44 protein-coding genes are annotated in these 49945 nt (G+C 50.3%); 27 read left to right on the top strand and 17 right to left on the bottom strand.

Features of this window, described 5'->3' with window-relative positions; all coding sequences use genetic code 11:
* Positions 1-581: 581 nt before the first annotated feature.
* Positions 582-2354: an ABC transporter ATP-binding protein gene (locus L6H65_RS23405; protein WP_236345562.1), complete on the bottom strand. Its 1773-nt coding sequence runs from the start codon at positions 2352-2354 to the stop codon at positions 582-584.
* Positions 2299-4107: an ABC transporter ATP-binding protein gene (locus L6H65_RS23410; protein WP_236345564.1), complete on the bottom strand. Its 1809-nt coding sequence runs from the start codon at positions 4105-4107 to the stop codon at positions 2299-2301. Before L6H65_RS23410 ends, L6H65_RS23405 begins: the two co-directional genes overlap by 56 nt.
* 241 nt (positions 4108-4348) lie before the next feature.
* Between L6H65_RS23410 and ndk the strand changes: the two genes are divergently transcribed.
* On the top strand, positions 4349-4762 hold the full coding sequence (gene ndk / locus L6H65_RS23415) for a nucleoside-diphosphate kinase (RefSeq protein WP_236345568.1): 414 nt from the start codon (positions 4349-4351) through the stop codon (positions 4760-4762).
* A gap of 73 nt (positions 4763-4835) precedes the next feature.
* Here ndk and L6H65_RS23420 read toward each other — a convergent pair whose 3' ends face one another.
* Positions 4836-5381: a hypothetical protein gene (locus tag L6H65_RS23420; RefSeq protein ID WP_236345584.1), complete on the bottom strand. Its 546-nt coding sequence runs from the start codon at positions 5379-5381 to the stop codon at positions 4836-4838.
* 536 nt (positions 5382-5917) lie between these two features.
* On the opposite strand from L6H65_RS23420, the gene nirB reads away from it, so the two are divergent.
* From nirB to L6H65_RS23450, 6 genes are all read left to right on the top strand, one after another.
* On the top strand, positions 5918-8356 hold the full coding sequence (gene nirB, locus L6H65_RS23425; protein WP_236345588.1) for a nitrite reductase large subunit NirB: 2439 nt from the start codon (positions 5918-5920) through the stop codon (positions 8354-8356).
* Between the two features lie 201 nt (positions 8357-8557).
* The gene (locus L6H65_RS23430) at positions 8558-8839 is read left to right on the top strand and encodes a hypothetical protein (protein WP_236345591.1); all 282 of its coding nucleotides are present in this window, start codon (positions 8558-8560) and stop codon (positions 8837-8839) included.
* A 98-nt stretch (positions 8840-8937) separates the two neighbouring features.
* On the top strand, positions 8938-9252 hold the full coding sequence (gene nirD / locus L6H65_RS23435; RefSeq protein WP_236345887.1) for a nitrite reductase small subunit NirD: 315 nt from the start codon (positions 8938-8940) through the stop codon (positions 9250-9252).
* Between the two features lie 32 nt (positions 9253-9284).
* Positions 9285-10151, top strand: coding sequence for a formate/nitrite transporter family protein (locus tag L6H65_RS23440; protein ID WP_236345606.1), 867 nt, complete (start codon positions 9285-9287; stop codon positions 10149-10151).
* Between the two features lie 54 nt (positions 10152-10205).
* Entirely contained in the window at positions 10206-10994 is a 789-nt protein-coding gene (locus tag L6H65_RS23445) for a formate/nitrite transporter family protein (protein ID WP_236345609.1), read from the top strand.
* Between the two features lie 27 nt (positions 10995-11021).
* On the top strand, positions 11022-11951 hold the full coding sequence (locus L6H65_RS23450; protein ID WP_236345626.1) for an L-lactate dehydrogenase: 930 nt from the start codon (positions 11022-11024) through the stop codon (positions 11949-11951).
* Between the two features lie 583 nt (positions 11952-12534).
* Here the strand turns inward: L6H65_RS23450 and L6H65_RS23455 are convergent.
* Positions 12535-13467, bottom strand: a complete 933-nt coding sequence (locus tag L6H65_RS23455) for a dihydroorotate dehydrogenase (RefSeq protein WP_236345643.1) — start codon at positions 13465-13467, stop codon at positions 12535-12537.
* Positions 13448-14149, bottom strand: a complete 702-nt coding sequence (locus L6H65_RS23460; protein WP_236345646.1) for a dihydroorotate dehydrogenase electron transfer subunit — start codon at positions 14147-14149, stop codon at positions 13448-13450. Before L6H65_RS23460 ends, L6H65_RS23455 begins: the two co-directional genes overlap by 20 nt.
* A gap of 207 nt (positions 14150-14356) precedes the next feature.
* On the opposite strand from L6H65_RS23460, the gene L6H65_RS23465 reads away from it, so the two are divergent.
* From L6H65_RS23465 to L6H65_RS23505, 9 genes are all read left to right on the top strand, one after another.
* Entirely contained in the window at positions 14357-14911 is a 555-nt protein-coding gene (locus tag L6H65_RS23465) for a sigma-70 family RNA polymerase sigma factor (RefSeq protein ID WP_236345662.1), read from the top strand.
* Positions 14901-16292, top strand: coding sequence for a hypothetical protein (locus L6H65_RS23470; protein ID WP_236345665.1), 1392 nt, complete (start codon positions 14901-14903; stop codon positions 16290-16292). The genes L6H65_RS23465 and L6H65_RS23470 overlap by 11 nt, the downstream gene beginning before the upstream one ends.
* Positions 16293-16606: 314 nt before the next feature.
* Positions 16607-17140, top strand: coding sequence for a DoxX family protein (locus tag L6H65_RS23475; RefSeq protein WP_236345667.1), 534 nt, complete (start codon positions 16607-16609; stop codon positions 17138-17140).
* 215 nt (positions 17141-17355) lie between these two features.
* Complete coding sequence (locus L6H65_RS23480; protein WP_236345894.1) at positions 17356-17892, top strand: hemerythrin domain-containing protein; 537 nt, start codon at positions 17356-17358, stop codon at positions 17890-17892.
* Positions 17893-18117: 225 nt separating this feature from the next.
* The gene (locus L6H65_RS23485) at positions 18118-18921 is read left to right on the top strand and encodes an alpha/beta fold hydrolase (protein ID WP_236345683.1); all 804 of its coding nucleotides are present in this window, start codon (positions 18118-18120) and stop codon (positions 18919-18921) included.
* Between the two features lie 106 nt (positions 18922-19027).
* Positions 19028-20542, top strand: a complete 1515-nt coding sequence (locus L6H65_RS23490; RefSeq protein WP_236345686.1) for a GGDEF domain-containing protein — start codon at positions 19028-19030, stop codon at positions 20540-20542.
* A gap of 5 nt (positions 20543-20547) precedes the next feature.
* Positions 20548-21045: a hypothetical protein gene (locus L6H65_RS23495; RefSeq protein ID WP_236345700.1), complete on the top strand. Its 498-nt coding sequence runs from the start codon at positions 20548-20550 to the stop codon at positions 21043-21045.
* Between the two features lie 29 nt (positions 21046-21074).
* Positions 21075-22070 (top strand): HD domain-containing phosphohydrolase, encoded by a 996-nt coding sequence (locus tag L6H65_RS23500; protein WP_236345723.1) that lies wholly within the window; start codon positions 21075-21077, stop codon positions 22068-22070.
* Positions 22071-22167: 97 nt separating this feature from the next.
* Complete coding sequence (locus L6H65_RS23505) at positions 22168-23034, top strand: GNAT family N-acetyltransferase (RefSeq protein ID WP_236345726.1); 867 nt, start codon at positions 22168-22170, stop codon at positions 23032-23034.
* A gap of 74 nt (positions 23035-23108) precedes the next feature.
* Here the strand turns inward: L6H65_RS23505 and L6H65_RS23510 are convergent, their stop codons facing one another.
* Positions 23109-23498 (bottom strand): hypothetical protein, encoded by a 390-nt coding sequence (locus L6H65_RS23510; protein WP_236345729.1) that lies wholly within the window; start codon positions 23496-23498, stop codon positions 23109-23111.
* A 260-nt stretch (positions 23499-23758) separates the two neighbouring features.
* On the opposite strand from L6H65_RS23510, the gene L6H65_RS23515 reads away from it, so the two are divergent.
* The gene (locus L6H65_RS23515) at positions 23759-25981 is read left to right on the top strand and encodes an ATP-dependent helicase (protein WP_236345732.1); all 2223 of its coding nucleotides are present in this window, start codon (positions 23759-23761) and stop codon (positions 25979-25981) included.
* Between the two features lie 239 nt (positions 25982-26220).
* Here the strand turns inward: L6H65_RS23515 and L6H65_RS23520 are convergent, their stop codons facing one another.
* Positions 26221-27852: a M56 family metallopeptidase gene (locus L6H65_RS23520; protein ID WP_236345901.1), complete on the bottom strand. Its 1632-nt coding sequence runs from the start codon at positions 27850-27852 to the stop codon at positions 26221-26223.
* Between the two features lie 11 nt (positions 27853-27863).
* The gene (locus L6H65_RS23525) at positions 27864-28241 is read right to left on the bottom strand and encodes a BlaI/MecI/CopY family transcriptional regulator (RefSeq protein ID WP_236345735.1); all 378 of its coding nucleotides are present in this window, start codon (positions 28239-28241) and stop codon (positions 27864-27866) included.
* Positions 28242-28556: 315 nt separating this feature from the next.
* Between L6H65_RS23525 and L6H65_RS23530 the strand changes: the two genes are divergently transcribed.
* Positions 28557-29120: a hypothetical protein gene (locus L6H65_RS23530; protein ID WP_236345738.1), complete on the top strand. Its 564-nt coding sequence runs from the start codon at positions 28557-28559 to the stop codon at positions 29118-29120.
* A 504-nt stretch (positions 29121-29624) separates the two neighbouring features.
* Here L6H65_RS23530 and catR read toward each other — a convergent pair.
* Positions 29625-29951, bottom strand: coding sequence for a catDE operon transcriptional regulator CatR (gene catR / locus L6H65_RS23535; RefSeq protein ID WP_236345755.1), 327 nt, complete (start codon positions 29949-29951; stop codon positions 29625-29627).
* A 190-nt stretch (positions 29952-30141) separates the two neighbouring features.
* Between catR and L6H65_RS23540 the strand changes: the two genes are divergently transcribed.
* The 4 genes from L6H65_RS23540 to L6H65_RS23555 all read left to right on the top strand — a co-directional run bounded on the left by L6H65_RS23540 (position 30142) and on the right by L6H65_RS23555 (position 34628).
* Positions 30142-30912, top strand: coding sequence for a dioxygenase family protein (locus L6H65_RS23540; RefSeq protein ID WP_236345759.1), 771 nt, complete (start codon positions 30142-30144; stop codon positions 30910-30912).
* A 273-nt stretch (positions 30913-31185) separates the two neighbouring features.
* Entirely contained in the window at positions 31186-32898 is a 1713-nt protein-coding gene (locus L6H65_RS23545; protein ID WP_236345776.1) for an alpha/beta hydrolase family protein, read from the top strand.
* A 22-nt stretch (positions 32899-32920) separates the two neighbouring features.
* On the top strand, positions 32921-33823 hold the full coding sequence (locus L6H65_RS23550; RefSeq protein ID WP_236345779.1) for an ABC transporter ATP-binding protein: 903 nt from the start codon (positions 32921-32923) through the stop codon (positions 33821-33823).
* Positions 33813-34628 (top strand): ABC transporter permease subunit, encoded by an 816-nt coding sequence (locus tag L6H65_RS23555; protein ID WP_236345795.1) that lies wholly within the window; start codon positions 33813-33815, stop codon positions 34626-34628. The genes L6H65_RS23550 and L6H65_RS23555 overlap by 11 nt, the downstream gene beginning before the upstream one ends.
* Before the next feature lie 217 nt (positions 34629-34845).
* Here L6H65_RS23555 and L6H65_RS23560 read toward each other — a convergent pair whose 3' ends face one another.
* Together L6H65_RS23560 and L6H65_RS23565 are read right to left on the bottom strand one after the other, a co-directional pair.
* Positions 34846-35733 carry an MBL fold metallo-hydrolase gene (locus L6H65_RS23560; RefSeq protein WP_236345798.1) on the bottom strand — a complete coding sequence of 296 codons (888 nt, stop codon included), beginning with the start codon at positions 35731-35733 and terminating at the stop codon, positions 34846-34848.
* A gap of 246 nt (positions 35734-35979) precedes the next feature.
* Complete coding sequence (locus L6H65_RS23565) at positions 35980-36771, bottom strand: PaaX family transcriptional regulator C-terminal domain-containing protein (RefSeq protein WP_236345800.1); 792 nt, start codon at positions 36769-36771, stop codon at positions 35980-35982.
* A 342-nt stretch (positions 36772-37113) separates the two neighbouring features.
* On the opposite strand from L6H65_RS23565, the gene L6H65_RS23570 reads away from it, so the two are divergent.
* Positions 37114-38574 (top strand): aminotransferase-like domain-containing protein, encoded by a 1461-nt coding sequence (locus L6H65_RS23570; protein WP_236345803.1) that lies wholly within the window; start codon positions 37114-37116, stop codon positions 38572-38574.
* Between the two features lie 35 nt (positions 38575-38609).
* Positions 38610-39545 carry a D-alanine--D-alanine ligase gene (locus tag L6H65_RS23575; RefSeq protein WP_236345806.1) on the top strand — a complete coding sequence of 312 codons (936 nt, stop codon included), beginning with the start codon at positions 38610-38612 and terminating at the stop codon, positions 39543-39545.
* Positions 39546-39685: 140 nt separating this feature from the next.
* Here the strand turns inward: L6H65_RS23575 and L6H65_RS23580 are convergent, their stop codons facing one another.
* Both L6H65_RS23580 and L6H65_RS23585 read right to left on the bottom strand, forming a co-directional pair.
* The gene (locus L6H65_RS23580) at positions 39686-40582 is read right to left on the bottom strand and encodes an alpha/beta fold hydrolase (RefSeq protein WP_236345809.1); all 897 of its coding nucleotides are present in this window, start codon (positions 40580-40582) and stop codon (positions 39686-39688) included.
* A 92-nt stretch (positions 40583-40674) separates the two neighbouring features.
* Positions 40675-41256, bottom strand: a complete 582-nt coding sequence (locus L6H65_RS23585; RefSeq protein ID WP_236345812.1) for a TetR/AcrR family transcriptional regulator — start codon at positions 41254-41256, stop codon at positions 40675-40677.
* 298 nt (positions 41257-41554) lie between these two features.
* On the opposite strand from L6H65_RS23585, the gene L6H65_RS23590 reads away from it, so the two are divergent.
* A complete protein-coding gene (locus L6H65_RS23590) occupies positions 41555-42115 on the top strand; it encodes a guanylate kinase (RefSeq protein WP_236345825.1) in 561 nt (186 codons plus the stop codon).
* Positions 42105-43328 (top strand): deoxyguanosinetriphosphate triphosphohydrolase family protein, encoded by a 1224-nt coding sequence (locus L6H65_RS23595; RefSeq protein ID WP_236345876.1) that lies wholly within the window; start codon positions 42105-42107, stop codon positions 43326-43328. Before L6H65_RS23590 ends, L6H65_RS23595 begins: the two co-directional genes overlap by 11 nt.
* Positions 43329-43483: 155 nt before the next feature.
* On the opposite strand, the gene L6H65_RS23600 is transcribed toward L6H65_RS23595, so the two are convergent.
* From L6H65_RS23600 to L6H65_RS23615, 4 genes are all read right to left on the bottom strand, one after another.
* Positions 43484-44173 carry an ABC transporter permease gene (locus L6H65_RS23600; RefSeq protein ID WP_236345879.1) on the bottom strand — a complete coding sequence of 230 codons (690 nt, stop codon included), beginning with the start codon at positions 44171-44173 and terminating at the stop codon, positions 43484-43486.
* On the bottom strand, positions 44151-45089 hold the full coding sequence (locus tag L6H65_RS23605; RefSeq protein WP_236345881.1) for an ABC transporter ATP-binding protein: 939 nt from the start codon (positions 45087-45089) through the stop codon (positions 44151-44153). Before L6H65_RS23605 ends, L6H65_RS23600 begins: the two co-directional genes overlap by 23 nt.
* Positions 45090-45180: 91 nt before the next feature.
* On the bottom strand, positions 45181-46149 hold the full coding sequence (locus L6H65_RS23610; RefSeq protein WP_290370467.1) for a sensor histidine kinase: 969 nt from the start codon (positions 46147-46149) through the stop codon (positions 45181-45183).
* Entirely contained in the window at positions 46150-46851 is a 702-nt protein-coding gene (locus L6H65_RS23615; protein ID WP_290370468.1) for a response regulator transcription factor, read from the bottom strand. It lies immediately after the preceding gene.
* Positions 46852-47299: 448 nt separating this feature from the next.
* Between L6H65_RS23615 and L6H65_RS23620 the strand changes: the two genes are divergently transcribed.
* A complete protein-coding gene (locus L6H65_RS23620; RefSeq protein WP_236345884.1) occupies positions 47300-49054 on the top strand; it encodes a proline--tRNA ligase in 1755 nt (584 codons plus the stop codon).
* The last annotated feature ends 891 nt before the right edge of the window (positions 49055-49945 follow it).

The following is a 49945-nucleotide window of genomic DNA, read 5'->3' on the forward strand; positions in this document are numbered from 1 at the left end:
TTCTTCGACATGCTAAGCAACTCACGAAGCCAGCCACATAAGGTAAAAAAGCAGCAGTCAGCTCTCGAAAACACATCACCATGTGCTCCACCTCGCCAAATTACCCATATTTACCCATTTCCCATCGCCTCTTTCACAAAGAAAGTAGAATCTCCCTCATTTGTAAACAGTTAATCGACAGTCTCAAATTCAGTGTTACAGCACGGAAAAGTGAAGTGAGGTGCGCCGTAAGCCTGAAAAAACCTCTTACAGATGGCAGAAGTGATTGCTGGAGTAAGCGAGCGGTGGTGGGGGCTCTCATGTAAAAAGCTTTCCCTAAGTAGCAGAGCAAGCTACTTAGGGAAAGCTTTTTCGTCTTCTGTACCGCGCATAACTTCCAGTGCGCGGTGTGGTGTTGCGCGGCGGCAGTTCGACCGCATTGTGAGGTTAGCCAGTGACAAGCGGTGACTCTCGCGGTCTTAAAGCAGCTCATTGCGGCGGCCCTTTGCGGCGGCTCCGCGCCTCTTTTTGCCGCCTTATTATCTGGTCGGCGCAACGCTGCCGACCGTTGGATTGCAGCGTTGCAGACAGAACACTTGCCGCTACCCCGCAACCGCCTGGCTTTGCGCGATCAGCAGCGATGGGTATACCTGACCATGAGCGACCAGTTCATCATGCGTGCCCTGCTCGACAACGCGGCCTTCGGCCATGACGAAGATGAGGTCAGCATTGCGGACGGTTGACAGCCGGTGGGCGATAATGATGGTTGTTTTGCCGACGCGCAGCTTGTCCAGCCGTTCCTGCAGTCGCCGTTCTGTCTCCAGATCGAGCGAGGAGGTAGCCTCGTCCAGAATGAGAATTTCTGGTTCGTCCAATAGCGCGCGGGCGAGGGCAAGACGCTGCTTCTGACCGCCGGACAGTTGGACACCGCGTTCCCCGATCTCTTCCTGGAATGTATTGGGCAGTCTGGAGATGTCCTCATACAGCTGCGCGGAGCGGCAGGCTTCCTCAATGGCAGCTTCGCCGATCCCATCGCGGCCGAAGGTCAGATTGGTGCTCAGCGTATCTGCCATCATATAAGGGTCCTGGAATACGATGCGAACGCGCCGATTCCAATCTTCCACGCGAATATCCTTGAGCGGCTTGCCATTCACGATAATCTGTCCGGCTGTCGGGTCGTAGAATCGGACGAGCAGCTGGGCAATAGTCGATTTGCCGCCACCGCTCGCGCCGACGAAAGCAACCTTCAGCCCCGACGGAATCTCGAAGCTGACATTCTGCAATACCTTTCGATCATTCGATGAATATGCGAATTCGACACCATGGAATGCAATGCTCTCCACAGGCTCAGGTTCGGGCAGGGGCAATGTGCCGGGATCAACCTGCTCTTCATTCATGAGCAACTCCATGCGGTCGATATTGGCCAGCATGCCGGACACGTCCATAATATAGCGGAACAATCGCTGGAACGATTCCATCAATTGATTCGTGAATTGGAACACAATGACGAAAGCTCCCAACGTCAGGCTGCCTGTGAAGAGCTGATAGCCTCCAAAGCCGAGAATGGCGAGCGTTATTACCCAGCGAAGCGGATCGACAAACAGCGTCTGTTTGTTGATCTCCTTGGCTTCCCGCATGACAGAGTTGAAGTAATTTTTATATAGCAGCTGATAGATTGCCGCTTCCCATGCGGTTCGATGGTAGGCGATCGTTTCCCTTGTCGCTGAGATGCTCTCTTCGAGATGGACGGATAATTTGGTGCGATTGTCTTCAACTTCACGATGAACAACCTTAATCCGCTTGGCAAAATAATTCGAGCCGACAATATAGACGACGCTGAACACAGTTACCGCCAGCAGCAGCATCGGACTATGCCAGCCAACAATCCCCATCAGCAGCGAGACATGCAGCAGACGCTGGATGCCGTTCGGCGAATGATAGCCGATCATGCTGCCGCCCTTGTGCAGGTCCTCCGTAATGTATTGCACATAACGCGCGGTCCGCTCATTTTGTACCCGAGACATCGGAATTCGGAAGAAGCGGCGAAGCATGCGAATCAACAGAATGTCATCCATCACATACTCGTTGTACACATATCTGTAAGCCGCGATCGTGAAGAATGCCGAGCTCAATAGAAACGTGAGGCCGAACCAGAGCAGATAAGTCGGGAGCATGTGATACTTTCCCTGTATGAAGACATCGTCGATAATGTACTTCTGCAAGTACGTTGATGCGATGCCAGAGCCTGTCTCAATTAGCATAAAAAGAATAGCAATGATGAACCCGCCGCGTATTGTGGCGATTTGGGCCCAAATCCATTTAAGATAGAACAATGGCTTCACCTCCAGCGGGGACGGCGGCTTGCGTGGTGTCATCCGTCCGCTTCTCTCCGGCGGCCAATTGATAGAAGAGGCCGCGCTGCTCGATCAATTCATCATAGGAGCCCTGCTCTGCAATTACGCCGCCGTCGAGAACGACGATTCGGTCGTAATCCTTGACGGTGCTGAGCCTATGCGCAACGGCGATGGTTGTGCGGCCTGTCAGCAGCTGCTGAAGCGCATCAAGAACAACGTTTTCGCTCACATTATCTAGCGCGGAGGTCGCTTCATCCAGAAGCAATATTTTAGGATTCTTGATCATCATGCGAGCGATGGCGATCCGCTGCTTCTGTCCGCCGGACAGCTTCATGCCGCGCTCTCCAACCATGGTGTCGTAACCATCCGACAGCTCGGTAATGAAGGTATGCGCATGAGCGGCTTTCGCTGCCGCCTCAATCTCCTCGTCGGAGGCCTCGGGATTGCCGAAGCGGATATTTTCACGGACCGTGTTGCCGAATAAGTAAGTGTCCTGAAACACATAGCCGATTGAGCCGCGCAGATCATTGAACGAAAGGCGTTGAAGCGGGATGCCGTCAAGACGGATCTCGCCTGCTGTCGGATCATAGAAGCGGTCGAGCAGCTTCAATAGCGTGGATTTGCCGTTGCCGCTCGTCCCAACGATTGCGACACGTTCGCCTGCACGGATATCCATTGTAATTCCTTTTAGCACTGGCGGGCGGTCAGGGTAAGCGAATTGTACGTTGTCAAAGGAAAGCGCGCCTTTTATCCGTTCCAGCCTTGCTGGCTGAGCAGGCTCTTCCAGCATTGGGACTGTGTGAACAAGATCATACAGCAGGGATACTTCCTGAAGCATCATATTCTGCTCAATGAACTGTGAGATCAAATAGGACAAGCGGAACATGAAGATGCCATACACGAGAAGGAAGGCGATGAACTGACCGACTGTCATCCAGCCCCACTGGATAAGGAAGTAGCCGAGAACGAAGATGCTGACTGTTCCAATTTGGAAAAGAAAGCTGCGCAGGCTCCACCGAAAGTGACCGATAAACACCCAGGAGAGTGTCGTGCGCGTGACATTCTTGAACAAGCCGCGATTGCGGCTGATATCCCATTCCTCGGAACCGAATGCACGGAATTCCCGCGCACCGGATACGCTTTCATAGACCTTTTTGTCGAAGGACGTGCGATCCTCAGCCATCTTGCGGGATAATCGGGAGAACTTGCGATCCAGCCTGGGACCGAAAAAATAGTAGGTAGCGAAGCAGGGAAGAATGATGAGAGACAGCAGCGCAGATTGATAGAGCAGCAGGCAGGCTGCCGCGACAAGGAACAAGCATAGCTGGACAATCTCTGGAAAGAATCGCTTGAATACAAGCTCAGCAGACTGGACCTTGTGATTCAACAGCGAGAGCGTCTCGCCTACCGGGCGTTGCTCGTAATAGGAGAAGCCGAGCTTGCGCAGATGGAGCAGCGCATTGTACTGCAGGTCGCGGGCAGCGCTTGCGCTCACCTTGCTCTGCAGTATATTTCTCGTTAAGCTGCAGACAAGAATAACTAGGAAAGCAGCTGTCAGCATTCCGAGAATCTGATAGAATCCAAGCTTGTCCTGTTCCGGTATGACTTTGTCGATCAATCGTTGGATCAGGAACGGGGAGAGCAGCTCGCCTGCGGCTGCAATTAACCCGCAGCAGATAATGACAGCCATTTTGCCACGATACGGCCGGAGATGGCTGACAACCCACTTATAGGTTGCCCAACTATTGGTGGACGGTTTTGACTCGGTACTCATACTGCGATTCACCCCGAATGATGTAAGTTAAGATAAGCTGCTAAAGGGACATGCCGCTCATTTTTTTAAAATTATAACATAATAGAGTTATTATGGGTAAATAATATATGAGAGGGATCAATGCTCTCATTTGGTATATTTAGCAACAGGATATCAGCATTGTGATAAATCTCATACCGATTGTCGTCCATCTGGGATAGAATGTAGATATGCTGCAACAGTGGAGAAGGAGATGGTGATCATGGAGAAGACGCGTACATTTATTATGGTGAAGCCCGACGGCGTGCATCGGGGACTGGTTGGCGATATTGTCAGACGTTTCGAGCATCGGGGATTTCGATTGGTGGAAGCTAAGATTATGCGTGTGGACAGAGCATTGGCGGAACGCCACTATTCCCAGCATGTTGGGAAGCCATTCTTCGATGAGTTGGCGGATTACATAACGTCCGGTTCTGTATTCGCGATGATTCTGGAAGGGGACAACGCAGTCGCGATCGCCAGAAGCATGATCGGCGCGACCAATCCGGCTGTGGCGACATCAGGAACAATTCGCGGCGACTATGCCACTTCTGTTGAATTCAATGTGATCCACGGCTCCGACTCTCCTGAGAGCGTAGAGCGCGAGATCGGGCTGTTCTTCGGAACGCAGGACTAGATTTAAGGTGATCGGCATAAGCCTGCCATTGTTCGAATGGCGGAGATTTATGCCGATTATTTGTGTCACGAAGTTAGTCGAAATAATGTTCACTTTGCAAGTATGAAAGCACATCATCTGATCCAAAACTTTTCTTGTTTTTTCCGGCTAGTGCATGGACATACATTAAAATTTGATTATTGATATCAAAATAACTTGTCGTTACTTGAAATTCATCTGTTTGGGCAGGTGAACGGTTAATTTTCTTATTTACGTAAGCTGCCAAAAAGATATGTTTTTCAGTAAATGATTCTCCGTTCGAGGTTTTCATTATTGGTAAAGATATAACTACTAAATCTTTTGGAGTAGGGTCTGTTTTTATAGACAGTAAATTTTTATTGACGTTGTAGCCAAAAAAGTTATCTTCAAGTCCAAGCAACGCTATTTTTTTTCGATTGGCAGCTAGTAAAACTGTGGTAGAATGTTTGGAGTCAGTAGAATATTCTTCCTCAACCAACACTTCATTTTCTTTGAATCCATGATTTTGGATGATAGAAGAGAAATTCATTTTAGACGTAAATACAAACACACCACCTATGGAAAGAATAATAACAATCCCAATTATATACCTGATTTTCATTGTCATCCTCCCATGCTTAGAAATGTTTGCGTTCCATTCCTCTCCTTATGTAACTACCAAAAAAACCAACTTTACCATAGAAAAATATTATTTACAAAACTGGTTATTTTTATCGATATAGATAAAGTATGAGCGGCATAAAGATGGTGGTGAAATTAGCGGCATACTCGCACTCCAAAAATGGTGGAGCGATTGCCGTTTTTTTGTTTGCCTACATCAAGGTATGTATGCAGAACGGAATGAATTGACTATCATCACCGCTGTTACTAAGGGAGAAGCGACGGGGAAATGTGATATTTCTCACCTCAAATATAGGGAGGTTGGCGCTGGAATTTCAGTGAATCCCCTGATAACAACGGAGACGTTTTGCAGGTAAGATGAAGGTAGTAAGTGACTTGCCTGATGGGATTGATGCTCTCTCGTTATTATGAACCGGAGATGCTGCATGACATGTGATAATAATCACCGCCATCCCATTGCGCTGTGGAGTATGCTAACCATACTACAATTAAGGAACGACATTGGAGGGAATAACGATGACTGCTAATAAAGAGAAGCTGGTCCTTATCGGCAACGGGATGGCGGGAATAAATACGATTGAGCAAATATTGAAATTGGCTCCTTCACGCTATGAGATTACGGTATTCGGCGGAGAGCCCTACCCCAACTATAACCGAATTATGCTCTCCTATGTATTAGAGGGCAGTAAAACGATTGATGATATCATTCTGAACAGCTGGGAATGGTATAAGGATAACAAGATTACGCTGCACACGGGAACGAATGTGACGCACATCGATACAGCGGCAAAGACAGTGACGACGGATAAAGGCACCATAGTTCCCTACGATCAGCTGATTATCGCGACAGGCTCCAATCCAATTCTGCTGCCGATTCCCGGCAAGGACATGGAGGGCGTAATCGGATTTCGTGATATCGGGGATTGCAGCACGATGATGGATGCAGCCAAGCAGTATAAGAAGGCTGCAGTCATCGGCGGGGGGCTGCTCGGTCTTGAAGCAGCCAAAGGCTTGGTCAATCTTGGCATGGAAGCAACGGTTGTTCACCTGATGCCGGATTTGATGGAGCGTCAACTGGACCCGATTGCGTCCACTATGCTGAAAGCGGAGCTGGAGCGCCAAGGCTTGAAGTTTCTGATGGAGAAGGGAACGAGCGAGATCTATGGCGGCGCTCGGGCGGAAGGGCTGCGTTTCACGGACGGCACAGAGCTGGAAGCGGACCTGGTCGTGATGGCGGTTGGTATTCGTCCGAACACGGCGGTTGCAGATGGCAGTGGAATTGAAGTCAATCGGGGTATCCTCGTCGATGATTTCATGCGGACATCTGCTCCGGACGTATATGCTGTTGGCGAATGCAATGAGCATCGCGGCGTCTGCTACGGACTGGTCGCACCCCTGTTCGAGCAGGGACAGATTCTGGCAAAGCATATAACAGGCACAGCAACTTTGCCTTATGAGGGCTCGATGATGTCCACGAAGCTGAAAATTTCCGGCGTTGATGTTTTCTCGGCGGGAGCGTTCATGGACAGCAAGGAGTTTACTGTTATCCGCAAGCAGGATGAATGGAAGCGGACGTACAAGAAGCTGGTCCTTCAGGAGGGGAAAATCGTCGGCGGGGTACTGTTCGGAGATGTGGCGGATTCGGCAATGATCCAGCAATGGATCAGAAGCGAAACGGTAATGACCGAGGAGCTGTACGCTGAATTTATGGGTACGGCAGCCGCATCGGCCAAATCACCGCTGGAACGCATTGCCGCCATGCCGGAAGAGGAAATTGTGTGCGGCTGCAACGGCGTCTCCAAGGGTGCCATCATGAATGCCATCAACGAGCAAGGACTAACTACGGTAGACGAAATCAAAGCATGCACCGGCGCCGGCCGTTCATGCGGCGGTTGCATTCCGACGGTCGGAAGCATTCTGGAATATGTGCTGGGAGACAAATATTCGGCTGCTGCGGCGAAGAAGGCCGGTATATGCGGCTGTACGACACTGAACAGGGACGAGATTGTGGCCGCGATCCGCGAGAAAAGGCTGACGACAATCCGTGAAGTGATGCATGTGCTGGAATGGAGCAACACGGAAGGCTGCTCCAAGTGCCGCCCGGCCATCAACTACTACCTGGGCATGGCATGGCCGCAGGAGCATGAGGACGAGAAGGACTCCCGCTTCGTCAATGAAAGGTTGAATGCGAACATTCAAAAGGATGGCACCTATACGGTTATCCCACGGATGTACGGCGGTGTTACAACACCTCAGGAGCTGCAGCGCATCGCGGAGGTTGCCGTCAAATACAATGTCGGCATGGTCAAAGTAACCGGAGGCCAGCGGCTGGATCTGGTAGGCGTGAAGAAGGAGGATCTGCCCGATGTATGGGCAGCACTCGATATGCCGTCCGGCTATGGCTACGCCAAGGCGCTTCGCACGGTGAAAACCTGCGTGGGCTCGCTGTATTGCCGCTTCGGAACACAGGATTCGGTGAATATGGGCATCGAGCTTGAGCGGATGTTCGAACGATTGGATATGCCGGCAAAATTGAAGATGGCGGTTAATGGCTGTCCGCGCAATTGTGCGGAATCGTGTACGAAGGACGTTGGCTTCGTCGGCAATGATGGAGGCTGGGAAATCTATGTTGGCGGCAATGGCGGAATTAAGCCGCGGATCGCGGACCTGCTCTGCAAAGTGAAAACGGATGAAGAGCTGAAGGAGATGACGGGAGCCTTCCTCCAATACTACCGGGAGAACGCCAAATATTTGGAGCGTACCTCGGATTGGGTAGAGCGAGTCGGCATGGAGCAAATCATTCAAACGGTTGTCGAGGATGAGAAGAGCCGCCGAGCGCTGAATGAACGAATCGGCATTGCGCTGGCTGGCTTGAAGGATCCATGGAGCGAGGTTATCGCCGATACGGAAATTCGCGAGAAAGTGTACGGGAATGTGGGCAAGTTGAACGGATGAAATGAACTAGCGGGCCGCGGGGCAGGGGGAATGTTCTTACGATCGCTGTTGTTCCCGGAATTTATTGAATTTATTTTACCAACGGTAAAATTCCGGGAACAAAGGCGAACGCTAACGCTTCTCCAGAATCATTTCCCCCCGCCCCGCTCCGCTGTTCTTTATCAAGTTCAACTTATCTAGAGAAAAGAGAAAAAGAGAGCAATGACAGAAAAGATCAGAAAAAGACCAGAAAAGATCATAGAAAGATCAGAGCAAGATCAGAAAAGATCAGAGAAAGATCAGAAAAGATCAGAGAAAGATCAGAGAAAGATCAGGGAAAGATCAGGGAAAGATCAGAGACAGATCGGAAAGATAGAAATAGATATAGATAATAGAAACAAAGTTAAAGTTAGAATTAGAGTTAAAGATAGAAATAGAGATAAAGATAGAGATAAAGATAGAGATAAAGATAGAGATAAAGATAGAGATAGGGATAGTGAGTGATTTTGATAAGTTTGATATGAATTATAGGGAACGGAGTGGTAGATATGGGTAATTCGACAAGCTCGACAAGCTCGGCAAGCTTTGGAGCGGCGGAGACGATGCGTACTTTCAGAATTGGAGGTTTGGATGATTTTATCGTTCGGATCGGGCGCACGGTGAAGGTGGAGGGTATGGAGATCGCGGTATTCCGTACAAGCGATAACCGCATTTTTGCTGTCGAGAATAAGAATCCGCACAGGAAGGGCGGTCCGCTGTCGGAGGGCATTGTATCCGGGCATGATCTGTTCGATCCGCTGTATGACTTGAAGATCAATCTGGAGACGGGGAAAGTATACGCGCCGGACACCGGTCAGGTTCGTACCTACCCTGTGACGATCCAAGGCGACGATGTGGAGATTGGCCTGACGGTATAGCTGCTTATAGCAACCAAAGGAGTGGTTATGTTATGTACAGAGATACGTTGGAATTGGTTGTTAAATCCGCGCTTGCCAAGAAGGCGCTGTTCCAGGAGAGCAAGCTCAGATATCTGCTCTCTTCCGGCTTGGCAGGCGCTTATGTCGGCATCGGCATTGTGCTGATCTTCACAGTGGGAGCCTCGCTGGCTGCAGCGAACTCCTCCGTAACCTCGCTCGTAATGGGCATGTCCTTCGGCATCGCTCTCACCCTCGTCATCTTCGCAGGCTCGGAGCTGTTCACCGGCAATAACATGCTGTTCACGGTCAGCTCGCTATCGAGGGCGACGACATGGAGAGACGCTTGGCGGAATTGGGTTTGGTGCTACTTCGGCAATCTGATGGGTGCGATGGTATTGTGTTTGATCATCATCGGAACCGGCTTGTTCGCGGAAATTGCACCAGAGCATCTATTATTCAAGATTGCAGCTAAAAAAATGAATCTCGATGTCATGCAGCTCTTCTTTCGCGGCTTGATGTGCAACTGGCTTGTCTGCCTCGCTATCTGGACCTCAATGAGAGCCAAGGAGGATACTGCGAAGCTCATTCTGATCTTCTGGATGCTGTTCGCCTTCATCGCATCGGGCTATGAGCATAGTATCGCTAACATGACGGTTCTCGGTCTTGCCCTGCTGCTGCCGCATCCGGATACGATCACAATTGCCGGCTGGTTCCATAATATGATTCCGGTCACGCTGGGAAATATGGTCGGTGGCGCGTTGTTCGTAGGCATGATGTATTGGGTCATCTCTCCTCTTCGGAAGCAGAAGGCCAAAGCTGCCTCTGGCGCCGGTGCAAATGCTGGCGCAAATACGGATGCTGGTGCGGCGGAAGCTGCAGGCTCGACTAAAACAGCCTAAATAAGGTATGGTATTATATAACAAACAATAGATTACTAGAGAAGCAGGTGAACTATGGAAGCACAACATCTGGAGCATGTCGTAGAGCTGGCTGCCAAAAAATACAACATATACCGCAAAAGCAAGCCGCGCTTCATACTCCGTTCTATGCTGGCCAGCATGTTTATCGGCTTCGGCGTAATCGTCGCTTTCAAGACGGGTAATTTCTTCTACTTGGAGCACTCGCCTATGACCTATCCGATGGCCGCGCTGACCTTCGGAGCCGCTATTATTCTTATTGCCTTCGGCGGCGGGGATCTGTTCACGGGCAACACGTTCTACTTCACCTATGCAGCGATGAAACGGAAGATCAAGTGGTTCGCAGTCGTTCGCATATGGATGACCAGCTATATGGGCAATATTCTTGGCGCTACCGCCTTTGCGATGCTCATATTGGGAACAGGGCTGTTCGAGGACAGCAATGTGAACGGCTTCCTGCTGAGTGTGGTGGACAAAAAGATGAATACGCCAATGATGGAGCTTTTCTTTCGCGCCATTCTATGTAACTGGCTTGTCTGTCTCGCCTTCTTCATACCGATGACAATGAAGGGCGACGGGGCCAAAATGTTCGCGATGATGCTATTTGTTTTCTGCTTCTTCATCTCGGGGTATGAACATAGTGTAGCCAACATGTGCACCTTTGCCATCGCTCTTGTGCTGGACCACCCGGGAACGATCTCATGGGGAGGCGTATTCCATAATCTGATTCCTGTCACGTTCGGGAATTTGATTGGAGGAAGTCTTTTGATGGCCATGGTATACTACTATTTGAATCGTCCGCTGGATGATCAGCCCAATTCGTAATCCCGCATAGGGGAAAGGAGTGTCGGAATGGACACAAGCAAACCAAAGAAGACTAGAATCGTCGTTATCGGTATCGGTGCGGTGGGTTCAACGACAGCCTATACGCTGCTGTTAAAGGAGCGAATGGACGAACTCGTATTAATTGACGCCAACCAAGCGAAGGCTGTCGGTGACGCATTGGATATGAATCACGGACTGCCATTTGTAGGGAGAACAAGGGTGTGGGCCGGTACATATGAAGACTGCCGCGAAGCGGACATCATCATTATTACGGCTGGCGCCGCACAGAAGCCAGGCGAATCCCGTGTCGATCTTCTGAAGCGGAATGTCTCCATCTACGAAAGCATCATTGGCGAAGTGCTGAAGGTCAACGATCATGGCATTCTGCTTATTGCCTCTAATCCGGTAGATATTATGAGTTACTTCTCGCTGAAGAAATCGAACTGGCCGGTCAATCGTGTTATCGGCTCGGGTACGCTGCTGGACAGCGCTCGATTCCGGTACTTGATCGGTGAGAAGCTGAATCTTGACCCTCGCAGCGTTCATGCCCATATTGTCGGGGAGCATGGCGATTCCGAGCTGCCGTTGTGGAGTCTTGCTAATGTGGCAGGTACGGAGCTGGTGCTGGCTGATGAGGATAAAGAGGAGATTTTCACCAATACACGGGACGCTGCTTATCAGATCATTGAATCCAAAGGGGCGACGTATTACGCGATCGCACTGGCGCTCGACCGGATCTGTACCGCTATTCTACGCAACGAAGGCGCTGTGCTGAACGTATCGACGATGCTGGACAATTATCATGGCGTAAGCGACGTGTATCTGGGCGTGCCTTGTATCGTTGATCGGACAGGCGTGCGTGAGATTATGAAGGTGAATATTAGCGATTCGGAGCGGGAGCTTCTGCACCGTTCGGCAGACAAGCTGAAAAACTTGATTCAATCGATCTCCGTATAATCGTACTTATCGGATACAGCTGCAATACAGCATAGATAGAAGGCCTTTCCCGAAGGCAGCAGACCGCTGACTTTGGGAAAGGCCTTTATTAATGACATGACTCTTGTAGCAGGTAATTTCGCTGAAACTCAACATTCACCTATTATTTTGTACGAAAATAGATAGCGTCCCCCCATGCAGCATAGGCACGTGGTCGACCGACCGCCGTCATGCAGCGAAACACCGCGCGCTGGGAGCTGTACTTCTGCTTCAATTGTTCCGCTATAAGCAGGAAATAACGTGTTAACGTGAGAAATGTCAGTGCGAAGGGGTGCTGTAAGCAGGAAAAATCGTGTTATAGCTTTTACAAAGCCACTCCGATCGTGTTCCCTGCCACTTTAAAACGGAAAAACCTGCTTACAGCGCACCGAACGAATATCTCGCCAGCGTTAAGCCGGAAAAAACGTCTTAATGACCGCATCGCGGGCAGCTCGACGGCACCACGGGCAGCTCGACGGCACCACGGGCAGTTCGACCGCACCGTGGGGGCTTTAACACTTTATGTGGTTAGCTCTGAGGCAAGATAAGGATGAGGTTCGGGGCATTAAATAATGCCCCGAATCTCATCCAATGATCGTATTCCCTCCTGCGCCATCAGCTCTCGCAGCTCATCCTCAAGAGCAGCGCCTGCCCGCAAGCGCATGAAATTATACGTTCCGATCTGCACGGCAGCCGCTCCGGCCATGATGAATTCCAGTATATCCTCTGCGCTGGCAATGCCGCCGATGCCAATGACCGGAATGTCTACGGCATGGCTGACCTGATGGACCATCCGCAGCGCAATCGGCTTGATCGCTGGTCCCGACAGACCGGCATACAAGCCGTCGAAAACGCTGCGCTTCTTCCTGATATCGATTGCCATCGCTTGAATCGTATTGATAAGCGACAACCCGTCCGCCCCCTCGGCCTCGCACATGCGGGCCATCTCTGTCAGGTCGCGGGCGCTCGGCGAGAGCTTGACGAGCAGGGGGAGGTCCGTTGCCATGCGGACAGCACGGACAACCTCGCGAGCACGATCCGTATCTACCCCATACTGCAATCCGCCTTCCTTGACGTTCGGACAGGAGATATTCAGCTCGATCATATCGACTGCTCTCCGGCCATTCTTCTTCGATTCCCTGCTGGCCTCCGTTATCAGCATCGCGCCCTCGGCATACTCTCTGATGGATCCGCCACCCAGATTGACGATTATTGCTGTTCCATACTGCATCATCTCTTCCCATTCGCGCTCCAGGAAGGTCGGAATGCCGGGGTTCTCAAGCCCGATGCTGTTTATAAGGCCGGAGTCTGTCTCGAATACCCGCGTGCCGGTATTGCCGGGTCGGGCCTGAAGCGTCAGCCCCTTGGTGACGATGCCGCCGAGCTTGTCCAGCGGATACAGAGCTGCATAAGGCTTGCCGAAGCCGAACGTCCCGGATGCCATCAGGATGGGGTTGGACAGCTGCACGCCTGCCAGCTCACAGGCTAAGGAGATCATGGAAATCTACCTCCCCGGCGGAGAAGACGGGACCCTCAACACATACTCTGCGGTTCACGCCGTCAATCCGCACGGTGCAGCCGCTGCAGGCTCCGATACCGCAGGCCATCCGTTTCTCGACAGAGAAGAACAGCTTGGCTCCTGTTCCCTTTGTTCGATGCGCCAGCAGCTCCATAAGCGGCACGGGTCCGCAGGCGAGGATCGTATCGTATTCACTGGGCTCGACATAATCCGCTATAGTGCCGCCGGACACAACATGAACATCGGCATGTATGGCATGAAATGCCGATACAGCGAACGGATCTCCCGCAAAGCCGAGAAAAACCCGCGAATCGGGGAGCCGTCTTGCAGCGAGGAGAAGCGGGGCGATCCCCATGCCGCCCCCGATGATTGCGGTTCGTCCTTCAGGCTCGGGGAATCCGCGGCCCAGGGGGCCTTCCAACTGAAGCTGGTTGCCGGGCTTTAATTGAGACAGGAGCCGGGTGCCGGTTCCAGAAACCCGGTACAGAAACGAAATGGTCCCTTCGTTTATGTCGTGAACGCTGATGGGACGGGACAGAACAGGGAATGCGCCCCAACAGCGCAGCATGTAGAATTGACCCATAGAGGCGTGGTATTCTCCTTCGACCGTCAGCTGGTAAATGTCGGGGGCAAGCTTATTGTTCACAAGCACGTTAGCCATGCTATCTCTCCCTTCTAATGGAAGTCCGTCATCCCCGTTAAAATATCATATTGAAGCGGCAACGCCTGTGATTTTTCGCATAATAGGGAGAACTTAATAATGGAAATTTTGGTATATTCACAAAATGATTGAGTGATTGCTCTTGCATATGACGTATTACGTATAGCACTACAAGTGGGGGTCTGTGTGGTTATGGAGGACAACGGGTTGGTAGAACGCATTCGAAAACGCGATACGCGTGCATTGGAGGAAGCCATTGATGCGTATGGGCTTGCCTTGAAGGCACTTGTCACGCGCATACTTTCGGGAAGGGGCAGCGCCGAGGATGCGGAGGAGTGCGTAAGCGATGCGTTCCTTGCCGCATGGCATGATATAGATAAGTATGACGGGCAAAGAGGCTCCTTCAGAACATGGCTCTACACGATCGCCAAATATAAGGCACTCGATAAGAGACGTCAAATATCGCGATTGACCAATGCTGCAAGCCTGCAAGAAGACACCCATATAGCGGGCGCTTCGGCAGAGCAGCAAGCCATGTCGAGCGAGACAGAACGCGAGCTCATTGATCTCATACGCAAATTCGGGGAGCCTGATCGGAGCTTGTTCTGGCTGCGGTATTTTTACTATGAAGAGCTGGAGCAGTTGGCTCAATTATTCGGTCTTACGAAAAAGGCCGTCGAAAATCGACTTTACCGATGCAGAGTAGCTTTGAGACAAGCTTTGCATATGACGGAGAAGGGAGATGGAGTAAATGAAGAATGAAGAGCTGCAAATAGTCAAGCTGATGGATCAGATCGACAAGGAAGATGTGATGCAGGAGTTGAAAGATGGACTTTACGATCAGTCCTTGGAGCAATCCTTGCTCGACATTCAAGATGAAGTTGAAGACAAGGCCGCAATTGAACGGATAAAATCACGTACGCTCTCGCTGCTTCAAGAGGGGCATATGCACACGCAGCAATCGGCTAAACGTCGTTTCCTCGGCAGACATGCCAGGCTGCTGGCAGCGGCGGCGGCGGCTATTTTGCTGCTATGTGCGGTTGTTTTCACGATGCCTGACGTGCAGGCTGGATTGAAGAAGGTGCTGCGCTTCCTGCCTGGGATTGGTGTCGTACAAGAAGGCGAGGCGACTCAGGAAACTTATGTACTGGAGAAGCCTTACGTCCAAGCCATTGGCGAGGGAACCTTAACCATCGATGGGATTGTCCTGCAGGCAGAAGGATCGATCATTAACCTGCGCGGGCGGGAAGTCCCTGAGGTTGAACAATTCCAGGCGGAAATCGGAGATAGAATATACACGTTCCGCTCGTTTATGCGGAGCGCCTCCGGCGACTGGTTCGGCAGTTATGGTGTAACGACCGATGCCATTGCTCCGGTTGCAAATGAAATTACGCTGTATGTTGATGGCAGGACGATCGGACCGCTCAAGCTTGTCACCGCCAAGACAGCTTCTGATCTGGAACGCCTTGGAGCAAGCGAGCTGCAGCAGGGCATTCGCGTCACAGCATTCCCGACAGACCTTGGAGATGGCTTGGTGCGCATACAATTGAACGCACAATCTCAGGCTGCAGATAGAATCGTGCATTCATACGGAGTTTCGCCAATTGGAGAAGAAGATATCGGACTCTATGTTGAAGATGATAATGGAACAAAGGCAATAATCCAACAAGACAACGACTTGTCGTATCCATCTGATTTTCGTTTCCGCGAGACGGAGGAAGGAATGAAGACGTATACAGTTGTCATTCCGTACTTGAAGGTATCTGATCGCAATGCTGCGTCTGCTGGAGAAGTTGTCATTCCTGTTCCTCAAGTCGGCAGCAGCCATGAAGTGGATGTGTCCACAGAAATTGACGGTTTCCCTGTTGCATTCACACGCATAGAGAGGACAATAGCATCCGGTGTTAGTGTTGATGTTGACACGGACTTTGATCTGGCGAAGCCGCGAACATTGAACTATTTTCAAATACGTACAGCTGATTCTCCATTTCCTGAATCCTTTAGCTGGGAGGATCATGAGCAGGGGGGAATGAAGACACTCTATCTCGCAATAAATCCAGATCAAACCGAGCTGAGATTCAGTCTTGTCGAGCCTCATTACATCATTAAGGGGCCATGGCGTCTTCCGGTCACAGTGGAGTGAACAACAGTACATCCAGCAAGTAATTGTCGAGCCCGATTCATATCCGCAGGGGCTGCTCCCGTCAGTCTAACAATGACGAGGGAGGGCCCCTCTCATTTTCACGCTATTTTATATTTGGATGTGATTTATTTCACATTCATTTGGGTAAGGCAGAAGTATAATAGAGACATAGAAAACGAAGAAGGTGATTCCGATGGAAAACATTCATTCCGGTGCATCGGTTGCGGCATCGTTCATGTAATTGACGAGGATGGAATACAATCTCTCATGGACTGCAAGCTTGTGGGCTACAAACAAACGGAGGAGTGATTGTCATGATGAAATGGTGGAGAGAAAATGTATGGGCGGCCGGTATTCTAACTATAATTCGACTGGTGCTTGGCTACAAATGGCTGATTGCAGGGTGGGGCAAAATAACAGGCGAGAAGGCATTCGACGCTACGGGCTTCCTGAATGGGGCGCTGGCTAAACCGGTTATGGACAAGGCGACGGGCGAAGCGGTCTACCCGACCTTCAATGCTTTCCTCGAAAATTTCGCGCTGCCGAATGTGAAGCTTATTAACATCCTCATCCCATGGGGCGAATTCCTTGTAGGCCTTGGCCTTATACTCGGAGCTTTGACTATAACGGCTGCGTTCTTCGGCTTATTGATGAACTTCATGTTCATGTTCGCAGGAACGGTAAGCACGAATCCTTGGTTAACGCTGCTGGGCATTCTGGTTATCGTCGGTGGCGCCAACGCTGGCCGCTTCGGATTAGACCGCTACATTCTGCCTGTACTCAACAAGAAGTTCAACCAAATTTTCCGCCGCAAACCGAACAATAGGGCAACAGATGCCGGCGTTTAGTTAGCAAGAAGCTCTCAGCGCGGTGGGGTGGACGGGTGTCACCACACGCCGGCTGCAGCTTCGCTGGAAGGTCTTTGCCAAAGGAATGAAGCAAGCCGTTAGGCGCTTCAACCAGACTGTCCTCGCAAAGGGCAGTCTGGTTTAAAGTCAACTTACATACAGGGGATAGGTCATTCTTCAATATATTTCGTTCAATAAGGAGGTTGAATGATTTGATGCATAAGGCAATGGTGAGACGTCGTCGGGAAGAGCTTCCTCATCCATCTGAACTGATCGTTATGCTGGGACAGCTGCGGAAGGAGCATATCGAATTGCGGTTTATGATTGAGCGGATCGAGTGGGCGGCTGATGGTGTTGAGCGAATGGTTGACGTGTTGGCTGCTGCGAATGAGCTGAGAGAATTGAAGGCATCGATCCGCGAGTTCATGGAGAAGCTGGAGCAGCATGCGGCTTGGGAGGAAGAAACGCTGCTTCCTTTCATTAACGAATATTTCCGCCGCTCCTACAACCATAGAATCGATGATTCCATCTGGACAATGGAAAAGGATCACGAGATGGGACGCATGTATATGGAGCAGTTTCTCCGCAGAGTGAGCGAGATCGATGCGCATCCTAATGCAGGGATGGTGGCCGAGGCGGTACGCTGCCTGCTGCAAGGCTGCGTGCTGCTCAGAGAGCATCTCCGAATAGAGGAGCAGATTGTTTTTCCGCTCGCTGAAGGAATGCTGAGCGGTTCCAGTGGACTGAAATGATCGTAAGCGCTTCCCTAAATGAACTAAGAAATGATGTTTGGAGCTGCTCATTTAAGTGAATCGCATACAGGTCGCAAACAGGTCGCATGCAGGCGTGTGGTTCATGCTGAATGCGGACATGCGGCAGCGAATTAGCTGGAACGAATTTCTCAGTATCCCTGACAATAGCTGTCAGGGATACTGTTATATGATGGGGGCATGAAGATAAGGGGAGTGTTGCAGGAAATGGAAGAAGGCATTGGCAAGAGGGATATCGTTGAGATATCTGATAGCGACAGGCGATTGAATAGGATGGAAACTAGTGAAGCTGTTGGTTTTGTCATGCTGCATGGCGCTGGATTGGGAGCTTGGATTTGGCAGGATACGGTGTCACGAATGGAGCATCCCGTTCTTGCAATTGATTTGCCCGGAAGAGGCAAGCATGCCAATACGCTGACGAAAGAGCTGACGTTTCAGCAGTATGTGGAGGCCGTGCTTGCTGAGGTTGATTCGTTCAACCCCCGGAAGCTGATCCTGGTCTGCCATTCGATAAGCGGCCTTATCGGTCTTGAAATTGCGAGCCTGCGCAAGGATCGTATTGTCGGGTTTATTGCAGTCGGAGCGGCTATTCCTTCGGGGAATGGCTCATTTCTCTCCTGCATCCCCGGCATGCAGCGAGCATTCCTTAGCGTGATGCTTGCGGTCGCAGGCACGAAGCCCCCGGCTTCCGCTATTCGGAGCGGATTATGCAGCGATCTTGACGATCATCTGGCAGCAAGGGTCGTAGAGCGTTTCGTTCCCGAATCGAGAAAAATATATACAGAGAAGCTGACGCGCAGAGGAACCCCGCACAATGCTCTATATGTGCTGTTGAAGCAGGATCGGCAGTTCCAGCCGAGCCTGCAGAAGCGGATGGCTGAGAATCTGCAAGCGAGCGAGACAGCAGAGCTTGATTCCGGGCATCTGCCTATGTTAAGTAAGCCTGAAGAACTAGCGCAAATCTGCAAGCAATATGCGGAGTCAATTGGTGGAGGGGTTCAACGGGCATAGCGGAAGTAAAGATAATATGATTTTTTAAGTTGTCTTTTACTTAATCTTGAAGGAATGAATCGAAATTTGTCGAATATGCTCTTAATGAACTATTAGGAGGCCTTCAATGATACCGCTTGTTGCAACCCTTGCAGGTATTGTATTTTTGGCCGGATCGTTTCTACGGTTTTATTTGCCGCTATTTTGGAATAAGCTGCTGTTATGTGTATGCTCGTTTGTACTCATGGAAGTCATTCTAAAAAACGATTTCGGTGATTTTTCTTTGTTTTTGAACGGGTCCTTCGTACTATTGGCTTCTTATAGCTTTTCTTGGTATGGTGCGCTCATCTCTGTGCTGCTCATTACGTTATTGCCCTATAACGGCGCCGAGATTCAATGGTATCCTATGCCCATGACTGTGCTTCTATTAACAGGGGTTGTAGGCTTAGTGTTCCATCGCCAGTTAAGAAGGAAGCTGGCATCGGAGACCGTCTGGCAGACGCAGCTGTACAAGCAATCGAGACATCTGTCTATTCTGAAGGAGATCGGAATCGCGATTCAAAGCACGATGGAGCTTGGCAAGCTGCTGCACATTATTTTGACAGCGATTACTGCCGGGTATGGATTGGGCTTTAATCGGGCGCTGCTCTTCCTGATTGATGAAAGCGATTCCCGTTTGAAGGGCGAGCTTGGCATCGGCTCCATGAATGAGGAGGAAGGCATCGCCATTTGGAATGCGGTGGTCAATACTCGAATGGATTTGGGCGATTTCATCGATATGAAGGACGAGAAGCAGGTTCATGACTATGAGCTGAATGGACTGCTGCGCGATACGGTTATCCCGATAACCTCGAATCATATTATCGGGCTTGCCATAACAGAGCAAAAGCCTTATATCGTTCGTGAGATTGATCGAAATGATCCCTTACAGTTAATGATAGCTGCGAGATTCCTCATGACCTCGTTCGCTGTTATCCCGATGCTGAATCAGGGCAAGGCGCTGGGCATTATTATTGTCGATAATAATATTAATCATGAGCCGCTTGATCTGGAGGAAGTGGACAGCATTGTTCCTCTGGCAGCCCAGGCTTCTATTGCGATTGAGAATTCACGTTTGTACAAGCGGACGCAGCAGATGTCGATAACGGATGGTTTAACAGGTCTGTATAATCAGCGCTACTTGCAGGAGACGCTGCATAAGCTTGCTGCACAAGCGGATCAGAATGGCAGTCCACTGGGATTGATCATTCTAGATATCGATTTCTTCAAGCATTACAATGATACGAACGGGCATCTGGAAGGCAACAAGGTATTGATAGAGCTTGCCCGAATAATAACGAAGTCAGTGGACAAGCTGCATGTTCCTTGCCGTTTTGGAGGGGAGGAATTTGTTGTGCTTCTGCCGGAAACTTCACTTGAAGGGGCGCAGCGCACGGCTGAACAGATTCGTTCCTTGGTTGAGCAATTCCCTTTCCACAATGCACAGTCACAGCCGAATGGCGCGGTGACGGTGAGTGTTGGGCTGGCTTCTTACCGGCATGGGATGAGCATTCAACAGCTGCAGGATCGGGCCGATACTGCGCTCTATGAAGCGAAGAGAAACGGCAAGAATCAGGTCATTGTATATCGGGAGGGGGCTTGATTACAGTGATCAATGCACTACAAACCATTCTGCTGCTGCTGCTCGCCGTAGTAGCCCTGCTAGGAAGCAGATGGGGGTACTTGCTGTACCTCCGCCTATTCACCAGAGAGCAATTGAAGCGCTTGGACAATACGTCGTTGGAGGATCTGAGGTTCTCATTCGACAGAATGGTCTACGCTATACCGCTGCCAACGAATCAGCCGTCCATCGTGCAGGCGGAGAAGGAACGCTTCCGTATCGTTGAAGATTTTGACTCCTGGATCTATCCCAGGTTGAATGGCGTTCGGGTATTATTGAAGCCTAAGCAGGGTGAAGAGCTGCTGATCGCTTACATGTCCGCTGACCAATTCCGAGTGCCTGTCCTGGATCGGCTATTGATAGACGGCAGCATCAATAGACAAATATATCGCCGCATTAGTGCGACCAAGCTTACCATGCTATCGACCAAAGAGGAGATTATTGGAGAGGTGTATTCCAAAATTCATAATAAGCGGTTCTCATAAACAGTGTAACGAGCGAAGAAGGAGACTACATGAATTCACAGCTGCACACATTCCTGTCGTTGGCGGATGCTGTTATTATTACGGATGAGAGTCATACTATATTAGCAGTTAATGAGACCTATGAAAGGGTTACAGGTTACTCCGCAAGCAACATTGTCGGCAAGAAAGCGGCTATTTTGCGGAGCCCGTATACCCCAAAAGAGACGCATAACTGCATGAAGGAAGCGATCCATTCCGGTCGTCCGTGGTCGGGCGTATTCACGAATTATAAGCAGAATCAAGAGCTGTGGCATTCCTCTATTACAATTACTCCCTTCGACATCGACGGGGAGCTTTATTTTGTAGGCATGTTTCGTGAGCTTGAGCAGCTTGCAAGCGGGTATTATCTCGATGATGGACGGGTTAGACAGATCCAGGGCTCCTTGTTGAAGGTGCTTGCTATTTCCTGTGAGATTCGCGACCCTGGCATCGAATCACATCTGCTGAGGGTGCGGCAATTAACGGAGAAGCTTGTGCTCATGCATAATGACAGGCTCGGATTAGGCATGGTGCGTGAAGCAATGTCCCGAATTGCTCATGCCAGCATCCTTCACGACATTGGCAAATCGTCTATACCGGAAGGCATTCTCTATAAGCCAGGGCCTCTTGCCCATTATGAGCGGACCATTATTGAGATGCACACGCTGATCGGCGTGGACATTCTGGACAAGATCTACGCAGAGCTCAATGATGAGTTGTTCGAGAGCGAGCTGTCTACAGCCAAAAATATTATTTTGCATCATCATGAGAAGTGGGACGGAACCGGTTACCCGCACGGCCTGCAAGGAAGCGATATTCCGCTTGAAGCCCGTATCGTCAGTGTTGTCGATGTATTCGATGCGTTAACGAGCAAGCGGCCCTACAAGGAAAAGTGGAGCGTAGAGCGTTCTATTCAATATCTCATTGATCAGAGAGGCCAGCAGTTCGATTCGGACATCGTTGATTCCTTCGTGGCTCTGTTTGAGGATGGGCAATTCGATATTTGAGCAGGCATGCGGGCGAAGTATAACAGTAGCAGAGGAGGCGACGGATACGAGTAAGTATGGAGCCTTCTGAGCATATGTTTCTTGCTAAGAGAAAGATATGAACAGAATGCGAGGGATTAACGTGATTAAAGAGTTGGAAGTCCAACAGTATGCTGCAATCCGGCCATTGCTGGAGGGCATGGGGAGAAATCCGGTTATTGAGGGCGTTATTGACGGCAATAATCGGGGGAGAATTTTCGCGGATCATGCACAAGCGCCAACAGCTGCTTTCGTGTGGGCGAAGAATGAAATGTTCTATCTTCTTGGAGCTGGGGGCGAACAGAGCAAGGGATTCAATGGGCAACTGGAGCATTTTATTATTCAGACGATCAAGCCCCTGGCGTTAGCTGACGGCGAGGATTATTTCAACATGGAGATACCCTCCTATCCCTGCTGGCAATCTACGATTGACAGCTATTTCCGCAATCAGCTTAACAGGGGAGAACGGGTTCCTTTTATATTTCGGAGGGATCAGTTTCAACTGCGGCGGCTTGCGAATACAGCCTCTCTTGCGAGCGGCTACGAGCTCAGAGCAATTGACCGCATCGCGATCGAGATGGATACGGAGCGGACAATGACGAAGGAGATTCTGAAATTCTGGGAATCGATAGAGCAGTTTATGAGCATGGGAATTGGATACTGTGTGATGAAAGGGCATGAGGTTGTCGGCACATGTCTATCTGTATTTGTCAGCGGCGACGATTATGAGATCGGCATAAACACGTACAACACCGAGCATCGGGGCAAAGGGCTTGCAACTGCGATGGCGATGCATTTCATCACCGCCTGTCTCCATCGAGGCGGAGTGCCGCATTGGACGACAGAGAGTTTTCGGCTCGATTCGATTGCCATCGCGAACAAGCTTGGCTTCGAGCAGCTTCCGAATTACCCTGTCTACTACCATTCGTTTGAAGAGCTTTTGTAGATAATTCTGCATGGCATGCTGAATAGAGTCACAGAGAGGCTGCTGCGTTAAGTCGCGGCTTCTCTGTGGCTATTTTATTGCCCGTTTAAGAGAACAATTTCTTGTGCGGCAAAGCTTCTGTTGTCCTCGCTAATATTTTGCGGCGTAGCGAGTGTGATTCGAATGAGATCTCCCTGTGAGAAATCCGCCATTTGCAACGGTTTTCCCTCTTGATCCTTAAAATGTGTGCTGCTATCAATTCCTATTCGGCACATGTAGCCTATAGCATCGATGCTACCATTCTTCCCTCTATTGACTTCATCGGAGCAGTTCACAGTAAATTCGTTCTCACTCGTACTCTCAATGGTATCCTCGAATGATTGGACGGGGTTGCCGCATGCGGACATCATAAAGCAGAACATTGCTAGCGCCAGCACGGTCTTCTTAATAAGAATCTCTCCTATCCTATAACAAACAACGTTCACTTCTTGTTTTCAATAACGTCGGTGAGTAGCTTATTGTTGCAGTTTGTTTGCAAGGATGAGAGCTGCATATATTTTGCGCTGGCCAGTAACGGGCTGCTGTTGGTTTGACTTGTTGGATGGGGCAATTTGTGCGATAGTAGCTTTTATTGATTAAATCGGGAAGAAACAGGTCAAGCTCGGGTAAGATTAAGGGAGAAACGTCCGCTGCGGGATTCGGAGCAACGCGGTATTTTTTCATTGTGAGAGAGGTAGTATGCGACATGGAACAATTTGAGCAGTTCTTCATTCGGAAGAATGAGGAGGTCGGGGTATCGTTGAATGAGGTTCAGAAGCAGGCGGTAAGTCAAACGGAGGGCGCTTTGCTGCTGCTGGCCTCGCCGGGCTCAGGGAAAACAACGACTATTATTATGAGAATCGGCTATCTGCTTGAACAGCAGGGGGTTGATCCGGAACGAGTTAAGGCGGTAACGTTCAGCCGCGCCTCGGCGATGGATATGAAGGAGCGCTTCAAGCGATTCTTCCCGGAGCTTGATCCGGTTGACTTCTCTACCATTCACAGTCTCGCCTTCGAGATTATGCGAGAGCACTTTTATAAGACTAGAACCTCCTTCCAAATTATCGAGGGGGCTGTTGAGATGCAGGAGGAAGGGGCTGCTGATGCTGATCCGGATAACCCGCCTCTGCACAAGAAGCTTATTTTGCGAAAAATATATGGTGCGATTAACGGCGACAAGCTGACAGAGGATGGGATGGAGGCGCTGAGTACGTATATCAGCTTTGTTAAGAACAAGTTGATTCCTCAGGAGCAGTGGCCGTCTGTCAAATGCGAGGTGCTGCGGGCGGAACGTATTTTGCGGGAATATGAAATGTTCAAACGTTCAGGCGCCAATAAGCTGCTGGTAGATTACGATGATATGCTGACGATAGCAAATGAGGCTCTGGAGGGGGACGCGAAGCTTCTTCAGAAGTACCAGCAGCGTTATGATTATGTGCTAACCGATGAAAGTCAGGATACGTCAATGGTCCAGCATGCCATAATCGAGAAGCTGGTGCGTGAGCATGGCAATTTGTGCGTCGTTGCTGATGATGATCAAAGCATATATACCTGGCGAGCGGCTGAGCCGCAATATTTGCTCGACTTCCGAGAGGTTTATCCCGATGCGAGCATTCTGTTCATGGAGCAGAATTACCGTTCCTCCAAGGATATCGTGGAGGTGGCGAGTCAGTTCATCAAGCGCAATAAGAATCGGTATGACAAAACGATGTTTACGGTCAACCCGCCGCATGAGCCCATTCGTATCGTGACGCTGGACGATAATCTGGTGCAGGCCAAATATTTGGCAGAGCGGGTTCAGGAGGTTCAGAACCTTCGGAATGTGGCGATTCTGTATCGGAACAATTCGTCCTCCATTATGCTCATGAATGAATTTGACCGGGCGGGTATTCCCTTCTACATGAAGGATGCGGACAACCGCTTTTTCTCGCATTGGGTGGTAGAGGATATATTGAATTTTATGCGGATGTCCTTTACGGACAAGCGGGCGGATATTCTGGAGGCGATCCATACCAAGCTGCATGGGTATATTACGAAGCATCAGATCGAGGTATTGAAGGAGATCAACAATCAGGAATCCGTCTTTGACAATCTGTTGAATTACGTTCAATTGCAGGATTATCAGGGCAAACAGCTGCTGGAATGCAAGGAGACGTTCCAGCAGATGAAGGGCATGCCGCCGTATGAAGCCATTGGCGTGATCCGCAGCCGATTGGGCTATGACAGGGCAATTGATAAGATGAGCGAGCGGCTCGGCTTCAACAAGGAGTATTTGACCGGGATATTGAACACGCTGGGCGAAATTGCGGCGACTCTGGATACGATGGAGCAATTCGCGGCTCGGCTGAAGCATTTGGAATCTCTATTGCGGAAGGCAAAGAGCAACAGGAACGGGAATGCGGTGACCTTCTCCACGCTGCACAGCGCCAAGGGACTGGAGTTTCAGACGGTGTATATGGTGGATGCCGTGGATGGGGTCCTACCATCGTCAAATGATTGCGAGAAGGGGAACGAGGCTCTGCTGGAGGAGGCAACTCGGTTGTTCTATGTTGGGATGACGCGGGCGAAGCTGGACCTGGAGCTGGTCTCTTATAAGGAGCGGGATGGCAAAAAGGTAAAGGAATCGCCCTTCGTTGCGGCTGTTCGGCATATTATGAATCCGCCTGCAGGAGGGATTGCGGGAGGGGATGCCATTAGCGTGTCAGGCCCGCCTGAGGTTCCTGTCAATCCGAACGGAATAAGAAGCCGCGAGGGCTTGGTTGTAGGCCGATTCGTGAAGCACCGCGTTTTTGGCGAGGGCGAAATTGTTGAGCTTACTGCGGAACGGGTCCATATTCGCTGTAATTCGGGCGTAAAAGTGCTGGCTGTGCTGACTTGCCTGGAACGGGGGATCTTGGAGCCGCTAGAGACGGAGACGGCAGCGCTGTAGAGCGGAGAGGCGGCTTGCTGGCATATGTTGGGGGCGATGCAAGGTGTGGGAAAGGTGGGCAGAGTAGGCAGGGCGATGCAAGGGCGGGAAGCTGCCGAACCGTGCGCCGACAGTGGACGACATGCTGAAAGCGCGGGAATGCGTCTTACAGCGTGCGAAGGCAAGTCGTAAGCTGTCTGTAGAGCTGAAAAACCCGCTTACAGCGGATGAAAGCGGGTTTAAGCTGCCGTCATTTATGTCTATTTTAGTATTTCGTCAGCAGATATGGAGTTGGGGGTGTTGTTGCGGTATACGCTTACTTCATTGTTGGCCGCAAGCAGCTCATGCTCGGGGGACATGACATTATTGTAGTAGTCTTTGAGATGTTCTTCCGTGATATAGGTGATGTCTTCGAGCACAATGATCCACTTGCCATCCTCTTTTATGACAGGACGCTCGTAAGCAGGAACATGGCCAAGGTGGAGGAGCTCTACAGCGACATAGGCATTGTAATTGGTGTCGTTTACTTTCTCGATTCGTTTGATCGTGTAGCCTGTCAACGTATCGCTTGATCTCGTCAGATTTGGGCTTGTGAACAAAGCTTTTGTAATTCGTTCCTGATCCTCCCGGTTATAACGAAGATCCTTGGAAACCGCGAGAGCGGCCTCGTAATCGGCATAATTGACTGTTGCATTGTAGTAAGTATGAAGCGTGTCCATCACAGCTTGCTCATCGGTAGTTAGGGGAGCTGCTGCTTTGGCGCCGGTGAGTGCCAGGAATGCAACCAATACAACGGTCAAAACACCGACTACTGACCATTGATAGGGGTTTTTTCTCAATGTGATCATGGAAATTCTCCTTCTCAAGTAGCCTTTGTAATGTTTATTCCCGAACATCCCTATCATATTGCCAGGCGAAAGGGTCGAGCTATGGCCCCTCCAGAACTGAAGCATTTTAATGAGTGTGGTGGCGTAAGCGCGTTTCTCTTCCGGGGCAATTCGGGTTAGCGCCAGTGAGTCGCACGCCAACTCCTGATCCTCTCTTATGGAACGCTCTGCAAACCAAAGCACCGGATTAAACCAATGCAGCAGCAGCAGAAAATCCAACACTCTATTAACAGCAAGGTCCTTTCGCTTAATGTGCGATAACTCGTGAAGAAAAATATATTTCCAATCGACAGGATCAAGCCCGTTATTCAACGCTCTGGGCAGCAGAAGTGTCTGTTTGCGAAGACCGTAAAGACTAGGTGATGCAACCAGATCCGTTTCGAGCATGTGTACATCATGATCAATGCCTAGTTTAACACGGCAATGTTGCAGCAACTGCATTCGTGACTCATCCCTGCAAAGGGTCGCTTCTTTTTTCAACAGAAGGGTGAATTTTCGTTGAATTAGAAGTCTGTAGGCAACAGCTGCGAGGAATCCCGCCATCCACAGCAGCGCCAGTCCATTCCACCATGAGAAAGCAAAGTCTCCTTCTCCGGCAGACCTATATGGATGAGTAGATGCTGGAGCATTTGAAGCAGCGGCAGTAGCAGAAGCATCAGAAGCATCAGAAGCATCAGAAGCACCAGAAGCAGACGAGCGTGCAATTGCTTCTGTATTCGCATCCTCCTGCCAGTGCCAACCCGCTGCGAAATCAGGAGCAGCCCCTATGCCATCGGTTGCAGCAGACAAGGCAGTTTCTTGGGGCGGAATGAGATTAAATACGCTCCATTCACTCTCTGGGGACCAGGGGATGAGCAGTCGGACGAGCAGCAGCATCCACAGCAGATAGCCCCAGCGCGGCGACAATCGTTCTCTCAAAAGGAGCTTGGCCAGTACAATAAAGGCGACAACAACAATAGACATAATAGACAACGTTAGAACAGTCGTAAAAATGGTTGTCAGCACATCCAGCAAAGCTAAGGCCCCCTTTTATCCAACAGATCTTTCAACTCAGCGATATCCTGCTCGGACAGCTTTTGCTCGCTTAGAAACTGTGCCAGCAGTGGCTTGAGCATATGGCCCCGTACTTTCCTCATAAAGGACTGGGCCTCTGTTCGTACGCCCTCCTCCTCTTGAAGGAGCGGGTAGTAGGTATATATTCTGCCTGTCTCATCAATACCGACTGCGCCCTTCTGAACGAGCCGTGTTATTAATGTGCGGATTGTTTTGGGACTCCAATCGGAATGATCCTTGAAGGCAGTTATTATTTCATTGGCTGTCATTCTCTTCTGGGACGACCACAGCACCTTCATAATCTCCCACTCGGATTCCGTAATTCGCGGCTGCTCCTGCATAGGCCCCTCCTTGTAAGTTTCTATTGACTACAATTGTAGTATATATGAATATTACAGTTGTAGTCACTAATTGTCAACTTAAAAAATATTTCCCCACGACGTCTTAAAGCGATCAAGACAAGTCAAGTCGAGTGCAGCGGAAAGTCCCTCTCTTCCATAATGCCTGCAAGGAGCAAGGCAGTGTACAAGAGCTTCCGAGAATCAAGCTGGACTTGAAGCGAAGGGGTTGATAGATTGACGAGCACTTGTTACAATCCAATATGTGGATAATATTGTGCAGTACCCCTCAATGATTTGTGGTAAAGGAGACGCCAGATGAAAAAATATTTTTTGACGGCCATACTGCTTATTCTGGCACTAGGGTCTCTTGCTGTTATTAACACCTCTCATACTCCAAAGCCAGTGGATACCTCCAACCTTGGGAATAGTCCGCAAGAAGCGATTCAAAATGCAGCGGACACTTTCGATACCGCTGGTCTCCAATTCGAATTGAATGGCATTGTTCACGAAGACAGGAAAGATCCCTTAAACAGACTTTTTTTTGCAATGGCGGATAGAGATCATTCTAGTTATTTAAATATATTGCTGACAAAGCAGACGACCGATTTGGAATGGGAAGCGTTCATAGGTGGGGGAGCGCCAATCATTTCTGGCAAAGAGATGACAACACAGTTTACAAGCTTCGGGGATGTGCAAATATGGTGGGGTACTATCTTTAATAAGGATATTCGTACGATAAAAGCTAATAATCAAACAACCGAGATATTTGAAGCTGTGCCAGGGGTGAGAGGGTGGTATCTTCTTCTTCCATACCATGCATTGGATAGTGTTCGGGCTTACGACAATAATGAGACTTTACTTTGGGAAGAGGAAATTTAGGACTTAGAAAACAAAAAAGAACGCCGACGGGCGTTCTCAGGCTGTTGAAAGGTCAATTCAGGCATTCGCTGTAAGGTGGAAATACCGCTTTACAGCACGGAAAAGTGGAGCGAGATGCGCTGTAAGGCTGAAAAACCTTCTTACAGATGACAAAGCGTCGTGAAAACCTCTTCGGCTATCGCTGTAAGGTGGAAATACCGCTTTACAGCACGGAAAAGTGGAGCGAGATGCTCTGTAAGGCTGAAAAACCTTCTTACGGATGACAAGGTGTCGTAGAATCCTCTTCGGCTATCGCCGCAAAGCGGAAATACCTTGTGACAGGAAGGAAAAGTAACGCGAGGTCCACTAAATAATCGAGATGGAAGCGAAGGCTGATACAGCCCCCGCCCCGCCGAGAAATGTCTCCATGGACTTTCTTAGCAGCCTGAGAACGCCGCCGTCATGCAACGCCACACCGCGCGCTGGGAGCTGCACGGCCGGACCCGGCGGCGTTCTTTTTATGCTTCACGGGGCAGACGGAAAATCGACCCACTGCTCGGCCCAGCTGCTGATTTCTTTGAAGAGCGGGGCAAAGGCTTTCCCCTTATCGGTTAATTTATATTCAATGCGGACTGGTGTTTCGGGATAGACATCGCGTTGTATGATCCCTTCGGCCTCTAACTCCTTCAACCGTTCCGAGAGAACCTTGCCGCTCAGGTTCGGCAGCGAGTTCTCGATCCAGACGAAACGCTGTGGGCCGGATTGCAGCTGGTACACAATCTTCGCTGTCCATCGTTTGCTGAGAATTTCGAGCGCTTTCTCAAATCGAGGGCATAATTGTGACTGTTCCATCGTTATCACCTCATTTGTATGTTCATATTATAGCCTCTTCGCCCCAATTAAACAATCTAACCAAACTAAATTTAGTAACTTGAATTAACTAAATTAATAATATAGTCTAAGTTACATAAAGTAAGCGAAAAAAAGCCAGCAGTAAAAGTAAGCAGTAAAGGCAAGCAGTATTGTATAGGGGGAAACGCCGATGATGCCAGCATTATTTATTAACCACGGAGCTCCGACGTTAGCACTTGCTCAGTCGGACTATACCGGGTTTCTGCAGGAGACGGGGAAGCGGCTTACACCGAAGGCGATTGTTATGTTCAGCGCACATTGGGAGGAGCGGGTAACGACGATCTCCTTCGCAGATGGTCCGCTGGAGACCATTTATGATTTTTACGGATTTCCTGATGCTCTGTACGAAATCACCTATCCGGCGCCTGGTTCGCCGAAGCTGGCCGAGAGGCTTGAGGGCGTATTCCACAAGGCTGGTATTCCAACGGAGCGGGATAACAAGCGAGGCCTTGATCACGGCTCATGGATATTTCTGAAGTATATGTACCCGGAAGCCAACATACCGATTGTTAGCGTGTCGGTGAATCCTTTTCTGCCGAATGAAGAGCAGTATCGAATCGGTGAAGCGCTTCGCGGCTTAGGAGCAGAGGATATTCTTGTTATCGGCAGCGGGACGACGGTGCATAATTTCAATGAAATCAAGATGGGCCAGCAGCATCCTGAGCAATGGGCGGTTGAGTTCGACGATTGGATTGCCGACAAGGTGGAGAATCGGGATGTGGACTCGCTTGTGCAGTATGACCGCCTGGCTCCGCATGCATCGCGGGCTGTTCCGAGAGCGGAGCACTTCGTGCCGCTGTTTCATGCGATGGGAAGTGCAGCTTCAGCTGTCACGAAACCGAAGGTGCTCTACAGAGGATATGAATACGGTACGTTCAGCTATAGCTGCTTTGAGTTCTGATTCTGAATAGAAGGAAGAGAGCCGGATGGGGGGTTAATCCTCCAGACGGCTCTTTTGCTTTGTAAGGATCTGCATCGGACAAAGTAATTTGATACAATAATTGGAGATCTGTGTTTCCTTTGGACTTCGACAAATACGCTCGGCTGTTCGCCCGGAAAGGGATGCTTTTCTATTCTTAAAAATATTTCTTGCAGCAGTGAACATTATCCGCAGCTTGACCGTCATACGACTAACAAACCATAACGAATGAATCATTTAAGGAGAGATGATCCGTTGAAACGTAAACCAATGCCTATGAAGAAAGCAGTTGTCGGTGCCTCGCTAGTCTTGCTATTATCTTTGCCAGCAGCAGTCAGCGCAGCACAGGACGTGCTGCCGAATACGGCAGCATCAACCAACAATAATGCCCAAACAGAGCAATCGAAGCAGATTCTAGTTCCGGCTAAAGCGGTAGCGGAATCGCTGGGGGCAAAGGTGAAATGGGATGCCAAGAGCAAGCTTGTCACGATCCAGCGCGGTGAGAATGAGCTGGTGCTTACGGTCGGCAAGTCGCAGGCGGCAATCGATGGCAAGCCAGCAGACATAGGTCACGCGGTCGTCATTAAGGATGGGAGGGCGATGGTTCCACTAGCGATCATCAATGCTGCATTTGGAACGGCTGTTAATTGGGATATCGCTGCAGGAACGGTCAGCTTCGAGACGGATGATTATGCAGGATTGGCTGGCTATTATGTGTACAGCTTATTCAATGGCCAGCATGATGTCGTTCTATCGCTGATGAATGAGGAGCTGAAGAAGGCTCTTCCAGAGGAGCGGCTTGGTCTGCTGGTTCAACAGCTATCGGCTGTCTATGGTCAGCCGAAGATGCAGCAGTCCCTTGCTGTTGGAGTTAATGGCGTACATACGAATGTCAGCATGGCTTATACAATGAAAGGCGCTTCGCTAGATTTCACGATCCGATTCGATGCGGACGGTCGGATTGACGACCTTGCCATCAATCCGATGAGCGTAACGGCGGCATTCGGCAAGCCGGCGTACGATAGGAACAATTATACGGAGCAAGAGATTGTCATTGGAGAGGGAACCTTTGCCCTTCCGGGCACTTTGACATTACCTCAGGGTGAAGGGCCTCATCCTGTCGTCGTGATGGTTCATGGTTCAGGACCGCATGATCGTGATTCGACGATTGGAGGCGCGAAGATTTTCAAAGATATTGCGGTCGGTCTGGCCTCGCACAACATTGCAGTATTGCGCTATGAGAAAGTAACGAAGGAGCATACCTTTAAAGTATCCGCTCAGCCGAAGTTTACGTTGAAAAATGAATCGGTTGATGATGTTCTCCAGGCTGTGAATTTGTTGAAAAACACACAAGGGATCGACCCTTCCCGCATCTATATAGCAGGACATAGTCAAGGCGGTTATGTAATGCCGCTCATACTGGACGGTGATCGTGAAGTGGATATTGCAGGAGCCATTCTTCTATCAGCGCCTAGCGAGCAGATGACGGATGTATTGATCGAGCAGCAGAATAATGCTTTGGCGAGACTGCAGCAAGCCGGGCTGCCGGAAGAAATGCAAGCCGCGCAAAAGCAGGCAGTCGCCGTATGGACAGGCATCGCTGAGCTTGTGCAGAACAGCAGCTACTCGAAGGATAATCTGCCGCAGAACTTCCCGATTCCTCCCGCATACTGGTGGTATGAGCAGCGGGATTATGTACCGGCCGAATTTGCACAGAAACAAACAAAGCCAATGCTGATTCTGCAAGGAGAGAATGACTGGCAAGTATCGATGAAGCAATACGAGGGCTGGAAGGAAGCATTGAAAGCGCGGAATGACATTTCATATATCTCCTACCCTAAAGTAAACCATCTGCTTGTTGAATACGACGGCGTGTCCGTAGGCATGGAATATAATAATCCGGCTCATGTTTCGGCAACAATCATTAAGGATATGGCGGAATGGATCGGAAAGGGCAAGTCTCAATAATGAGATAAGGAGAAGTTAAAGCATGATACAAGTTGACGGCGTGGCGAAAAGCTTCAAAGGAAGGGATATTCTGCAGGATGTATCCTTTTCCGTTGGGAAGGGGGAGGTCGTCGGATTGCTTGGGCCCAACGGTGCAGGCAAAACGACGATGATACGTCTGCTGAATGGCGTCATCTCAGCGGATACCGGAACGATAAGGGTGAATGGGCTGGACCCGCTCACTGACGGGGACAATATTCGGAGAAACGTCGGAGTGGTAACGGAAAGCGCCGGATTGTATCCCGAGATGAATGGACGGGAGAACCTCCTCTTTTTCGCCAAGCTGTACAATTGTGTGGACAAGAAACGGATTGATTGGCTGCTGGAGCTGCTAGGTTTGAGCAAGCATGGCGATAAACCGGTTGGCACGTATAGTACCGGTATGAAGAAACGGCTGGCAATCGCCAAGGCGGTGCTGCATGAGCCGGCGCTGCTGTTTCTGGATGAACCGACCAATGGACTGGACCCTGACGGCATCCTGGATGTAATTGGTTACTTGCGCAAGCTTAATTATGAGCAAGGTACAACGATATTAATCTGCTCGCACATTTTGTATCAGCTGGAGGAGGTGTGCAGCTCCTATCTGTTTCTGGAGAGGGGGCGGATTATAGAACGTGGAACACTGAGGGAGCTGGAAGCCAGATATGTTGAGGAAGTCATACTGAATGTAGAGACAGGTTTCAATGGGGCAGGCAATCAAGCGGCGGGATATCCATTCACAGCTATAGGCGATGGCAAGCTGCAATTCAAACTGCCCTCCAAGGAGCATATCCCTGGACTGCTTCGTTCGGTTCTGGAAGAATCGTGGGTCCATTCAGCGGAGATTATGAATAATGATCTGGAAGCACTGTATTTCGAGGTGAGGAGGCGTTCCAATGAATCGTAATCACATTATGGCAATCGCCTCCAAGGATATGAAGATGATTTGGAAGACGAGCAAGGTGTGGATTGGCCTGGTTATTTTGCCGCTTATAATGGGGGTTATTATTCCGGTTGTTGCGGTTCTGGTCGGTCGTTCCATTGATCCTGCGGATATTAGCGGAGGACTGGTGCAGCTGATTGGAGAAATTTCATTCAGCGGAGCTGGCGAGACGGATACCCTCAATCATAAGCTGATCCTCTTTATTGTGAACTTTATGCTCCCGCCGTTGTTCATGCTCATTCCTGTCACCAACGCGATGATGATCGCAGTGAACAGCTTCGTTGGCGAGAAGGAGAGCAAGACGCTGGAGAGCCTGATGCTTGCGCCGCTGTCGATTCGGGACCTTTTCGCGGGCAAGCTGTTGGCATCCTTCATCCCCTCTTATGGGGCAGCTCTCGGAAGTTTTGTACTGTGTGGGATTGTTGTGAACGTGCTGGCGTATCCGTTATTTCAAGGACTGGTATTCCCAAGCGTCAATTGGATCGTACTGATGCTTTGGGTAATACCGGCGTTCACGCTTACGGCGATTCTCTTCAGTGTACTGGTGTCCGCCAGATCCAAAAGCTTTCAGGAGGCGCAGCAGATTGCCGGAGTTGTTGTGCTGCCTATTGTCGCCCTGCTGGTCGGGCAAGCGACAGGTGCGCTGCTGATCAGTCCTTTCATTATGGGCATTATCGGCGCAGCGCTAATGGCGGTAAATCTCGGCCTGCTGGTCTTCATCGCCAAGCTGAATCAACGCGATCAGCTTTTTGAGACGCAGGTGCAGTAACGAGCAACGGGTAACGAGCAGTCAATAACGAGCAACCAATAACGAGCATCCAGTAACGAGCAACGAGCAACGAGCAGCCAATAACGAGCATCCAGCAATCAGTAGCCGGCATCCAGCAATCAGCCGACAATAAGAAGGACCGCTAGTCTCCCGACATACATAGGGCGACAGCGGTCCTTCTGTTTCATTTTCCACATCTGCATCTCGTGAGGAACTGTTACTTCAAGAACACATAAGACATTCCTTTGGCCTGATCCAGCTCTGCTTTATCCACTGCAAGCTCATCAGCCTCGCTGCGCTCTGTAATGCCAAGCTCTGTCAGAATAGTCTCTACTGCTTCCGGTGTGAAATGAAGAGGAGAGACGATTTTAGGCTGCAGCTGTTGAAGAACCTTGACAGTCTTGGCAGGCGTGAAGCCATTTTCGGTGACATCGGAGAACGGCAGGAACACGACATCCAGCTTGCCGAGCTGGGTCAGCTGCTCTTCTGTCAGCTCATTCTGGGCAAGATCGCCCATATGAGCAATTCTTAAACCATCAACCTCGTAGACATAGATGATATTGGATGGCGCATCTGGCATGAAAATGGAGGAATGTCCAGATGAAACCCCTGTTACCACAACATCCTTAACCGTGAAGGTTTCTACGGTTTGCTGTGACAATTTAAATTCCCCGGCTTTCTTGCTCTCCGCAAGGTAAGTCTCGTCTGTGTGATCATAGTGATCATGAGAGATGGTCACAATATCGGCTTTAATAAGTCCAGTTGTCTCGGTCGGCATCGTATTAGGGTCTGCTACGACGACCGTGCCGCCTTTGGAGACGATGCCGATGGAGGTGTGCCCGCCATCGCCGTTCTTATTGAGCGTGATGCTCTTCATTAATGTTTTGCCGGAAGTATTCGCTAATGTGGTTGTATCGATAGGCGTTGCTTCCTCTACAGGAGGCTCTTCGGCAGGGGGAGGATCATTCTTTCCTTCTGCAACAGGAGTCTCCTGCTTTACTTCGTTCGTGGGGGTATTCTCATTTGCGTTGTTCTTGCTGGAGCAGCCAGCTGCCAGAACGAGCGTAAGGCTGAGAGCGATTATGGTGAGCTTTAATTTGGACATGCGTAAATCCTCCTAGTCATTTCGTTAGTCTGTTTTTGGGCAGCATGAAGAAGCCCTTCTCAGGCAGCAGCGGCAAGTCCGACTCTGCAGGGAGTCCTGTCGCTGTTACCATGAGGGATATCATGCCGGTTGCTTCTTGGGGGCATTATTATTTACTATTTAATATCTATTACTGTACTGGAAGACCCTCTTTGAGAAAGACAGATACCGCTAATGCTCGCTATGCTCACCCCCTTCAAGCTGTGCCTAACCCTTCATTAATGGGTAATAATAAGCATCCTCTGGAACCTCATGATGCAGGACGGAGAACGTACGGTAAAGTGAGTCGAGCAATTGCTGTCCCTTCCAATCCGGCGGCAGCAGCTGGGCTGGCAGCATAGGATCAAGAATGACATACGCACTCATCATTTCCCCTAGCTCCAGATAGCTGATGAACAGCTGCAGAGCGTCGCCTTCCCCCTTCAGCCGCTCAATCTCGGGAACAAATTCCTCGTGAAACCACCGCAGCTTCTCGTTCTGAGCAGCGCGAACATCCTCTAAATTCCACATTTTGGCTGCGAGCTCAGGTGTCATGGAGAAGTGCTGAAAGGTTCCTTTCATCTGCGTAACATTGTCCGCAAGCTCCAGATTGGCGGTCAGCCGTTCCACCTCGTCAACGTAATTCCATGGCGAGATGTACGTGTTCTTGTACAAAGCGGCAAACCCCAGATTGATCAGCGCATTGCGAAGCTGATAACGCTTGGACCGCTCGGAATCGGGAATTTCGAATGTCACGAGCTGCCATTGTCCATCCCATTGGTTCCCGTAATTAAACCCTTTGCCCGCGATGGCCGTTAACGTACGCCGCCCATGCTCTGTAATGGAATAGTTGGAGCGCTCGACTGCCTCGATATAACCGAGACCCTTCAACCGTGACACGACATTGCGGACGGATTGCTGCGAATAGCCGCGAGCGGTATAGATTTCAATGAAACGCTGAACGGTAATCGATGGTACGCAAGTAAGAAGAAACAACATCTGTTTATCAATGGATAACATATTATACCTTCTTTATACTATTATTTTTCCGTTTCGTCAATAATTGATTATAAATTGTTGGTGACAATGTGACAGCCGTTATTATAGCGCAGCTATCTTCTAAATAACCATTCCACAATCAATTAGTCAACCCAATTGTTAAATACCGCCTAATTAGTTGAACCGGCGTTGAGATGTACCCGACTTGCCGCAGCTTCATGCGTTAAACTAAGTGTTGTCTTCCATCGCAGTCAGCGGGGCGGGGGCTGTATCAGTCCTGCCACTGGGTGAGCAAACGGCTGGTTGCGTGGATCTTTTATTCACTGCCGCTTTATGCCATGATAACTGCAGGAGAGTGATGGGATGTTTACTGATTTCAAGCTGATGGATGATCGTCCGGTCTATATCCAGGTGAAGGATTACATGAAACGGTTGATCACCAAGGGCGCGCTGCAAGCGAACCAGAAGCTCCCATCCACACGTGAGCTGGGCATGCTGTTGAACGTCAGCAGGAATACAGTGGTGGCGGCCTATGCCGATCTGGAGGAAGAGGATCTCATTTATGTGGAGAGGGGAAAGGGTAATTTCGTTACCCCATCTGCGGTTGGAGTGACTGATGCCGAGGCTTTGCAAGTCTCCTGGCAGGTAGACTGGAAGCAGCATTTGAATGAGCTGGCACGGACCGCCGAGGAAGAGGACATTATGAAACGCGGCATACGCTCGGCGCAAGGGATGATCTCCTTCACGAGCATCGCCCCAGACGAGAAGCTGTTTGATATGAACAATTTCAGAAGGGCGTTTCTGGATCGGATGTCATTAGAGGGCGATATCGTCTTGAACTATGGCTATGCAAAAGGCTATAAGCCGCTCATCGATTATTTGCTGCGCTATATGGAGAACAAGGGTGTCGATCTGGCAGGCAAAGATATTCTCATTACGAATGGCTTCACAGAGGGACTGGATATTGTTCTGTCATCATTGAACAAGAAGCACGGCCGCATCCTGTGCGAGAATCCCACCCATCATACTGCGCTCAAAAATTTCAAGCTGCACGGCTTCGCAATTACCGGCGTGGATATAGAGCCCGATGGTATAAGCCTTCAGAAGCTGGAGCTGGCATTGTCTCAGCAGGCATTCGATTTGGCCTATCTCGTTCCTTCCTATCAGAACCCGACGGGAATCGTCATGTCTCACGAGAAACGAATTGCCGCTGCAAGGCTGCTTGCCCGCCACGGAGTCCCGATTCTGGAGGATGGCTTCAACGAGGAGCTGAGATATTCCGGTTCTCATGTGGCGCCTTTAATCGCTTGCGGCGGCGGGAGCAACAGTATTATTTATGCAGGCAGCTACTCCAAAATCCTTTTCCCAGGCCTTCGGGTCGGTTGGCTGCTGGCGGATAAGGAGCTGATTGATTATCTCGTGAGCGTCAAGCGGGCGCGTACTATTCATACGTCGACGCTGGATCAATCTGTGCTTTACCAGTATCTCCATAACGGATATTTCGAGAAATATCTCAAGCGCGCGAAGGCCGAGTATAAAAGAAAATATGAGCTCGCCGTTCAATGCTGCCACTCGTTCATTCCTTGCCAGCGTTTGTCCGGCGATGGCGGCTTGCATCTGTTCCTTGAATTTGAGAAGGAGTTTGATACGAGAGCATTGCTGGACAGCTGCCGTGACAAAGGGGTCATATTCACCCCGGGAACGATCTTCTACACCGATGGCGGCGGGAGCAACACGATGCGTCTCGGATTCTCGCGGGTGGCCGACGAGGACATCATTAAGGGCACAAAGCGCATTGGAGAGGCTGTACTTCAAATGATGTGAGAGAAAGGAATCGAGCTGAAAGGAAAGGGATTGCAATGAGAGTAGGCGTCATAATGGGCGGAGATTCATCAGAACGGCAGGTGTCCCTGATGACAGGACAGGAGATGCTGTCCCATCTGGATCGGGACAAATATGACCCTTATCCGATTGAAATCAATAACGGCAGCGAGCTAGTCGAAGCGATAAGGGACGTCGACGTGGCGCTGCTTGCGCTTCACGGGAAGTATGGGGAGGATGGCACGATTCAAGCCACACTTCATTCTCTTGGTATTCCTTTCACCGGGTCAGGCGTGTTGTCGAGCGGACTGTGCATGGATAAGGATATCGCCAAGAAGCTGATCCGCTTGGAGGGCATCCACACGCCGAACTGGATGATGGTGGACAGTCGAATGGCAGAGCTGGATGGCAAAGCTCTTGCAGGTAAAGTTCGTGAAGGGTTAGAGTATCCTGTTGTTGTAAAGCCGAATTCGGGCGGTTCCAGCATCGGTGTTCAAATTATTCATAGCGGCGAGGAGCTGCAGTCTGCTCTGCAAGAAGCGCTCCGATGGGATGATTCTGTCATGATTGAGCACTATATCGGCGGACAGGAGATAACCTGTGCAATCCTTAACGGCCGGATGCTGCCAGTACTATCGATTGCATCCTCTTCGGACTTTTTTGATTATACGTCCAAATATACCGACGGCATGGCTGACGAGCAGGTCATCCATCTGCCGCCCGAGATCGAAGAACGTGTGCGTGCTGCTGCGCTCGGCTGCTGGCATGCATTGAAATGCAGCGTATATGCCAGAATTGATATGATTCTGCGTGACGGCATCCCCTATGTGATGGAGGCCAATACGCTGCCTGGACTGACCAGCGCCAGCCTGCTTCCGAAGAGTGCGAAGGCGGCTGGAATATCGATGAGCGAGCTGCTGGATTCCATCATTGAACACTCCCTGCTGGAGAGAAGGCGCGAGAGAGGGAGCTGATAGAGCAAGGGTAGAGGGGGCCGATAGGGAGCCAGGGAGAATGTTCGGAAGGGCAGGGGACAGAGTACCCGAATCCCCGCCCTCAGTTCCGAATTCCCGTGTCCTCAATTCCTCAACTCCCAAACTCCCAAGTTCCCGAATCAGGAGAAGTCTGCTCTCACTGTTTGGAGGATGGATGTCCAAATACTCTCGTCAGATGTCAAAAAGTGCCCAGCGCCGGGGAAGCTGTGAAAATGCGCATGCCGCATCCGATCGGCCAGCTCCTTCGCATCCTCATAAGGCGCCATGCGATCGGCCTCGCCATGCCAGAGATGCACCGGAATGGCAATATCTTCGACATCGAAGCCCCAAGGCTGGGTCAGCAGCCGGGTTTCGTAGAGCATTCCATCTACACTCACACGATAAGCTTCATGGAGATGAATGAACATTTCATTTAATTGCTCATCGGTTTGGACATACTGCTTGTCCCAATCGGACAGATGACTGTTGCCCTTTTTCATCAAATCCAGAAACTTGTCGGGCTTGTTCAGCATCATTTTTCGCTGCGATTGAAGGGCCGGCTTGAGCAGCCACGGCGCGTGCCTGCCCAGCCAGAACACGGTTCTGTTTTCTTTGATCATCGCTTTGGATGGCTTTCCGTTGACGAAAGGCGTTGCGCTTGCGACCATCGTTACATTTCGCAGCCGATCTGGAATGGCATAAGCGCATGCTGCTGCATAGACGCCGCCTCCTGACGCGCCCAGAACGGCGAACTGCCCGATGCCAAGCTGGTCGGCAAGCTGTACAATGTCATCCGCCCAGTGAAGCAGACTTCTGCCGGGCTTGTTGTCTGACGTGCCGAAGCCTGGCCGGTCTGTGGCGATTAATCGAATGCCCAGCGATAATGCAATATCATCCTCCTCCGCATACCATATTTTCGAGCCCGGCGTCCCGTGGAAAAGCATAACAGGAATTCCGCCGCTTGCCCCGTATTCCTTATAAGCCAGCTTGCGGCCGTCCCGCATATATATAAAAGACGCAGCTTCTGTCCTCATCATTATATGTATTCCTCCCCAGTCAATGAATTAAATTAAACCGACTGTCCGGTCCAATTCCGATCAAAAAGAGTGACTGATTCTCATCAGCCAACTTATCGTGCGCGTACTCCGTTCAGGAATACATCAATGCTTTTAATATGGAGCCGCTTGATCTCTTTAATATCGGTCTCATAGTACAGAGTACCAAGCCCGCCCAGCATCCCGTGCAAAATATACATCAGATCGCGCGCATTATCCGCCTGCAGCTCGCCCCGCTGAATGCCTTCTTCGAGCACCTTCTCATACAGATGGTAGGAGGAGCGAAGCATGCCCAGCAGATCATTCATCATGTCCTGATCGATAATCTGACTGGTCATGAATTCGTTGGCAACGCCCATAAGGGGGTTCTCGAAGTCATCGGCAAAATGCTCGGCCAGCGCATACAGCTTCTCAACAGCCGTTGAGCATTGTCCTTCCTTGAGCGCCCAGGTCTCGTTCCAGGCTTCAGCCTTGAGCTTGATGACATGGAGGAACAGTGCTTCCTTGCTCTTAAAATGGTAATAGATGCTCCCCTTGCTGCGACCGGTGGCTCGACAGATCTCCTCCATCGATGTCGCGGCGTAGCCCCGCTGTATGAATAGCGTTCCTGCTTGGGTCGCGATCTCCCGCTTAATCAGCTCTACCGGTTTTCTCAACCATCATCAGCTCCCATGAAATAAAACCGACCGTCCAGTCTAGTAATAGAATATACGTCTGCTGCGGCAATTTCAAGCTATTTCTGCATCATGATGCATCGTTGACTGCCAACATCGTATTGCACCAACGAGCGCTGGGAGCTGCGCGCGGTGCACAATCTTGGGAATTGCAAGCTGTTCCGAATACTCATGCTGTGGGCATCATTCTAAAGCCTGAAACGCCGCGTGACAGCGGGCAGCAGGAACGGCTATGATAGTGTCAGACGGGTTAACTAACGGTACGCGGAGGGTCTGCATAATGTCGTTTAAACTGATTGTTTTCCAAGGTCCCAGCGGATCGGGAAAAAGCACGCTTCAAGCTATACTAGGCCTGCCTCGCATCGTCACATGGACATCGCGCGCGCCAAGGCCAGGCGAGGTGGACGGGCAGGATTATCATTTTGCTGGCAGAGAGCAGCTGGAAATGATGTACGAGCAGCAGAAAATGCTGGAGATGGCAGAGTATCAAGGGAATTATTACGGAACCTCGATTGCCGCTATCCAGAGCGCGGCAGACAGATCCGAGCCGAGCGCTATTGTGATGGAAGCGGGCGGCGCGCAGCAGATCAAAGCGCTGCTGCAGGATAAGGCGCTGATCATCGGCGTGACGGCAAGTATGGAGCAGTGTCGACAGCGTCTTATTAATAGAGGGACGTCTGCTGCGGAGCTGGAGCGCAGATTGCGGACCTATGAGGAAGAGATTAGGAGCTTGATGCTGTGCGATATCGTCATTCACAATTCGGACGGCAATCGGATGAAATCAGCTGCGATTATGAAGCTAATTGGACAAGGAATGGTGGGTACAGCGAATGAACTATAATGAACGAACATTGGACTATGTGAGGGCGTCTCTTGCCCGGTCGCAGCTTCTGGATTTCCGCCTCCATGCGGATCAGGATGACGGTCGTGTAAGGGATGAGTATTCGAGGGATTATGCGCGCGTATTGTATTCCTCCTCGTTCAGGCGGCTTCAGGGAAAAATGCAGCTGCTCGGCATTGACCACAACCTCTTCTTCCGTAATCGTCTGACGCACAGCATGGAGGTTTCTCAAATTGCCAGAGGAATTGCGATTGATCTGAATATCGGCAATACGTTTGTCGTGGAAGCCTGCTCGCTGGCGCATGATTTGGGCAACCCGCCCATCGGCCATTATGGAGAGCGGGTGCTTTGCGAGCTTGTAGCTGATATTGGCGGATTTGAAGGCAATGCCCAGACGCTCCGTATTCTACGCAAGCTGGAGCAGCGCCATCATGCCTACCGGGGAATGAATCTGCTGTTCCGCACCCAGCTTGGCGTGGTGAAATATTTTAGACGCTATGATCAGGGCGCCAATAGCAAATTCATCTATGATGAGGACTATGAGGATATCCGGATGAATCTGGAGATGCTTGGGCTGGGCGAGCAGGAGGCGCGCACGATCGAGATGGAAATTATGGATCTGGCGGATGAGATCGCTTATGCGGCGCATGATCTGGAGGATAGCTTAAGCCAGAACCTGTTCTCCGTCGATGAGCTGCTGTTTGAATTCAGTGTCGCCAAGGATTACGGGAATAGCTATGAGACGTTCGAGGGGATGGTGAACAGGTGCAGGGAGTTCGCGCGCAAGGGCGAAGGCTCACGCTCCTCAGAGGAATATTCCTTCCTGTTCCGCAAGGAACTGACATCAACCATCGTGAATACGCTTATTCGCGATATTGCCTACCAGCCGCAGAAGCAGGGACTCGGCTTCACGCAATTCGGCCTGCTGTCCAAAGGACTTAAAAAACTGGTGTTTCAGCTCATAAACCGCAGGCCTTCGGTGCATATTTATGAGCGGAAGGGAGAGAAGGTGCTGCGCGGGCTGTACGAGGTTTATACCGATGAGCGGCTGAATCCGCAGCTCATGCTGCTGCCTCCCGAATACCGGGGTTATGCCACCGATGAAGAGCGGCGGCGCAATGTTGTCGATTTCATCTCGGGCATGATGGATCATTTTGCAATGCAGGAGTTCGGCAAGTATTTTGGCAGCAGCGAGCTGGATAAACTCGTATGAATAGATGAGAAGGCCGTCCCAAACCGTAGCTGTGGTCTACGGCGGGAGGGCCTTCTTGTTTTTAGATGGGGGCTGCGCTCGGCATCCATTGCGCGGTGCAGCGTTCCGCTGAGCATGAGAATGTCCCATGTATGTTCCCTGCGCGATATTCCCTGCTACGCGATATCCGCGCTATTGATGTTGCGGATGGAGAAGAAGGCGATTAGAAAGCCGATAGCCGCCGCAGCCAGCGGAATTGCGATAATGGAGCTGACGTTGAAACCTTGATTGTTGGAGCTGAAAACAGCGACGATCAGGATGGACGAGATAATAGTAGCTGGAACCGACTTTTTGCGCATGCCGAAATAGATAGGAATGAGGCACATGCCGGCGGAAGCAAGCGCATAGACAGTCATTCGGATCAGCTCTTCAACGATGAGATCGGACGTTAATGGAGCAGCAACGAATTCGAGATAGTGATTCACGATCAGAAAGCCGCAGACGTCGATAATATTGGAGACGAGTGTAGTCAGAAAGGTGACAGCGCTAATAATAATAATCTTGGCCAGCATGAGCTTGGTCCGTTGAACGGGATAGGTGAACAGAACAGTAATTGTTTTGTTCCTATACTCGTCGATAATGAGCTTGGCGATCAGGACTGAAGCGAAAATAATGAAGGTGGCTCTGACGAACGTGCTGATGGCCATTAGTGCTTCCGCCATATTGGGAAATATGATTTCCCCTGCTTCCTCGGCGTAGGGTAGAATGCATACGAATGCAATGATGAGCAGGTTGGCAATGACAGCGCCCTTCAAATACCAGCCCAGATTGCCCTTTCTCAGCTCAAGCCTGATTAAATGAAGCATGTGCTTGCCCTCCTTCGATTAATTGCATGAAATAGTCCTCCAATGAGGTGTGCCGCTTGTTAATGGATTCGATCGCGATATCACTCATTACGAGAGTTTTGGAAATTTCCGCTTGCGACAGCTCGGTTTCGTAGATGCGGATTGTCGATTCCCCGATAATTCTGAAATTAGTCAGGCTCAGCTCATTCTCCAGCACATAGGCAGCCCTCTTAATGTCTGGTGTCACCAGCTCCATATAGACGGTATTCTGCCCTCTAAGATCATTCATGGCGATCTCTTCGATGAATCTGCCGCCGCTGATGACGCCAATCGTATCGGCAATTTGCTCAATCTCCCCTAGAATATGACTGGAAATCAGCAGCGTCATTCCATACTGCTTGCTCAGCAGGCTGAATAAGCCGCGAAGCTCTTTAATGCCGACAGGATCGAGACCGTTAATCGGCTCATCGAGTATGAGCAGCTCCGGCTTGGTGGCGATTGCTCTGGCAATGCCCAGCCGCTGCTTCATGCCGAGAGAAAAGTTGCACACCGCCTTGCCGTCCACATTAGTCAGCTGAACCAGCTCCATCGCCTCATCAATGGTCTTCTTATTGTGCAGTCCCATGTACTGGCAATGCAGATCCAGATTGTCCCGCGCTGTCAGCTTATCGTAGAAAATAGGATATTCGATAATGCTGCCCACCCGTTTGAAAAGCTCATACGAGGAAGCGGTCAGCTTCTGGCCGAACAATTCGATCTCGCCGCTGGAGGGCTTGATCAGGTTCAGCAACATTTTCATAACCGTTGTTTTTCCCGCGCCATTGGGACCCAGGAAACCGTATATTTGTCCCTTCTTTACCTTCATATTCACATTGGAGACAACCTCTTTGCCTTGGAACAGCTTGGTCAAATGCGTCGTATTTACAATATAACTCATGTGCAATCTCCTTCTCTCTTTGGCTGATAATTATATTGTAAGCCGTTGCGCTTTCATATTTGTTGCTCAATTCTTAAGAGAATCTTACGTCTTACGTTGCTGATAGATCAGTCTGGTAGACGGCGCGCTGAAGCTTGACTGTGAAGCTGGTCCGTTCGTAAGGCTTGCTCTGCACCGTAATCTCGCCGCCGAGATTATCGACCAGCCGCTTCGTAATCGTAAGTCCAAGTCCGCTTCCCTGGAAAGCCTTGTTTCGGGAATCTTCGAGTGTATACATCCGCTCAAAAACAAGGCTTTGATGGCGTTCATGAATGCCGCGCCCGCGATCCCAAACCTCAACATAGAGGGCTCCCTCATCATCGCTTCTCAGCGTCAGCCCAATTACCCCTCCGTCGCGGCCATGCTGAATCGCATTGGCGAGCAGGTTGTTCAAGATCCGGTTCAACGATTCCTCATGGCTGTAGACATAGATGGGGGCATCGGGTATTTCTATCACTGCTTCAAGGCCTTGCGAGTAGGCAGATTCATAGAACATGAGAATATTATTCCTGCATAGCTCATTCATCTGAATGATCGTTGGCGGAAGCTCCGTATCCCCAGCCTCCAGCTTGGCGAGATCGAAAAACTTATGAATCAGCTCCACAATTTCCACAGCCTTGTCATTGACCTTGGTCAGCAGTCTCGTCTGCTCCTGCGGATCGTTAATCCGTTGATGCAGAAGGGTTTCGACATAGCCGAGAACGACTGTGAGCGGAGTTTTGAGATCATGGGAAATATTCGAGAGCATTCGCCTTATTGCCTGTTCGGTATCCTTGTATTGAGCAATATGCTGATGATTATGGTCCAACAGACGGTTAATCGCGTTGAGCAGCTCCTGCAGTTGTTCATCATCGGTAACGAGCAGCAGACGTTCTGACGAGCTGTTTGTCAGGATGCTGTCCAGCTTGGTTCGCACATACTCCAGATTATCGTTTCGTTTTCTCTTCGCTCTGAGCTGGGCATAGTTAAGGAGAAGCAATAGCAGGATAACGACGAGCAGCAGCGTAATCGTCATCGTCATCTAGTGCTCTCCCAACTTGTAGCCGATTCCCCACAGCGTCTTAATATATTGGGGCTCGGAGGGGTTGTCTTCAATCTTCTCCCGCAGCCTGCTCATATGAACATTAATGATATTCTCATCTCCGTAATACTCGTCATTCCAGACCGAGCGGTAGATCTGTTCCTTGGTAAAAATCTTCTTCGGGTTCGTAATGAACAGCTTCAGCATATACAGCTCCTTGGAGGTGAGCTTTAATTCGCGGCCGTTCTTGCTCACGGTCAAGTTGTCGAGGTTCATCGTAAGCTCGCGGACATGCACGATATTTTCCTGCGCGCTCTTGCCCCCATCGGAATAGCGTGTCGCGCGTCGTATTGCCGCTTTTACTCTGGCCAGCAGCTCAATCATAGAGAACGGCTTGGCAATGTAATCGTCTGCTCCGAACCCAAGGCCGAGTGCCTTATCCACGTCGCTATCCTTGGCCGAGATAATAAGAATTGGAATCAAGCTTTTCTCCCGAACCCGTCTCAGAATATCGATGCCGTTCAGCCTGGGCAGCATAATATCAAGCAGTATAAGAGAGAAGGCGGCATTCGCCTCGAAGATGCGCAGCGCTTCCTCGCCCGTCGTCGCATGAACAACTGTGAAGCCTTCCATGCTAAGATAATTGTGAACCATTGCGCCGATTTCGAGATCATCCTCTACCAGCAATATTTGCTCTGACATGTCATCCATCCTATCTCTCTAGCATTCATTCGAGTCTATGTTATCATTTCCCGACATGAAAAGTAATGTGCCGATTTAACTTGACTCTTGTCTCAATATGATATAAATTAATCGAAACATTTGCATAAGGAAATGGCTGTGAGCAAGGAATCATATTTGAATCCGGTCGTTACAGAGAGGAAGCCCACTGGCTGCAAGGCTTCTCGAACCGATCCAATATTTCCCGCCTTGTGAGCTGTAATGGTGAAGCATTGTTTCTGCAGGTTCTGCAGCAGTGCAACCATTACCGGATACTGATCCGTTATCGAAGTAGAGGGGCATGAGATGCATCATGCTCGAATTAGGGTGGTACCACGAACACATTCGTCCCTGGCGAGTGTGTTTTTTTGCGTTTAGCGTGCCCAGCGAGACGCTAGCTCAGGAAGTAATGAAAAGGAGGGTTCATACTATGCGACAAGAGAAGCTGTTGATCCCAACCTTGCGCGAAGCGCCATCGGAGGCGGAGGCAATCAGTCATCAGCTGCTGCTGAGGGCCGGATTTATTCGGCAGGTTGCAGCAGGGATTTATACGTATTTGCCGCTTGGCTTGCGGGTATTGCGGAAGGTGTCTGCGATTGTTCGTGAGGAGATGGAGCTTGCCGGAGTCCAGGAGATTCTAATGCCTGCGATGCAGCCTGCGGAGCTGTGGCATGAATCCGGACGATATGAGGTGTATGGACAGGAGCTCATTCGGTTCCAGGACCGCCATCAACGGGAGTTCGTGCTTGGTCCCACACATGAGGAAGTCATTACGGCATTGGTCCGCAATGAAGTCAATTCCTATCGCAAGCTTCCATTGACGCTATATCAGATTCAAACGAAATTTCGCGATGAGCGCAGGCCGCGCTTCGGTCTGCTGCGCGGCAGAGAGTTTCTGATGAAGGATGCTTATTCCTTCGACAGCAGCTGGGAAGGGCTGGATAGCTCGTATCGGTCCATGTACGATGCATATTGCCGCATTTTTGCCCGCTGCGGCCTGAATTATCGTCCGGTGGAGGCTGATGCCGGAGCGATTGGCGGCGAGGGCGGCACGCATGAATTTATGGCCCTCGCCGATATTGGCGAGGATACGGTCGTCTCCTGCATGAGCTGCGACTATGCCGCGAATTTGGAAAAGGCGGAGGGGCATTCAGGCGAGGCGGACCCTAGTTTGCTTTTGCAGGTTGAAGGGAATGCGGAGGCAGGGTCAGCGGTGAATAAGCAAGGCCAAGCCGCTGCGGGTGCAGGTCATTACGACAGATTGCATACGCCCGATACGAGAACGATTCAGGAACTCGCTCAATCTACGGGTATGGCTGCCAGCAGTTTCGTGAAGACGCTGATCTACCTGTGCGATGAGAATTATATTGCTGTGTTGGTCCGAGGCGATCATGAGGTGAATGAGATCAAAGTGAAGCATGCGCTGGATGCGGAGAATCTGGTTCTGGCTGATGCGGCAGCGATTGAAGCGATAACAGGAGCGCCGACAGGCTTCGCAGGACCGATAGGGCTGTCCATTCCGATACTGGTGGACAGGAGCGTAGCTGCTATGAAGACCGTCATTGTAGGAGCCAACGAGCAGGACTACCATCTGCGCAATGTGCAGCCTGGAAGGGATTTTTCGTTGCGGATTATGGGAGATTATCGCAATGCGACAGAGGGGGATTGCTGTCCCCGCTGCGGTGGAGGACTCGTATTTCATCGGGGCATCGAAGTTGGCCAAGTGTTCAAGCTTGGAACCAAGTACAGCGAGAAGCTGGATGCCAAGTTTCTGGATTCAACAGGCAGGGAGCAGCTTATGATCATGGGCTGCTACGGAATTGGAATTTCCCGTATCTTGTCCGCTGTCGTGGAGCAGCATCATGATAGCGGCGGCATTTTATGGCCGAATGCCATTGCTCCGTTCTATGTTCACCTTATTATGGTGTCGGTTAAGGATACCGAGCAGGTTCGGCTGGCGGAGGAGCTATACCGTCAATTGAAGGTTGCGGGGGTTGAAGTGCTGCTGGATGATCGTGATGAACGTCCAGGGGTGAAATTCAAGGATTCGGATCTGATAGGGATTCCGATTCGAATTACAGTCGGCAGACAGGCTGCCGAAGGCTTGGTCGAGTATCGTGAGCGGCGAACCGCGGAGCAGATCGTAATTAGCGCGGATACAGTCGTAGCAAAGGTTACCGGATAACAATCACCGATAATATTCATCTGCAATTTGGGGGACTGGCGATAGCTGTAATCAAGCTGCAATTAAGGTCATCTCGCCGTCGTCTGTATCAGTCGCCTCTCCCACCGTATTAGTGCTGCATATCGTAGGTTGAATAACGGATAACGGGACTAGTGTAGAGTGCAGCAGATAGAAGGATGTAGAGTAGAGAGTAGAGAGTAGAGAGTAGAGAGTAGAGAGTAGAGAGTAGGGAGTAGGGAGTAGGGAGTAGGGAGTAGGGAGTAGCAAGTAGCAAGTAGAGAGTAGAGAGTAGAGAGTAGAAAGTAGAGAGTAGCAAGTAGCAAGTAGCAAGTAGCAAGTAGAGAGTAGAGAGTAGTAGAGAGTAGAGAATAGAGAATAGAGAATAGAGAATAGAGAATAGAGAATAGAGAGTTGCTATAGCAGCATGTATCCGTAGTACAATCGCTTTATCGTACTAGCAGACAGACCTAGCGAGCAGAGAGTTCCTTTCTATATAAAAGCCAGGCTGTAGAGAAAGTCAGCCCAGATATTCGCTGTTTATGGCTGAAAAACCGCGTTACAGCTCGGAAAAAAGGAGCGGGGCACGCTGGAAGGCTGAAAAACCCGCTTACAGCTGACAAAGCGTCGAAGAATCACCTTTGGCAATCTCCATAAGGCTGAAAAACCGTGTTACAGCTCGGAAAAAAGGAGCGGGGCACGCTGGAAGGCTGAAAAACCCTCTTACAGCTGACAAAACGTCGAAGAATCGCCGTTGGCAATCTCTATAAGACGGAAAATGCAATTAGAATAAAAAGTGGACACCTCGTAACGTTGGACAGATAATAATCCTAATAAAAGGTGAGGTGTTCACAATGGGGAAAACGAGGCAGCATTATAACGACGAGTTTAAAT

The organism is Paenibacillus plantiphilus (genome assembly GCF_927798095.1).
GTDB lineage: Bacteria > Bacillota > Bacilli > Paenibacillales > Paenibacillaceae > Paenibacillus_Z > Paenibacillus_Z plantiphilus.

What these genes read in the sequence shown, in the direction of transcription:
- L6H65_RS23565 (WP_236345800.1), bottom strand. Translation starts at nt 36,771, where the DNA reads ATGTTATCCATTGATAAACAGATGTTGTTTCTTCTTACTTGCGTACCA.
- L6H65_RS23440 (WP_236345606.1), top strand. Translation starts at nt 9,285, where the DNA reads ATGTACAGAGATACGTTGGAATTGGTTGTTAAATCCGCGCTTGCCAAG.
- L6H65_RS23500 (WP_236345723.1), top strand. Translation starts at nt 21,075, where the DNA reads ATGAATTCACAGCTGCACACATTCCTGTCGTTGGCGGATGCTGTTATT.
- L6H65_RS23595 (WP_236345876.1), top strand. Translation starts at nt 42,105, where the DNA reads ATGAACTATAATGAACGAACATTGGACTATGTGAGGGCGTCTCTTGCC.
- L6H65_RS23455 (WP_236345643.1), bottom strand. Translation starts at nt 13,467, where the DNA reads ATGATCTCCTTAGCCTGTGAGCTGGCAGGCGTGCAGCTGTCCAACCCC.
- L6H65_RS23550 (WP_236345779.1), top strand. Translation starts at nt 32,921, where the DNA reads ATGATACAAGTTGACGGCGTGGCGAAAAGCTTCAAAGGAAGGGATATT.
- L6H65_RS23580 (WP_236345809.1), bottom strand. Translation starts at nt 40,582, where the DNA reads ATGATGAGGACAGAAGCTGCGTCTTTTATATATATGCGGGACGGCCGC.
- L6H65_RS23590 (WP_236345825.1), top strand. Translation starts at nt 41,555, where the DNA reads ATGTCGTTTAAACTGATTGTTTTCCAAGGTCCCAGCGGATCGGGAAAA.
- L6H65_RS23405 (WP_236345562.1), bottom strand. Translation starts at nt 2,354, where the DNA reads ATGACACCACGCAAGCCGCCGTCCCCGCTGGAGGTGAAGCCATTGTTC.
- L6H65_RS23475 (WP_236345667.1), top strand. Translation starts at nt 16,607, where the DNA reads ATGATGAAATGGTGGAGAGAAAATGTATGGGCGGCCGGTATTCTAACT.
- ndk (WP_236345568.1), top strand. Translation starts at nt 4,349, where the DNA reads ATGGAGAAGACGCGTACATTTATTATGGTGAAGCCCGACGGCGTGCAT.
- L6H65_RS23610 (WP_290370467.1), bottom strand. Translation starts at nt 46,149, where the DNA reads ATGACGATGACGATTACGCTGCTGCTCGTCGTTATCCTGCTATTGCTT.
- L6H65_RS23555 (WP_236345795.1), top strand. Translation starts at nt 33,813, where the DNA reads ATGAATCGTAATCACATTATGGCAATCGCCTCCAAGGATATGAAGATG.
- L6H65_RS23530 (WP_236345738.1), top strand. Translation starts at nt 28,557, where the DNA reads ATGAAAAAATATTTTTTGACGGCCATACTGCTTATTCTGGCACTAGGG.
- nirB (WP_236345588.1), top strand. Translation starts at nt 5,918, where the DNA reads ATGACTGCTAATAAAGAGAAGCTGGTCCTTATCGGCAACGGGATGGCG.
- L6H65_RS23445 (WP_236345609.1), top strand. Translation starts at nt 10,206, where the DNA reads ATGGAAGCACAACATCTGGAGCATGTCGTAGAGCTGGCTGCCAAAAAA.
- L6H65_RS23460 (WP_236345646.1), bottom strand. Translation starts at nt 14,149, where the DNA reads ATGGCTAACGTGCTTGTGAACAATAAGCTTGCCCCCGACATTTACCAG.
- L6H65_RS23560 (WP_236345798.1), bottom strand. Translation starts at nt 35,733, where the DNA reads ATGTCCAAATTAAAGCTCACCATAATCGCTCTCAGCCTTACGCTCGTT.
- L6H65_RS23575 (WP_236345806.1), top strand. Translation starts at nt 38,610, where the DNA reads ATGAGAGTAGGCGTCATAATGGGCGGAGATTCATCAGAACGGCAGGTG.
- L6H65_RS23605 (WP_236345881.1), bottom strand. Translation starts at nt 45,089, where the DNA reads ATGAGTTATATTGTAAATACGACGCATTTGACCAAGCTGTTCCAAGGC.
- L6H65_RS23540 (WP_236345759.1), top strand. Translation starts at nt 30,142, where the DNA reads ATGATGCCAGCATTATTTATTAACCACGGAGCTCCGACGTTAGCACTT.
- L6H65_RS23490 (WP_236345686.1), top strand. Translation starts at nt 19,028, where the DNA reads ATGATACCGCTTGTTGCAACCCTTGCAGGTATTGTATTTTTGGCCGGA.
- L6H65_RS23485 (WP_236345683.1), top strand. Translation starts at nt 18,118, where the DNA reads ATGGAAGAAGGCATTGGCAAGAGGGATATCGTTGAGATATCTGATAGC.
- catR (WP_236345755.1), bottom strand. Translation starts at nt 29,951, where the DNA reads ATGGAACAGTCACAATTATGCCCTCGATTTGAGAAAGCGCTCGAAATT.
- L6H65_RS23600 (WP_236345879.1), bottom strand. Translation starts at nt 44,173, where the DNA reads ATGCTTCATTTAATCAGGCTTGAGCTGAGAAAGGGCAATCTGGGCTGG.
- nirD (WP_236345887.1), top strand. Translation starts at nt 8,938, where the DNA reads ATGCGTACTTTCAGAATTGGAGGTTTGGATGATTTTATCGTTCGGATC.
- L6H65_RS23515 (WP_236345732.1), top strand. Translation starts at nt 23,759, where the DNA reads ATGGAACAATTTGAGCAGTTCTTCATTCGGAAGAATGAGGAGGTCGGG.
- L6H65_RS23430 (WP_236345591.1), top strand. Translation starts at nt 8,558, where the DNA reads ATGACAGAAAAGATCAGAAAAAGACCAGAAAAGATCATAGAAAGATCA.
- L6H65_RS23615 (WP_290370468.1), bottom strand. Translation starts at nt 46,851, where the DNA reads ATGTCAGAGCAAATATTGCTGGTAGAGGATGATCTCGAAATCGGCGCA.
- L6H65_RS23470 (WP_236345665.1), top strand. Translation starts at nt 14,901, where the DNA reads ATGAAGAATGAAGAGCTGCAAATAGTCAAGCTGATGGATCAGATCGAC.
- L6H65_RS23620 (WP_236345884.1), top strand. Translation starts at nt 47,300, where the DNA reads ATGCGACAAGAGAAGCTGTTGATCCCAACCTTGCGCGAAGCGCCATCG.
- L6H65_RS23480 (WP_236345894.1), top strand. Translation starts at nt 17,356, where the DNA reads ATGCATAAGGCAATGGTGAGACGTCGTCGGGAAGAGCTTCCTCATCCA.
- L6H65_RS23450 (WP_236345626.1), top strand. Translation starts at nt 11,022, where the DNA reads ATGGACACAAGCAAACCAAAGAAGACTAGAATCGTCGTTATCGGTATC.
- L6H65_RS23410 (WP_236345564.1), bottom strand. Translation starts at nt 4,107, where the DNA reads ATGAGTACCGAGTCAAAACCGTCCACCAATAGTTGGGCAACCTATAAG.
- L6H65_RS23570 (WP_236345803.1), top strand. Translation starts at nt 37,114, where the DNA reads ATGTTTACTGATTTCAAGCTGATGGATGATCGTCCGGTCTATATCCAG.
- L6H65_RS23420 (WP_236345584.1), bottom strand. Translation starts at nt 5,381, where the DNA reads ATGAAAATCAGGTATATAATTGGGATTGTTATTATTCTTTCCATAGGT.
- L6H65_RS23505 (WP_236345726.1), top strand. Translation starts at nt 22,168, where the DNA reads ATGAACAGAATGCGAGGGATTAACGTGATTAAAGAGTTGGAAGTCCAA.
- L6H65_RS23525 (WP_236345735.1), bottom strand. Translation starts at nt 28,241, where the DNA reads ATGCAGGAGCAGCCGCGAATTACGGAATCCGAGTGGGAGATTATGAAG.